Source organism: Ruegeria sp. YTSC002 (assembly GCF_059609845.1).
In genome coordinates, this window is record NZ_JBXWML010000001.1 from 393,735 (window position 1) to 449,040 (window position 55,306).

Genomic DNA, 55,306 nt, shown 5'->3' on the forward strand with positions numbered 1-55,306 from the left:
CACCGCATGGCAGGCGGTGAGACCGGGGATGCCCAGAATCGCGCCGGTCTGCAACGACACTGCATCCGGCAGAGCCACGGCCTGCGCATCGGGAAGGGTGATGTGGCTGGCGGCGGTGCCGAAGGGGCGTTGCCATTGCCCGTTCCAGATCCACACGCGCTGACCGATCCGAGATGCGGATACGCCATCGCCAACGGCCGAGATTACACCAGCGCCGTCACTGTGCGGGATGATCAGGGGGAACGGCGGCTCTGTCACGCCCGGTCTGGTCCCGGCGCGGGCTTTGACGTCGGAAGGGTTCACCCCGGAAAAGGACAGCTCAACCGTGACCTCACCCGGACCCGGTGGGACCAGAGGGAGGTCCTGTATCCGCAGGACATCGGCCGGGTCTCCGAAGGTGGAATATGTAACTGCGCGCATGATCGCCTCCGTTTTGGTCGAGTTTCACAGCATATCGGCGGGAAACTCAAACACCTTGTCGCGGGTCCGAAACGCGGGGGAAGGTCAGCCCTGTGTCTATTCGCGAACCTCGGACGGGTCGACTCCCCAAAGGTTCGATTTCAATGTCCAGCCTCGATATCCGCCGGCAGAGATTTGGCACCAGTCCAGCGAACAGGTTCCCAGTCGGGCCACGACCCCGGATTCGAAATGCGCATTCACGGGCGAGGTCGGATCGGGGCGGGCATAGACAGGCAACATTTCGGCTTCAACCAGCACTGTCCGAACACCCGACAACAGGGCGTAGTGAACCCAGCCTCCAGCGCCGTCGCGGTCCTGAACCCGTCGCCAGTTGCCGTATTCGGCAGTGACCTGAAGCGGCATTCCGCGCCGTTTGAACACCCAGTCGATTCGATGCGTCAAAGAAGGTCCGCGTCTTACGTTGCCTTCTGCCGCTTTCATCGAGACATAACGGGGCAGGGGGAGGTTGGTGACCGGTCCACGTTTCACGTCGGCAAACGCAGCCCATGCGCCGAACATGATCAGAAATACGGATAGTGTCGCCAGACAACGGCGATTTACCGGTCGAATACCACTCACTGACTGCCTGCTCTTATGCCTGTTGATCCGGTTCCGAAAAAAGGTCGACTCAATGTCAAAGGGGTTCTTGTGCCCCGCCTTTTCCTGCGCCACGATGCCATGGCGCGCGTCCGTTTGCAAAGCAGTGGGAGGGCCGAGGTGCCAAGAGAACGTTTGAGTGTTGTCGTTACGCGACGGTTGCCCGAAGCGGTCGAAACACGTTTGAGCGAGTTGTTTGATGTGCGCTTGCGCGAAGATGACACTCCGATGACGCGCGAGGAACTGGTGGCCGCAGTGCAAGACGCCGATGTGCTGGTGCCTACGGTAACGGATGCGATTGATGGCGGTCTACTGGGCCAGGCGGGCGAACGGCTGAAACTCATTGCCAATTACGGTGCCGGTGTCGACAATATCGACGTGTCCACCGCGCGTCAGCGTGGAATTCTGGTGTCGAACACGCCGGGGGTGCTGACCGATGACACCGCCGACATGACGATGGCCCTGATCCTGGCCGTTACCAGACGCATTCCCGAAGGTCTGAGCGTGATGCAGCAGGGAGATTGGTCCGGCTGGGCGCCCACCGCTTTTCTGGGAGGTCGTATCGGAGGTCGTCGTCTGGGCATTCTGGGCATGGGACGGATCGGGCAGGCGGTGGCGCGACGTGCGAAAGCGTTTGGAATGCAGGTCCACTATCACAACCGCCGCAGGCTGCACCCCGAGACCGAGCAGGAGCTGGAGGCAACCTATTGGGAAAGCCTGGATCAGATGGTCGCGCGGATGGATGTGATCTCGGTCAATTGCCCCTCCACGCCGTCGACCTTCCATCTGATGAACGCACGTCGTCTGAAACTGATGAAACCCTCGGCAGTGATCGTAAATACGTCACGTGGCGAAGTCGTGGATGAAAACGCCCTGACCCGGATGATCCGCGCAGGTGAAATTGCGGGGGCGGGGCTGGATGTCTACGAAAAGGGCACTGACGTGAACCCGCGTCTGCGGCAGCTGCCCAATGTGGTTTTGTTGCCTCATATGGGATCGGCAACGCTGGAGGGCCGGGTGGAGATGGGCGAGAAGGTCATCATCAACATCAAGACTTTCGAAGACGGCCACCGCCCGCCGGATCAGGTCGTGCCGGCGATGCTGTAGCGCTCTGGAAAGGAGCAGGAATGGACGTCTATGAAGGAGGGTGCCGATGTGGAAATCTGCGCATCAGGGCTTCGGGTCGTCCTCTGCGGGTCGGAATCTGTCACTGTCTGGACTGCCGCAAGCATCATGGCGCTTTGTTCTATGCAGCGGCCGTTTTCCCGGATGACAGAATTGAGGTTTCCGGCGAAGCGCGCGGTTATGCTGACAGGTTCTTCTGCCCGGGCTGCGGCTCTCCGGTCTTTGCGCGCAGCGGAGCTGAAGTTGAAGTGCATCTTGGGTGCCTTGATGCGCCAGACCAGTTGACGCCAACATATGAAAGCTGGGTCTCCCGGCGTGAAGCGTGGTTGCCCGAGTTCCGCGGTATGACCCGTTATGATCGGGATCGATTGGTAGACGACGCAAAGGCTTAACGCGTGCTGCGGACGTCCGCCATGTGTTGATGGTGTGCAGCTTGGACTTGTTCACAGCGTGTTTGGCGCGCGGTTTTGAAAATCAGGGATGTATTGGAGGATTTGATCAGATGAGACGTGTTTCAGTTCTACTGTTTTCTGCATTTTGTTTTGCAGCTCCGGGGTTCGCTCAGGAAGCGGCCGATGCCGTTGCGCCGGAAACGGCCACGAAAGGGCAGGTACAGGCCATGACCGACGAGGTCATCGCGGCGCTCAAGGCCAAGCTGGATGGCGTTCCGGTCACGTCCCAGAACTGGATGGTCGCCGCGGCCAACCCGCTGGCGGTGGAAGCCGGCGCCAGAGTATTGCGCGCAGGTGGGTCTGCCGCAGACGCCATGGTTGCGGTGCAGGTCGTGCTGGGCCTGGTCGAGCCTCAATCCTCGGGCTTGGGCGGCGGTGCGTTTCTGGTCTGGTACGATGCAGCGACCGGTCAGATCACAACTCTGGACGGGCGTGAAACGGCGCCGCTGGCGGCCACGCCGACCTTGTTTCAGGACGAAAATGGTGAACCGCTGAAATTCTTCGATGCGGTTGTCGGTGGGCTGTCTGTGGGGACGCCGGGCACACCTGCCTTGCTGGAAGAGGCGCATCGCCGCTGGGGGCGTTCCTCGTGGCCCGGATTGTTTGCCGATGGAATAAGATTGGCGGATGAAGGCTTTCTGGTGTCCCCGCGCCTGGCCAGCCTTGTCGAAAAAGATGCCGAGCGTTTGTCGCGCTTTCCGGAAACGGCCGCGTATTTTCTGCCGGGGGGCGCACCGCTGCAACAGGGGCAGCGCCTGATGAACCCGGCTTATGCCGAAACATTGCGTGTGCTGGCCAGTGACGGGGCGGCCGGATTCTACGGCGGTGAGATTGCCGCGGATATCGTGCGCACGGTTCGCAACGCTCCGGGCAATCCCGGTGTTCTGTCCGGTGCGGATCTTGCGCTGTATCAGGTGATCGAGCGCGAGCCGGTTTGCGCAGAATACCGCGCCTATGAAGTCTGCGGCATGGGCCCGCCGTCGTCGGGTGCGCTGACCGTGGGGCAAATTCTGGGGATGCTGAACAGCCATGATCTGGCGGCCATGGGGCCGGAAAGCGCCGAGGCCTGGCGGCTGATCGGAGACGCTTCGCGCCTCGCCTTTGCGGACCGGGGCCGCTACATGGCCGACAGCGATTTCGTACCCATGCCGACCAAGGGGCTGGTTGATCCGGCCTACCTGTCGCAACGAGCGGAATTGCTGGATACCGAAGGCGCGCTGGCAGATGTCGGACCCGGTCAGCCGGAATTCGATCACGCGCTGAACTGGGCGGATGACGTGTCGCTGGAATTGCCTTCGACCTCGCATATCTCGATCGTCGACGGCTATGGCAACGTGCTGTCGATGACCACGACCATCGAGAACGGCTTTGGTTCACGCCTGATGACAAACGGGTTCCTTCTGAACAACGAACTGACGGATTTTTCGTTCAAGACCCACAGTAACGGCGTGCCGATCGCCAACCGGCTGGAGCCCGGAAAACGCCCGCGTTCCTCCATGAGCCCAACCATCGTGATGCAGGATGGCACACCGGTTTTGGCCATTGGTTCTCCGGGCGGCAGTCGGATCATCGGCTATGTGGCCAAATCGATCATCGCCTGGGCCGACTGGGGCATGGATGTGCAACAAGCCGTGTCGCTGCCGCATCTCGTCAATCGTTTCGGGACGTATGATGTCGAGGCCGGGACCTCTGCCGAAGGCTTTTCCGACGGGCTGACTCAGTTTGGGTTCGAGGTAAACCCGCGTGACCTGACATCTGGCCTTCACGCCATCGAAATCGGCGAAGGGCTGAGCGGTGGCGTTGACCCCCGTCGCGAAGGTATCGCGCTGGGCGAATAGACCCTCGGTATTTGTGGGGATTGCCCGCACTTGGTGGGCCAATTAGTCATAGACTGAAAGGCCCGCGATGTGCTGCGGCAAGGGAGGATGACGATGGTGCAGGCGACCGCTTTGCCTCGGAATGAAACAGGTATCGAAACCGCCATAGGCGTTCTGAAACAACGCTTTGGCGACAGGCTGCAAACGGGTGCCGCAATCCGGGAACAGCACGGGCACACCACGACCTGGATCGAAAACCAGAGCCCGGATGCTGTGGTTTTCCCGCATACATCGCAGGAGGTTTCGGAAATCGTCAAAACCTGTGCCGCGCACAGGGTGCCGGTGATCCCATTCGGCACTGGAACGTCGCTGGAAGGGCATGTGAATGCGCCAGCGGGGGGGATCTCGGTCGATCTGATGCAGATGGACAAGGTGCTGGCTGTCCACGCCGAAGATCTGGATTGCGTCGTGCAGCCCGGCGTCACGCGTGAGGCGCTGAACACCCATTTGCGGGATCAGGGGTTGTTCTTTCCGATTGACCCGGGGGCGAATGCCTCGCTGGGCGGTATGGCCGCGACCCGCGCGTCAGGCACCAATGCGGTGCGATACGGAACGATGCGGGACAACGTTCTCAGCCTCGAGGCGGTCATGCCGGACGGCCAGATCATCCGTACCGGTCACAGGGCCAAGAAATCATCGGCCGGGTATGATCTGGCACGCCTTCTGATTGGGGCGGAAGGTACGTTGGGGATCATCACCGAGCTGACTCTGCGGTTGCAGGGTATCCCCGAAGCGATCAGCTCGGCCAGGTGTTCTTTTCCATCGGTCGATGCAGCGTGTCGGGCTGTGATGATGACCATTCAGTATGGCATTCCGGTCGCCCGAATAGAGTTGCTGGATGAAATGTCGGTTCAGGCGGCAAACGCCTATTCCGGGCTATGCCTGCCGGAAACGCCATTGTTGCTGCTTGAATTCCATGGCTCTGAAAGCGGTGCAGCGGAACAGGCTGAAACCTTTGGTCAGATCGCCGAGGAGTTCGGCGGCACGGATTTTGCTGCGACCTCGACCACCGAAGAACGGAACAAGCTTTGGCAGGCCCGGCATGATATGTATTGGGCGTGCCTGCAACTGCGCCCCGGCGCGCGCGGTATTTCAACGGATGTCTGCGTGCCGATCTCGCGTCTGGCGGAATGTGTGACCAGCACCCAACAGAAGGCATCCGATCTTGGTTTGCTCGCGCCAATGGTCGGGCATGTGGGGGATGGGAACTTCCACTCGCTTCTATTGATCGACATGGAAAATACCGAAGAAGTTGCCAAAGCCGAAGAGTTTGTCGGCTGGTTGAATGATCTGGCAATTTCAATGGAAGGCACCTGTACAGGTGAACACGGAATCGGTCAGGGCAAAATGCCTTACCTCATCAAGGAACTGGGTGCTGCCACGCAGTATATGGCGGCGATCAAGGCCGCTCTGGACCCCGAAAATATCATGAATCCCGGCAAGGTTTTGGCGGGCCAATCCTAGCGGTTTTCGCGTTCTGGCCCGCATTGCGCCTTCAAATCGTCCACATGTTCTGGTTTCACATCCTCGATTGAGAACAGGTGGTCGACATGAGTGCAAAATATCTGGCAGGGTTTGCAGCAGTCTGTGGAGTTGTCGTTGCTGGGCTGGATTATTATCAGCAGGCCAAGGCATCCGAGACCGGGCTGGGCCTCAAAGGTTATGTTGCCTCGGTATCCGCGCGTGTCGGGATTTCGGACAGTCGGCTTGATGCAAAGGCTCAACCTGTACAGCCAGAGGAACCTGCGGCGAAGACACCGGCAGAGGAGACTAAGAAACTCGTCTGCACCACGATCGGGACAAGCAAGCGCTGTCGCTCCAGCGGTTGAGATCACGGGTTTCATGACCGATCTGCGGCCCGCATTCGATGATCGGGTCGTTTTTTTCATATCACTGGTCGGATGAATGTCGCGCGATCCCCTTCAAGTGCGCCATATGGTGTCAACTGATTTCAAGGGGAGACGCCCGGTTATGAAAACCCAAGTCAAAGCACTGGTCGTTGGCGGCGGCGCCGTTGGGACCTCGATTGCCTATCATCTGGCCAAAGCGGGCTGGGATGATGTGATGTTGATCGAACGGGACGAGCTGACGTCCGGGTCCACGTGGCACGCGGCTGGTCTGCTGCCATTGTTCAACATGTCCTATGCGACAACTCACATCCACAAGTATTCGGTCGATTTCTACAAGACGCTGGAAGAAGAAACCGGACTGAATGCGGGTTTTGCCGTCGTCGGCAACCTGCGCATGGCACAGACGCAGGAGCGCATGGACGAGTACATGCTCTACGCGTCCACCGCCGAAACCTGCGATGTTGCCTATGAGTGGCTGACGCCTGAGCAGATCAAGGAGCGTTGGCCGCTGATCGAGACATCGGATCTGAAAGGCGCGATCTACCACACCGAGGACGGCTACATTAACCCGGCGGACGTGACGCAGGCGATGGCCAAGGGGGCCCGTCAGCGTGGTGTCGAGATCGTGCGCAAGATGCAGGCGGATGCCTTCCACTGGAACGGTACCCATTGGGAAGTCACTTGCACCAAGATGGTGGAAAAAGGCGGCAATCTTGTCGAAAGCGATGAGAAGGTCGTGATCACTGCCGAGCATGTTGTCACTGCATCGGGCAACCACGCACAGCGCACCGCCAAAATGCTGGGCATCAAGATGCCGGCGATCCCGGTCGAGCATACGTTCATCGTCATGGACAAAGACCCGGAGTTGGTCAAATGGCGTGAAGCGGGCAACCCCGAACACCCCGTCGTGCGCGACGCGGACAATGAATCCTATGCCCGTGAAGAACGCGGCGGCTGGATTCTGGGCATCTATGAGCATGGCGCCCCCGCACGGTTTGAACACGGTGTGCCGGACAGCTTCCGCGCGGATCTGTTCCCGCTGGATCTGGACCGGATTGCGGATCAGTACATGGCCATGGCCGAGCGTGTGCCGTCCTGTGCTGAATCCGGCCTGAAAGACGATTTCAACGGCCCGATCTGTTATACGCCTGACGGCAACCCGCTGGTTGGGCCTGCGCCGGGCCTGCGCAATATGTGGCTGGCCGAAGGTTTCAGCTTTGGCATTACCGCAGCAGGCGGCACCGGCTATTATCTGGCGCAGATGATGGTCGATGGCGAAGCCGAGATCGATATGGCCTCGCTGGACCCCAAACGCTATTCCAGCAACTGGATGACCACCGAGTTCGCGGCGCGCAAGAACGAGGAGTGCTATGAGCACGTCTACATCCTGCACCACCCCGACGAAGAGCGTGAAGCCTGCCGCCCGCTGCGGACCGTTCCGGCATACGACCGTCAGAAAGCACGCGGTGCACAATTCGGCTGGGTCAACGGCTGGGAACGTCCGAACTATTTCGGCCCTGTCGATGCGCCCGAGAACTTCGACAAGGAAAGCCGGTCGTTCCGTCGTGGCGGCTGGTGGCAATATGCCGTCGAAGAAGCCAAGGCGATCCGCGAAGGCGTTGGCCTGATCGACGCATCGGCCTTCACCAAGCATGTCGTCAAAGGCCCCGGTGCCACCCAGTTCCTGGATTGGTTCACCTGCAACAAGCTGCCCAAGGTCGGTCGCATCAACCTGACCTATGCGCTTACCTCGCACGGCACCACCCGTACCGAATACACCATCGTCCGCAATGGCGAGAACAACTATTACCTCGTCTCTGCCGGGGCCTGGACGGAGTACGACGCCGATTACCTGCGCAAGGCGGCCGAGGACAAGATGGACGAGTTCGGTTACATCGAAATCCAGGACGTGACCACCCAATGGGGCGTCTTTGCCATCGCCGGGCCGAAATCGCGCGACGTTCTGAAAGAGGTCATCAAGGACGCCGAGCCTGAAACCGCGCTGTCCAACAAGCGCTTCCCGTGGCTGTCGGCCCGTCAGATCGAACTGGGCATGTGCCCGGTCAACGCGATCCGCGTGGCCTATACCGGTGAACTGGGCTGGGAGTTGCACCACCCGATCGAGATGCAGAACTACCTGTTCGACCTGCTTGAAAAAGCCGGTGAGAAGCACGGCATGAAACTGGTCGGTGCCCGCGCCCAGAACTGGCTGCGGCAGGAGAAATCCTATCGCGCCTTCGGCACCGAACTGGGCCGCGACGCCACCCCGCTGGAAGCCGACCTGCCGCGCTTTGTCGACTTGTCGAAAGACTTCTACGGCAAGGCCAAGCTGGAAGAGACCGGCGTGCGCGTGAAATGCTGTACCCTGCTGATCGATGGGCCGGAGGATGCCGACCCATGGGGCCGCGAGGCACTGTACACACCGGAAGGCGAGCGTGTGGGTCGATTGACTTCGGGCGGGTATTCCGTGGCATTCGAGAAGTCCATCGGCATGGGTTATGTAAAGCCCGAGCTGGCAGTCGAAGGCACAAAACTGAAGGTCAAGATGCAGGACAAGCTGTGGGATGCGGTCGTGACCTGCGACAGCCCCTACGACCCGAAAAACGAAACCATCCGCAAGGACGGTTGATCGAAGAAAGGCCCCGGAAACCTTCGGGGCCTTTTCTTTTTGTCATGCTGAGAGTTCGTCGAAGCATTCCAGCGCCTTGGCCGCGTACATCATGGCTGGGCCACCGCCCATCTGGATCGCCATGGCCAGCACGTCGGACACTTCTTCCCGTGTCGCACCTGCCTTGATCAAAGCTTCGGTATGCAGGGTGATACAGGGTTCGCAGCGCAGGCTGATCGACATGCCCAACGCAATGAGTTCCTTCGTCTTGTAGTCGAGCGTCCCGCCCTCTTTGACGGCTTTGCCAAGCGCTCCGAATGCGCGCGTGGTATCGGGGATGGATCCGTTCAGGTTTCGCAAACTCTTTCGTGTCGCCGAGAGTTTTTCTTGCCATGCCATTGCTGAGTGCCCTTCTTCATATTTTTCAACTGGAATATGAAGTGGGGTGCAGCTGTTTGACTTTGATCTCGATCAGACGTCAGGGCGCTCGGCAATGAATGCAAGATTGTTGGCAGGCATTTCGACCGGTGCCAACGCGTGCAGGCCAACGTTTTTGAACAGGTCCAGAATGTCCTCGTCGTTTTTGTAACCGATTTCGGGGTCTTGTTGAAACAAAGCCTCATGAAAGCGAACATCCCCGTCACTGGTGAGTAGGCCCGAGCGTTTGAACGGGCCGTACAAGATGAACCGCCCCTTTGGTGACAGGGATTGGGCGACTTCCGAAACGAGGGTTCTGGTTTCCTGCCAACTGATCAAGTGAATCAAGTTTATCAAAACGATCAGATCCTGGCCGTTAAACCGCCTGTGCCAGCCTGATATCGTTGCATCCAGTTCTGCGACCGGCGTGACATTTGGCAGGTTTCGGGTATAGGCGTCGATACTTACGCGCCGCTCTGGGTCAACTTCCGAAGGCTGCCACGTCAGCCCGGGCAGCGCTTCGGCGAAGGCCCTGACGTGCTGACCAGTTCCGCTTGCGATTTCCAATGCCTGGCCCCGGGACGGGCCCCATTCTTGCAGCAGTGCACACAGGGCGTCCGTGTTCCGGGATGCTGCCGGGGCCACCAGCTTGCCATCTTCAGACGCATTGGCGACGCTTGCAGAAGAGGGGAGGCTGCGTTTGATCATCGTTTCAGCCTGTCAGGGGTCAACATGCCTACTATTTCAGGTTCCAGTTCGGGTGTGTTTCCAACAACAAGATCGCTCAACAGTTGCGAGGCCGCTGGTGAGGTTTGAAAGCCATACCCGCCCTGACCGCCACACCAGACAAACGAAGGGTCCAGCGGGTCGCGCCCAAGCACCAAGGTCCCATCCGGGGCAAAACTGCGCAAACCTGCCCAATTCGTTTCAACCCTTGTGACCGGCACGGTCATCAGCTCTTCATACCGCGCCAGCCCCTCTGCCAGCACCATATCATCTGCATAGGCATCCTGCGGCGGAACCGGATCGGCTTCGGAGGGTGAGACCAGAAGCTTGCCCGCATCCGGTTTGGCGTACCATGTCTCGCCAGCGCCCAGCATCATCGGCCAGACAGAAACGTCATGCCCTCCGGGGGCGGGCAGACGCGCCATTGACCGACGACGGGGTATGATGCCGATACCGGGCAGCCCTGCAAGCTGCGCAACCTCATCCACCCAGGCACCGGCTGCGTTGACCAGAATGCGGGCTTCAAAGATCTCATTGGCCTCGACCACCCAGTGCTTTTCTTTTCGAATGTCGGTGACTTTGCTTTTCGTCGAAACCGTTCCTCCGTTTTGCCGGATGGTCCGGGCGAAATCCTGCAACAGGCGATCTGTATCGATGTCAAAGGCCGCTTCGCTGATGGCTGCAAACCCGACCTTGTCCGGGTTCAGGATCGGAACGCGCGATATCGCCTGATCCATCGGTATCTTCACCATGTTCAGATCGGCGCGATCGGCCTCAAAAATGTCGGGCTGGTCAATTGCTCCGACCAGCATCAATCCGCGCGGTGTCAGGTAACCGCCATTCTGCGTATGAAGAAAGGCGGCCCCCGCTTTGTTCAGGGCGACGACCGAGGGAGGCCCATAGCTTTCTTCGAACAACGCCGCCGACCGGCCCGATGCGTGATAGCCCAGGGCGTCTTCGGCTTCGAGAACCACCACAGTGCCGTGTTGCGACAGGCGCGCACCGGCGCTCAGCCCGGCGATTCCGCCGCCGATGACTAGGAAATCAATCATGACTTGCGATCCGTTCGAAACGGATATGCAATGGGTTTCTTGAATTCCATGCTGACCCTAATGCTCCTTATTCGCCACGCGTTCGGGTTTTCAGACTATAAGCAGCCTTGAAATTGCGCTTCAACCCGGTCAAAGAAGTATCAAAATAAACAGGAGGGTAAGGTGACCGCAGCAGACCTTCATCCAATGGCCACAGGGCATATTCCCGGATACGTTGTCGCAGCTGACGGAAGCGATTACCTTTTCTCCGCAATGGTCGTTTTTTTCGTCGTTCTGGTGGTGTTGATCGGTGTCGGATACCTGACACTTCATTCGGTTCCTGAAAAAATGGCCCACGAAAACAATCACCCGCAATTCCAATTGGTGGGTATTCTGGCGCTGCTGGCACTGTTCACACATAATGGGCTTTTCTGGATTGCCGCCATTCTGGTCGCGGGGTTCCAGTTTCCGGATTTTGCCACCCCGCTTAGAAATATTGCCGATGCCATTCGTTCTTTGGGTCCGTCTCCTGTTCCGCAGACAGTGCCTGAAACAACGGTACCGGCATCGCCGGAGTCCGAAGCCAGCGATACGCAGGAGCACACCACATGATCGAGACCATGCTCTGCGCCCTGGTAACTGTGCTGCCCGACTATCTGTTCCGCCGGTTCGTTCAGGGTAAGCGGATCGGTCACGAGATTACCTTGTTTACCATGTGGTACGAATTGCGGTGGGGTTTGACCACCTGTGCCATTCTGGCGCTGACCGTGATCACCACGCTGTTCTATTTTCATCCGGCCAGTAAAACCGCGGCATCCTATTTCCGAACAGTGACCATTCTGCCGCAATTGGGTGGCCGTGTTTCCGAGGTTTTCGTCAAGAACAACGAACTGGTAACCGCTGGGCAACCGATTTTCCGGATCGAGGATTTCAGCCAGACTGCACAGGTTCAGGCGGCAAATGCGCAGATTGCACAGGTGCAGGCCTCACTTAAGGTTGCGGAAACCGATTTGGCCGAGGCCGAAGCTGGAATTGCAGGTGCCAAGGCAGCGCTTGCCCAGTCTCTGGAGGATCTTGAGCGCAACACAACCCTGCGTGACGAAGGGTCAAGCGCGGTAAGGCTGGCCGAGATTGAGAGGCTGGAAAACCTTGTTGCCCAGCGAGAGGCCCAGGTTCTTGCAGCGGAATCCAAACGTGCTGCGGTTGAGCAGCAGATTGAAGAACTGATCCCCGCGCAGCTGGCAAGTGCCATTGCGCAACTGGATGCTGCGCAGACCGAATTGGACAAAACCGTAATCATAGCGGGCGTCACGGGGCGGGTCGAACAGTTCGGCCTTCAGGTCGGTGATTACGTAAGCCCGCTGTTGCGCCCTGCTGGTGTTCTAGTGCCATCGCACACCGGACATGACCGCTTTCAGGCCGCTTTCAGCCAGCTGTCTGCCCAGGTGATCAAGCCGGGCATGATTGGCGAATTGGGCTGCATGACCAAGCCATTCACCGTGATCCCCACCGTGGTGGTCGAGGTGCAGGATGTCATTCCTTCCGGCCAGATCCGCCCATCGGATGAATTGCGGGATGTGCAGACCAACAATAATCCGGGCTCGATTCTGGTTTATATGGAGCCGCTGTACAAAGGTATGGCCGATGACATTCCACCGGGCAGCAATTGTCTGGCCAATGTCTACACAGACAATCACGAGCGGTTGGAGCACGAAGATCTGGGCTTTTGGGAGGCGGCCTTCCTGCACGTGGTGGACACGATCGGCGTGGTGCATGCAGCGGGTCTGCGCCTGCGTTTGATCCTGATGCCGGTGAACACTCTGGTTTTGACCGGGCATTGATCTGATCTTGGCAATCCGAACGCGAAGGGCCCGGCAGGTTTCGCCGGGCCCTTTGGTTTCTTACAGCGCTGCTTTGAACAGCTGAGTCAGGTTGTCTTTCGTCAACTCAATCGGATTTCCACCGCATGAAGGATCGATGATCGCGCCTTCGACAAGCTCTGGTATTGAAGCTTCGGTCACACCTAGGTCGGACAGAGTGCGGGGGATGCCAAGGCTGTCGTTGAAATCCTGCACGAAGGCGCAAAAACCATCGAAGCCGCCGTCGATGCCCAGATATGCCGCGGCTTGCTGGAACCGGTCTGCAATGGCGGGGGCGTTGAAGTTCAGCACGGCGGGCATGCAGACCGCGTTCGTGGTGCCGTGATGGGTGTTGAATACCGCGCCAATTGGATGGCTCATCGCGTGGATCGCGCCAAGACCCTTCTGGAAAGCCGTTGCACCCATGGCAGCGGCGCTCATCATCTGGGCGCGGGCCTCGATATCGGTGCCGTCAGAATAAGCGCGCGGCAAGTATTCCTTCACCAGCCGCATCCCTTCCAGCGCGATGCCCTGGCTCATCGGGTGATAATGCGGGCTCGAGAAGGCTTCGACGCAATGCGCAAAGGCGTCCAGGCCTGTTCCTGCCGTGATGAACCTGGGCATTCCGACGGTCAGCTCCGGGTCGCAAATCACCACGGTCGGCAGAACCTTGGGATGAAAGATGATCTTCTTGGCATGGGTCTCGGAATTGGTGATGACGCTCGCGCGGCCCACTTCCGATCCTGTCCCTGCGGTGGTCGGAGCGGCAATGATTGGCGCGATAACGTCGGCGTCGGCTCGCGTCCACCAGTCGCCGATATCCTCGAAATCCCAAACTGGGCGCGTCTGACCGGCCATGAAGGCGACCATCTTGCCCAGATCCAGCCCCGAGCCGCCGCCAAAGGCGATCACCCCATCATGGCCACCTGCGTTATAGGCCGCAACTCCGGCTTCCAGGTTCTTCTCATTCGGGTTGGGGTCCACATCGCTGAACACCCCGCGGCCCAAACCGGCGGCCTCCATGATATCCAGTGTCGCGCTGGTGATGGGCAGATCGGCCAGCCCCTTGTCCGTGATCAGCAAGGGTTTCTTCATTCCGGCGGCGGCGCAGGCTTCGGGCAATTCCCTGATGCGCCCGGCTCCGAATTTGATGGCGGTCGGATAGGACCAGTTTCCAACAAGTGTCATGTCAGGTTTCCTTTGCAAAAAAAGGCCTGCTTCGGCGAGGGGGTGGGTCCGAAGCAGGCCGTCGTCCTTAGCCCGTTACCTTTTTGAGGTGGTAGGATTTGGGACGTGTCAGGTTGTGATATCCAATCACGGACAGACCGCCGCCACGCCCGGTATTCTTGCAGCCCGTCCAGCACAGGCCAGGGTCCAGATAGTCGGCGCGGTTCATGAACACAGTGCCCGTTTCAATCCGGTCACCCACCCGCACCGCACGATCCACATCCCGGGTCCACAGGCTGGCGGTCAGGCCAAACTCACTGTCATTCATCAAGGCGATGGCCTCTTCGTCGGATGACACTTTCATGATGCCCACCACTGGCCCAAAGCTTTCGTCCCGCATCACGCGCATGTCATGGGTGACATTGGTCAGGATTTGCGGTGTCAGATACGCGCCGCCATCGTCTTCTGCGAAGGTGTCGATATGCGCGACCGCACCGGCTGCAACCGCCTCGGCGATCTGGGCTCGCACCTCATCGGCAAACCGCACATTGGCCATCGGGCCAATCGTTGTCTCGGCGTCCAGCGGGTTGCCCAGCTTGTAGCCCTGCACGATGCCCACTGCCTTGGCGACAAAGTCGTCATAGAGGCTTTCGTGGACATAGATCCGCTCGATCCCGCAACAGCACTGGCCCGAGTTGAACATGGCCCCGTCGATCAGCGTCTCGACCGCCGCATCCAGATCGGCGTCGTCCATGACATAGCCGGGGTCCTTGCCCCCCAGTTCGGTGCCGACGCCGGTAAACGTGCCGGCCGCGGCACGTTCCATCGCCTGACCGCCGCCGACTGATCCGGTGAAGTTCACGAAATCAAATGCATTGCCCGCGATCAGATTGTTGGTCACGTCATGGCTCAGGAACACATTCTGGAACACGTCCTCGGGCACTCCTGCCGAATGGAACGCCTTTGCCATGCGCTCGCCCACCAGCAAGGTCTGTGTCGCGTGTTTCAGGACGACCGTGTTGCCCGCGATAAGCGCCGGTGCGACCGTGTTGATCGCCGTCATGTAAGGATAGTTCCAGGGTGCCACCACAAAGACCACCCCATGCGGGATGCGCTTGATATAACGCTTGAACGTCGCATCCTCGCCCACGGCGATATCTGCCAGAGACGTCTCTGCAATCTTCGCCATGTGGCTTGCGCGTTCGTTGAACCCACCGAATTCACCACCATAACGCACCGGGCGACCCATCATATGGGCCAGTTCGGGCACGATCTCATCGTTCATGGCGCCAACGGCGGCCACGCCAGCCATCACAAGATCAATCCGCTCCTGCAACGGACGGGCCGCCCAGTCCGCCTGAGCAGCCCGAGCGCGGGCCGCGGCCCCGAAAGCGGCCTCTCGCGACAACACTTCACGTTCGGCAAAAACCGATCCGTCGATCGGCGAGACACATTTCAACATCTGCCCCATTTTCACTCCATTTCCGAAAGAAACAGGAACCCTGCTTCATCTGGCCAAAAATATCCCGGGGGTCTGGGGGCAGAGCCCCCAGCACGACCCGACTTCACGCCCGCTCGAACCCGCGGGCGATTTCCCAATCCGTGACCACGCGTTCGAATTCCTCGATCTCGACCTCCGCGGCACGGGTATAGTGGTCGACGACGTCATCTCCCATGGCCGCCCGCAACATGGCCGAACCATGCAGCGCATCCCGCGCCGCACGAAGGTTGCCCGGGATCATGGCAGTCTCACCCTGATAAACGTCGCCCTTGGTCGGCGGTTGCAGATCCAGCCCTTCCTCGATGCCCGCAATCCCTGCCGCCAGCATGCCAGCCATCGCCAGATAGGGGTTCATATCTGAGCCCGGAATCCGGCACTCGACACGTACGGCCTTGGTGCCGTCACCGCACAGGCGGAACCCGGCAGTGCGGTTGTCCACGGACCAGATGATCCGCGTTGGCGCGAAGGTACCTTTCATGAAGCGTTTGTAACTGTTGATGTAGGGCGCCATGAAATAAGTATAATCAGGGGCATATTTCAGCAAACCGGCCATATAGCTTTTCATCAGCGCCGACATGCCCAGATCATCCCCGGCGTCATAGAAGGCAGGCTGTCCATCCGCCCACAGTGACTGGTGCACATGGGACGAACTGCCCACCTTATCGTGATGCCATTTCGGCAGGAAGGTCGCCGCATGACCATGTTGCCACGCGATCTCTTTCACAGCGTTCTTGGCGATCGAGTGATACTCGGCTGTTTCCATCGCGGGTGCGTATTTGATGTTAAGCTCTTCCTGTCCGGTCTCGGCCTCACCTTTGGAGTTCTCAACCGGAATACCCGCATCCCACAGATGGTTGCGGATCGGGCGCATCACATGTTCTTCCTTGGTGGTCTGAAGGATGTGATAGTCCTCGTTATAGCCCGAGATCGGCTCCAGATCGCGGAACCCTTCCTTGCGGATCTGGTCAAAGCTTTTCTCGAACAGGAAAAACTCAAGCTCGGTCGCCGTCATGGCGTCATAGCCCATGGCTTTCAAACGGTTGACCTGCTTTTTCAGGATTGAACGCGGCGCGTGCGGCACTTCCTCATGGGTGTGATGATCCAGCACATCACACATCACCATCGCCGTGCCCTCAAGCCACGGCACCGGGCGCAGGGTGCTGAGGTCCGGTTTCATGATATAATCGCCATAGCCCCGTTCCCAACTGGTCGAGGCATAGCCATCAGGTGTTGCCATCTCCAGATCGGTGGCCAGCAGGTAGTTGCAGCAATGGGTCTCTTCCCATGCGCCTGCCACGAAATGGCCCGCGTGAAAGCGTTTGCCCATCAACCGGCCCTGCATGTCCACCATGCAGACCAAAACCGTATCAACCGAACCTTCGGATACCTGCGTTTTCAGATGTTCGAACGTGAGCATGTGCCACCTTTGTCTTTGCCGAAATCCATCATCGGCCATTCGTCCTGTTTGACCCGCCCCATGCAAGGGGCGGGTCGCCTGGCCAATTCTTAGCCGTAGCGGTACGGCCGTCCAGCCTTGAGCATGTCGGCGTTGTACTGTTTGAAGATTTCAACAACCTTCGCCTTGGTTTCAGATTCGGCTGCGATCTCATCCCAGAAGGCAACGGCCGCGGCTTCGACGGTTGCCCATTCTTCGTCCGGGATCGACGTCAGCTGCATCTTGTCTCCGTTGACGCGCAGGCTGGCTTCGCCGCCCCAGTACCACCACTGACGATAATAGTGTGACTGATCGGTGCAAACGCGGAACAGGGTCTGCAAATCTTCGGGCAGCTCGTTCCAGCGATCCATGTTGGCAAAGAACGAACCGGCCCAGGCGCCCGAGATGTTGTTGGTCAGGAAGTAATTGGTCACATCCGCCCAGCCGACAGTGTAGTCTTCGGTGATGCCGGACCACGCGATGCCGTCCAGCTCGCCGGTCTGCACCGCGACTTCGATGTCTTCCCAGGGCAGAGTGACCGGCACAACGCCGAACTGAGAAAGGAAGCGGCCCGCGGTCGGGAAGGTAAACACACGTTTGCCCTGAAGGTCCGCCAGGCTGTTGATCGGGTCCTTCGTTGCAAAGTGGCACGGATCCCAGGCACCGGCCGAGATGTGCTTGACGCCGACTTTCGAATATTCCTCATCCCAGATCTCGTTCAGCCCGTACTGGTTGAACAGAACCGGCACGTCCAGCGAATAGCGCGAGGCAAAGGGGAAATAGCCGCCGAACACGGTGACCTCGGTGGGTGACGCCATCGAGTCATCATCCGACTGAACGGCATCAATCGTGCCGCGCTGCATGGCGCGGAACAGCTCGCCCGTTGGAACCAGCTGGTCGGCATAGAACAGCTCGATCTGCATCCGGTCGCCGGCGATTGTGTTGAACATTTTGATGGCCGGGTCGATCACGTGTTCGGCCAACGCCGGGCCGGCATAGGTCTGCATCCGCCATCTGATGGTCGATTGCGCCAGTGCAGGCGTCGCCAGAGCAGCGGCGGGAGCGGCCGCAGCACCTTTCAGAAATGTACGTCTGTTCGTCATTCTCTCTCTCCGTTGGTCAGTTTCGATTGTGCGGGGATTGCCCGCGAAGCCCCGGTTTGATCCGGGATCATTTGTTGTAGATGTATTCAGGCAGCCACAGCGCGATCTGCGGGAATGTCATGATGATCGCCAGCGCCAGGGTCATCACCATCACGAAGGGCAGGATCGAACCGTAAATGTCGCGCAGCGATATCTCTGGCGGCGCCATCGCACGCATCAGGAACAGGTTGTAACCGAAGGGCGGTGTCATATAGGCGATCTGGGTCGTGATCGTGTACAGAACCCCGTACCAGATCAGGTCGAACCCCATCGCCCCCACGAGTGGCACGTACAAAGGCGCGACGATCACCAGCATGGCCGTGTCGTCCAGAAACGTGCCCATCAGAATAAAGCTGAGCTGCATCAAGATCAGGATCACCCAAGGGTTCAGGCCCAGCCGTTCGGTAAACAGGTTCTCGATTGCCCGAACGGCACCCAACCCGTCGAATACAGCGCCAAAGGCAAGCGCAGCCAGGATGATCCACATGAACATACAGGTGATGCCCAGCGTTGACCGCACAGACGTCTCAAAAACCTCACGTGTCATACGTCCCTTGAGGATGGCCGCGGCGAACGCCGTCAACGCTCCGATGGCCGAGCTTTCGACCAGTGAGGTCCAGCCGTTGACGAAGGGCACCATCATCGCGGCGAAAATACCCAAAGGCAGAAGGCCCGCGCGCAGCAGGCGCATTTTCTCTGCCATGGGCACGTCGCGGTCCTCGGCTGAAAGGGCCGGCCCCAGGGCCGGGTTGATGCGACAGCGGATCACGATATACAGGATGAACATTGCAGCCATCATCAGTCCGGGAAGCAGCCCGGCAAGCCACAGCTGCCCAACCGGCTGGCGCGCGATCATCGCGTAAAGAACCAGCACGACGGAGGGTGGCACGAGGATGCCCAGTGATGATCCGGCTTGTATCACCCCGGTCACCATTTTCTTGTCATAGCCACGTTTCAGCAGTTCCGGCAGGGCGATGGTCGCTCCGATGGCCATGCCCGCGACACTCAGCCCGTTCATGGCCGAGATCAGCACCATAAGGCCAATCGTGCCAATCGCGAGCCCACCGTTCAGACCGCCCATCCAGACATGGAACATCTTGTACAGATCGTCTGCGATCTTGGACTCGGCCAGCACGTACCCCATGAAAATGAACATCGGAAGCGTCAGCAGCGGATACCATTTCATCAGTTTCATGGCGGCCGAAAAACCAATATCGTAGCCGCCGCGATCTCCCCACAGGAACAGGGCGGCCATCACGGCGACAAAACCAATCGCGCCAAAAACGCGCTGCCCGGTCAGCAGCATCAGCATCATGGTCGAAAACATGAGGATGGCGATCAATTCGTACGACATCAGATCACCTCGCGCGGGATGTCATCGCCCCTGAGGCGCAGTATATCTTTGAACAGTTCCGAGATCGCCTGAAGCAACATCAGAAACAGCCCCACGACCATGATGACCTTGATTGGCCACAGATATGGTCGCCACGCGGTCGGGCTGCGTTCGCCATATTGCAGCGAATAGCTCAGCGAGTCGTATCCGCCGTAGATCATCACGCCCAGGTAGATGATCAGGAAAAGGACGGTGATCGCATCCGTCCACGCGCGACGACGGTCGGACCATTCGCCGTACAGAAGGTCCATGCGGACGTTGGACCCCATCTGGATCGAATAGGGTCCGCCCAGAATGTAATATGCGACCATTGCGAACTGGGCCATCTCCAGTGTCCATAGCGATGGCAGAAAGAACGTTTTCGAGATCGAGGACCAGAGCAGGATGCCCATCATGACGAATATTCCGTACATGACAACGCGCCCGATCCAGCGGTTCGTGCGGTCAATGACCGCCACATATCCCCGCATGAAATTCATCTCGATACCTCTGTTTTCATGGTTTCGCCTCTGCGTGCGATATGTCTTTGATGACCGAATGCAGAATTGGCGTCAGCAATCCCGCAATGCGATTCACGCCTTTTGGTGAGTCGATCAGATCGTTTCGGACTTCGATCATGACATTTGGAAGCCCGCGCCGGACCGCGTGTTCGCGCAGCGTGTGCGTGACGCCATCTGTGGCCGAGTAGGGCTCATTCAGAGCCACGCGTAGTCCTGAGCCTTCCGCGTGGCTCAGCATCAGCTGTGCGGCGCGGTCGTCTGCGTCATGAAGAATTCCCAGCTCTACCGTTCGGGGGGTTCCCTTGTAGACAGGCGTGAAGCTGTGGATCGTGATGACAACCGGAGGTTCGGGCCGTTCGTCCAAAGTGGACGAAACCAGCGTTTTGAAAGGTTCATAGACATCGCGTACCCGCTGGGCGCGCTGAGCATCTGTCAGGTTCATGTTTCCGGGAACGGAAAACACTTCGCTGACCTGCGGCATGGCATCTTCGCGTTCGGGCGGTCGGTTGCAGTCATAAACCAGCCGGCTGACGCGCGAGTGGACCAGCGGCGCATCCAAAGCGCCCATCAGCTCCACCGACAGGTCCAGCGCGCCGATGTCCCAGGCCGCATGAGAGCTGGCCGCCGCCTCATCCAGCCCCAATCCATCCAGCGCGGCAGGAATAAACCGGCTTGCATGTTCGCATATCAGCACAGCAGGCGCGCGACCGTGCGCATTGAGCACGCGGGCTGCCGGGGCTTCCGCCGGCAAAAGCAATGATGACTCGGTCTCGTGACGCATAGGTAGCATTTGTTACAGCAACTTCTCACCTGTCAAGAAAATTTCTGTAGACAAAATTTCAAACGAACATATTCTGTAACAAATTCAAGAAACGAGGGCGCCGATGGCCACCGTTGCCAAACTTGTCAAACAGCGGATTCAGGATGAACTGGACGATCTGACACGGTCTGAACGTCAGTTGGCCTCGGTCCTGTTGCAGGATTATCCGATGGCCGGTTTGCAATCGATCACCAAGTTGGCCGCCGCGGCGCAGGTTTCGACCCCGACCGTCATTCGCATGGCGCGCAAGCTTGGGTTTGACGGGTTCCCCGACTTGCAGGATGCGCTGCGCGAAGAGGTTGCGGCGCAGATCAAAAAGCCGATCTCGAAACGGGACGCCTGGGTTGTGGATGATGAGGCGGAACATCCGACAACGCGCTTTGCGCAAGCGGTATGGACCAACATGCGCCACACGCTGGAACGTCTGGACAAAGAGATGTTCGATACCGTCGCGCATCTTCTGGCCGAGACAGAGCGCCATCTTTACGTCGTTGGCGGCCGCATCACCCGGTCAAACGCGGATTACCTGTTCAATCACATGCAGATCATCCGGCCCAATGTGACGATGCTGGGCAATTCGGCGAATGTCTGGCCGCAATACCTGCTGGATATGGATGAATCATCCGTTCTGGTGATTTTCGACATCCGCCGTTACGAGGCGCATCTGGAGAAGCTGGCACAGGTTGCCTCGGGCCGGGGCGTCACCGTTGTGCTGTTTACGGATCAATGGGGGTCACCGATCGGAAAGACCGCCAATTATTCTTTCCACGCATTGGTCGAGGCACCATCCAGTTGGGATTCGACCATTGCCTTGCAGTTGATCTCGGAAACGCTGATTGCAGAAGTGCAGGAGGCACGATGGGAAGAAAGCAAGGAACGGATCGAAGAACTGGAGCGGTTCTTTTCCTCGACCCGGATATTTCGCAATCAGGACTGACGGGCCGGTGTCGGGCCGGTCAGTATCGGAAAAATAGCGCCACTAAATTTGCCACTTCCGGCTTGACGATCCCGAAAGCATGACTTAACCAGCGCAGACCATTTGCGGGTATAGCTTAATGGTAAAGCCCCTGCCTTCCAAGCAGGCTATGTCGGTTCGATTCCGTCTACCCGCTCCACTCCTTCCCTGAAATTCTGCGTCAAATGGCCCTTTCGACCTGCCGATTGTGGTTGTGATGCTTGACCATACTTGACTGTACCTCCAAGAAAGCGGTCACTCAGTACCGATCAGGACACAAGGGCCAGACATGGCAAGACAAGCCGCCAGCAAGCCAACGCATACCGCCGCGCCCGGAGCCTCCGAGGAACGCGCGCGTTCAAAGAAGATTGGGGTTCTGGCCTCGCTTTGGCCGTTCATGAAACCCTACAAGTTCCTGATGATCGGCGCGACGCTGGCGTTGATTCTGACGGCGAGCATGACCCTGACGCTGCCACTGGCAGTACGGCGCGTCGTCGACAATTTCCGCATTCAGGATGGAGAGCTTCTGGATTGGTATTTTCTGGCCGCGCTCGGCATTGCCGCTGTTCTGGCCGTGGGCACCGGTATCAGATACGCGCTTGTGACCCGTCTGGGCGAACGGGTGGTGGCCGATATCCGCAAGGCGGTGTTTGATCGGGTCATCGGCATGAGCCCGGAATTCTACGAACGCATCATGACCGGAGAGGTGCTGAGCCGGATCACCACCGATACGACGCTGATCCAATCGGTTCTCGGCTCGTCAGTGTCCATTGCCCTGAGAAACATACTGTTGTTCGTCGGCGGGCTGGTTCTGATGCTGCTGACATCCGCCAAGCTGACCGGGCTGGTATTGTTGCTGATCCCGGTGGTCATCGTGCCTATCCTCGTACTTGGCCGCCGCCTGCGCGTGATCAGCCGCGAGAATCAGGACTGGATCGCGGCCTCGTCCGGCAACGCCGGTGAGGCATTGAGCGCGGTGCAGACCGTTCAGGCTTTTTCTCATGAACAGGCCAGCCGCCAGCAGTTCAGTGAGATGACCGAGACATCCTACCGCGTGTCGCTGCGCCGTATACAGACCCGCGCGGTTCTGACGGTGATCGTGATCTTCCTGGTCTTCTCGGGTATCGTTGGTGTTCTGTGGATGGGTGCCAACGACGTGCGAAATGGCGTGATGACCGAAGGCGTTCTGATCCAGTTCGTCATCTATTCGATCATCATGGCGGGCTCGGTCGCGGCCCTGTCCGAAATCTGGAGCGAACTTCAGCGCGCCGCAGGTGCCACCGAACGTCTGGTCGAGCTGCTTCATGCAGAAGATACCGTCACCGACCCCGCCAATCCCAAAGCGCTGCCCAAAGACGTTCAGGGTGAAATCCGGTTTGAAGACGTCAGCTTCCGCTATCCGGCGCGCCCCGATACGATTGCACTGGATCATCTCTCGCTTTTGGTGAAACCCGGCGAGACGGTCGCATTCGTCGGGCCATCGGGGGCGGGAAAAACAACCGTGATCCAACTGATCCAGCGCTTCTATGATCCAAACTCGGGCCGCGTGACGCTGGACGGTCTTGATCTGCGCGACATCAACCGGTCAGACTTTCGCCGCCACATGGCTTTGGTGCCCCAGGACCCTGTGATCTTTGCTGCATCCGCGCGGGAAAACATCCGTTTTGGGCGTCTGGACGCCTCGGATGCAGAAGTCGAATCTGCCGCGCGGGCCGCTGCCGCGCATGATTTTATCGCGGCCTTGCCCGAAGGATATGACAGCTTTGTCGGCGAACGCGGTGTCATGCTGTCCGGCGGGCAGAAGCAGCGTATTGCCATTGCCCGTGCAATCCTGCGCGACGCGCCGGTTCTGCTGCTGGACGAGGCGACTTCGGCGCTGGATGCGGAAAGCGAACGCGCAGTGCAGGGCGCGGTGGACAAGATGCGTGCCGGGCGCACGACCCTGATCGTCGCGCACAGATTGGCAACCGTAAAGAAAGCCGACCGCATCGTTGTGCTGGAGGAAGGCCGCATCGTGGCACAAGGCCGCCACGAGGATCTGGTGTCTCAGGACGGGCTGTATGCACGCCTTGCACGGTTGCAGTTCACCGATGGTGTCGCCGCAGAATAAGAGTGACGCTCCGGCACTTGCACATTCGCCGTAGCGTCATTCTACATTTTACTCCCTTTGAAGGCTAAGGCCTCGCTTGCGCGAGGTTCGTTTTGCTTCCATCTTGGTTGCGCATAACAAGCCCGCGCAAAACGCGGGAGAATAATACGGGAGGAACCACATGGCCTTTGTGGGTTTGGAAGACAAGAAGCGCATGGAACAGGAAATGCCGTGGGAGGACCGGGATTTGCCCGTCACCTTCCATCAGCTTTTGTCGCGCACCGCAGGGAAGTTCCCCAACCACAAAGCCATGAGCTTCCAACTGTTCTCGGGCCCGAAGGACAAGGCCGAAACTCTGACCTGGTCGCAGCTTCTGAGCCAGGTCAACCAGGCGGCGAACCTGTTCCGCTCGCTGGGTGTGGGTGAAAAAGACGTGGTCGCCTATGTGCTGCCCAACTGCAACGAGACACTGGTCACGATGATGGGCGGTGCGGTTGCGGGGATCGTGAACCCGATCAACCCCCTGCTTGAACCGGAACAGATCGCAGCGATCCTACGCGAGACCGGCGCCAAGGTCGTGGTGACGCTGAAATCCTTCCCGAAAACAGATGTCGCGCAGAAGGTCGAAGAGGCGGTGCGCCACGCACCCAAGGTCAATACCATTCTGGAAATCGACCTGAACCGGTATCTGACCCCGCCCAAATCATGGCTGGTGCCGTTCCTGCGCCCCAAGATGGGCGACAAGGAAAAGCTGGCCCATGCGGATTACAAGAGCTTCCACACGGAACTGGCCAAGCAGCCGACGACGCTGACGTTTGAAGACAGCAAGGAAGATCGTGTCGCCTGTTATTTTCATACCGGCGGTACCACGGGTATGCCGAAGGTGGCGCAGCACAAGTATTCCGGCCTGATCTACAACGGCTGGTTGGGAAGCACGCTTCTGTTTGACGAAAACGACGTCATCATGTGCCCGCTGCCCATGTTCCACGTTTTCGCGGTGCATGTGATTGTGATGGCGGCCGTATCCTCCGGTGCCCATGTGGTTTTCCCGACGCCACAGGGATATCGCGGCGACGGGGTGTTCGACAATTTCTGGAAGCTGATCGAGCGTTGGAAGGTGAGCTTCATCATTACCGTGCCAACCGCGATTTCAGCCAAGATGCAGCGCCCGGTCGATGCCGATATCTCAAGCGTAAAAACGGCCTTCTCGGGTTCGGCCCCGTTGCCGGTGGAGCTGTTCCGCCGGTTTGAAGAAGCAACCGGCGTCACCATTGTCGAAGGGTACGGTCTGACAGAGGCCACGTGTCTGGTCTCGTGCAACCCGGTAGATGGTGAGAAAAAGATCGGATCCATCGGTATTCCCTTCCCCTATACAGACGTCAAGATCTTGCAGGATGGGCCAGATGGACCGACCGAGTGCGGCACCGATCAAATCGGTGAGATCTGCATCTCGAACCCGGGTGTCTATGCGGGCAATACCTATACCGAGGCCGACAAGAACGTTAACCTGTATCACTTTGACAAGTACCTGCGCACGGGCGATCTGGGGCGCTTCGACGAAGATGGGTATCTGTGGATCACCGGTCGCGCGAAGGACCTGATCATTCGTGGCGGTCACAACATCGACCCTGCCGAGATCGAAGAGGCTTTGCTGGGCCATGACGCCGTTGCTTTTGCCGGTGCCATCGGCCAGCCGGACGCGCATTCGGGTGAAGTTCCCTGCGCCTTTGTCGAACTGGTCGAGGGCGCGTCGGTCACAGAAAAAGAGCTTATGGATTACTGCAAGATTCACGTGCATGAACGCGCGGCGCAGCCCAAGCACATGACCATTCTGGATGAGCTGCCCAAAACGGCGGTTGGCAAGGTGTTCAAGCCTGATCTTCGGAAACAGGCCATCACTCGTATCTACAACGGCGCCCTTGAGGATGCAGGATTGGCGGCGCGGGTTGTTTCTGTCATCGATGACAAGAAGCGCGGCCTTGTCGCGCAGCTTGACGCGAACGGATCTTCGGAAGACGATGTTGCAAAAGTGCTGGGGGTATACACCCGGCCATGGGAGTGGTCTGAATAAGCCGGAGGGACAATGGACTATGAACGCCTGATCGACGAAGAAACCTGGGCGTTCATACGTCGCACGGCAGAAAGCTATCCCGATGACGCGGTCGATCTGTCGATCGAGGATCAGCGCCGTGTCTATGACACTATGTGTCAGGGCTTTCGCCAACCACGCCCGGCTGGGGTGGAAACAGAAGACCGGACCGCTGATGGTGTTCCGGTCCGAATTTACTCTGCCGGGCAACCAACCCGAACCGTCATCTATTTTCATGGTGGCGGTTTCGTTGTTGGTGGTCTGGAAAGCCATGATGACGTTTGCGCTGAATTATGCGCCCAAACCGGGTACCGGGTCGTCGCCGTCGATTACCGGCTGTGTCCTGAACATGTGCACCCGGCACAGTTTGATGACTGTTGGGCGGCTGCGAACTGGGCCGCAACCAAATTCGGAGACCCATTGGTTTTGGCCGGTGACAGCGCCGGTGGAAATCTGGCTGCTGCGGTATCCCACTACGCGCGCGGGCGTATGGACGGAATCCTGGGGCAGGTGCTGATCTATCCGGGCCTCGGTGGGGACCGCACCCGGAGGTCCTACCAGGAACATGCCCAGGCCCCCTTGCTGACGTTGGATGAAATCAAGTTTTATGAAACCGTCCGATGCGCGGGCGATCCGCCCCAGGGCGATCCGACCTATGCGCCGTTGCAGGACAGTGACTATTCAAACCTGCCGCCGACCGTGGTTGTAACGGCTGATTGCGATCCGCTGCGTGACGACGGGCAGGTTTATTGCAGTCGGATCAATGCGGCGGGCGGGCAGGCCCACTGGATCAATGAGTTCGGTCTTGTGCACGGGTATCTGCGCGCGAGAACCTCGGTGAAACGTGCGGCTGACAGTTTTGAACGTATTTCGGTTGCGATAGAAGCGCTGGGGCAGGGGATCTGGTCCTACGACTGATGCAGTGATTTGAAGGCTCTGGTCCTTTTTGGGGCCTGTATGCCGAAAATCGGCTGGCTGTGGTAAGCTCACTCAAATTCTCCGAGGAGATATTACCTTATGACCGACCCCTTCCAGAACGTTGATGCCGCCGGGCCTGAATTCATCAAGTTGTTTGCGGATTCAATGGACCAACGGCAAGCGGACCCGGCCATGGAACGGATCGTTGCCGCCTATCTGGGTCATCTGAACGTCACGGATGCATCAACGGTTGTCGAGGTTGGGGCCGGTGCAGGCGCCGTCACACGTCGCATCGCATCACACTGCCACCCGGCGAACGTCATAGGTTTTGAACCTTCGAAAGGGTTTGTCTCGGAAGCCAACGATCGGGCTAAAGAGTATTCGAACCTGACGTTTAAAGTGGCGGACGGTGCCGCGCTGCCTTTGGAAGATGAAACCGTCGATGCGGTTATCATGCACACGGTGCTCACGCATGTGGAAGATCCCGAATCTCTGATTGCCGAGGCTTTCAGAGTGCTGAAGCCTGATGGTCTGTTGATTGTGTGTGACGCTGATTTTTCCAAAGCGACGTTCAGCTCTTTTCCGAATGATCCACTGGATATCTGCGCAATAGAGTTCGTCCGCGAGTTTGTGACCGATCCATTTGTCGTCGCAAAACTCAGGTCAATGATTTCCGATGTCGGACTTTCTGTTAGGCACTTTGACGTGCAAAGCAGAGTTGTCTCGACACCCGAGCAGATGTTGCCTTGGGTCGATCTGACCACCAAGCAAATGTACGAGCGAGGTGATATCGGAAAAGAACTGGCAGCGGGGCTTGTGGCCGAGCACGAAAGACGTGCTCGAAACGGGTCGCTTTACGGATACCAGGTATTTGCGACAGTGGTGGCGGCGAAGGCCGCATAAGCGGCCCCGAAGCCGCATGACCATTACCGCAGAAACGGTTCCGCCTTCATGGTCTCTGCAATGGGGGCACCCATTCGGCTCAGGATGGTCGGGGCCAATTGCAACTGGTTTATGACGGTCTCGACGTCTGGCCCTTCTGCATCACCGAAATAGTACAGCGCCGTTTCCTGTTGCAGCGGGCCGCGCCCACCGTGGTGGCCGCGCTCGTCCTGGCCATGATCCGCGGTGACGATCACTTCATATCCCAACTGGCGCCAGCGGGGGATGAATGGCGCAAGCATTTCGTCGGCAACAAAGCAGGCGTGATCCATTTCTTCACAATCGTGGAAAAAACGGTGGCCCATACTGTCCAGCGTGCAGGTGTGCAGAATGCCATAGTCCAGCCCGAATCGCAGGCACAGATTGGTCAGAGTGGCATACAGATCGACATCGGATGGCGTCATCTGGTTGGCTTTGCCATAGCCGGTCATGCTGTGAAAACGACCATGGTTGATCGTCGCGCTTTCGGGCTCGTCGTATTCGATGTCGCGGACGTAGTCGAAGGGGTGACGGTTGAAGAACTGCGACCAATAGCTGTGTGTCACCGCCCCGGTCACACCACCGGCTTCACGCACCTGACTGAACACGTCCTTGTGGCTCAGCCGGAAGACGTTTCCATTCCCGGTGCAGCCATGCTCTTGCGGTGTCACGCCCGTGTGGATTGACGCATAGCAACTGGCCGATGTCGAAGGCAGCACGGCACGCAGTTTCCAAAGCCGTGCTTCACCACTGTCGACCCAGCCTTCGAGATTGCCGAACAGGCGGCGAAAATTGCGATAGGGGACACCGTCCAGAATGATGAGGAGAAGCTTGCGGTCCATGTCGAGGCCCTTTGAGAGACATTGCGTTCCGGCGACCCTAAGAGATTCGACGTCTATCGGCTGCCACTTTGCGCCCCCAATAGCAAAATCCCGACACCTGTCTTCAAACAAGGTGCCGGGATTCAAACCTTCATCGAAATGTCACGAACCGGATCAGTTACCGGCGCTTTCCATCTTGCGATGGGCGACGACCTCTTCCAGCCAGCCCAGATGCATTTCAGGCACCGAACTGAGCAGCAGGTCGGTGTAATCGTCGAAGGGCGGGCTCAGCACCTGACTCTTCGAGCCGTAACGGGCCACGCGACCCTGATACATCACCGCGATGCTGTCGCTGATCGCGCGGACCGTCGCCAGATCGTGGGTGATGAACAGATAGGCCACATCCTCGATCTTTTGCAGGTCCAGCAGCAGCTTGAGGATGCCGTCCGCCACCAGCGGATCCAGTGCCGAAGTGACCTCGTCACAGATGATCATCTTGGGCTTGGCTGCCAGTGACCGGGCGATACAGACACGCTGTTTCTGACCTCCGGACAGTTCCGCAGGATAGCGGTCGATGAATTTTTCGCCCAGCTCGATCTCATCCAACAACTCGATGATCCGTTTGCGCTTCTCAGCGCCGCGCATGTTGAAATAGAACTCCAACGGGCGGCCGATGATGGTGCCGACGGTCTGGCGTGGGTTCATTGCCACGTCTGCCATCTGATAGATCATCTGCAACTCGCGCAGATCCTCGCGAGACCGTCCCGCAAGGTCCGGCGAAAGTGTGCGCCCGGCAAAACGGATCTCGCCATCGCGTGGCGGCAACAGGCCGGTGATCACCCGGGCCAGCGTGGATTTGCCCGAGCCGGATTCGCCCACGACCGCCAGCGTCTGCCCCGGATGAAGCTCGACATTGACGTTGTGCAGCACGTCGAAGTTCAGCCCCTTGTAGCGCGCGGTGATCCCGTCAACGGTAAGCAGCGGTTCCGGTGTGGGCTGCTTTTCTTCGTGCTCGATCGAACGCACCGAGACCAAAGCCTGCGTGTATTCTTCCTGCGGGTTGTTGATGATCTGATCGGTGCTGCCGTATTCGACTGTGTCACCCATCCGCAAAACCATGATATCGTCGCTGACCTGCGCAACGACCGCCAGATCATGCGTGATGTACAAAGCAGCAACGCCGGTATCGCGTATGGCATCCTTGATTGCCATCAGAACATCGATCTGGGTGGTCACATCCAGCGCCGTGGTGGGTTCGTCGAACACCACCAGATCGGGTTCAGGACACAGTGCCAGCGCAGTCATGCAACGCTGCAACTGACCGCCCGAGACCTGATGCGGATAGCGGCTGCCGATGTTGTCAGGGTCAGGCAAGCCCAGCTTTGCGAACAGATCACGCGCGCGGCCTTCAGCTTCTTTGCGAGAAAACTTCTTGTGCTCGACAGCCGCTTCGACAACCTGATCCATGATCCTCTTGGCCGGGTTGAACGACGCGGCCGCGGATTGCGAGACATAGGCAACCTCGCCCCCGCGCAGATTCCGAATATCGCTATGCGATGATTTCAGGATGTCGCGCCCGTTGACCCAGACCTCGCCGCCGGTGATTTCGACGCCACCCCGGCCATAGGCCATCGAGGCAAGACCGATGGTGGATTTCCCTGCGCCGGATTCACCGATCAGACCCAGTACCTTGCCGCGCTCCAGGTCAAAGCTGACCCCGTGCACGATTTCGATGTCATGGGGTTTCTCACCCGGTGGGTAAACGGTCGCACCGATCTTGAGGTCACGGACCTTGAGAAGGGTATCACTCATCCCCGACCTCCTTTCAGCGATGTGGTTCGGTTCAGGATCCAGTCAGCCACAAGGTTGACCGAGATCGCGAGCGTCGCGATGGCCACGGCGGGGTACAGGGCCGCGCCAATGCCATAGACGATGCCGTCCTTGTTTTCCTTCACGATGCCACCCCAGTCGGCCAGCGGCGGTTGAACGCCGAGACCCAGGAAGGACAGGGTAGAGATAAACAGCACCATGAAAATGAACCGCAGGCCGAACTCGGCCACCAGCGGTGACAATGCGTTCGGCAGGATTTCCCGGAAGATGATCCAGGTCCGCCCCTCACCACGCAGTTTCGCGGCTTCGACATAATCCATCACGTTGATGTCCACGGCGACGGACCGCGACAGGCGATAGGGGCGTGTCGCATCCAGAAGACCCATGACGAGGATCAGGATCGGAACGGTGACCGGAACGATGGCCAGAATGACCAGCGCAAGGATCAGCGTAGGGATGGACATGATCAGATCGACCGTCCGGCTGAGCGCCTGATCCGCCCAACCGCCCAGAACGGCGGCCAGAAGACCAAGCGATGTACCGGTCAAGAAGCTGAGCAATGTCGCGGCGGCGGCAATGAAGATCGTCGTGCGCCCGCCATAGATCATGCGGGTCAGCAGGTCACGGCCGATGTTGTCGGTGCCCAGCAGGTGCTCGGCGCTGGCCGGTTCCCATACATCGCCGACCACTTCCGCCATCCCGTAAGGCGCGATCAACGGGGCTGCGATTGCCACGAAGAAATAGGCGCCGGTGAACATGAGGCCAATCAGAGCCGAAATAGGAATGTTCTTCATTTCGGATGCCTCAGTCTTGGGTTTGCGAGGATCGAGACGATATCCGCGACCATGTTCAGGCCGATGTAGACAGCCGCGAACACCACGCCGCAGGCCAGAACGACCGGCACGTCACGTTTGGTCACGGCGTCCACAAGGTACTGCCCCATGCCGGGATAGACGAACACGACTTCGACCACGACCACGCCAACAACCAGATAGGCGAGGTTCAGCATGACAACGTTCACGATGGGTGAGATTGCGTTGGGAAAGGCATGCCGCGCGATGACCTGAAATGTGCTCAGGCCCTTGAGTTCGGCCGTTTCGATATAGGCTGATTGCATGAGGTTCAGAATTGCAGCGCGGGTCATCCGCATCATCTGCGCAAGGACCACCAGTGTCAGAACGAAGGCAGGCAGCGCAATCGCGTTCAGCTTTTGCCAGAACGACATCGAGTCGTTGATCATCGCAAGCGAGGAAAACCATCCCAGTTTGACCGAGATGTAGTAGATCACGACGTAGCCGATCAGGAACTCGGGGATAGAAACCGTTGTCAGCGTGACGGCGGAAATCAGTTTGTCGGGCCAGCGATTGCGGTACCGGACGGCCAGTAGCCCCAGGAAAATCGCAAGCGGGACGGATACGATTGCCGCAACACAAGCCAGGAATAACGTGTTCCCGAGGCGTTTTCCGATGCTCTCGGCAATATCAAGCTTGTTGGTCAGCGATTGCCCAAGGTCGCCCTGAACGATGCCGCCCAGCCATTCAAAATAACGGGTCAGGGCCGGGCGATCCAGGCCCATTTCTTCGCGAAGGTTGGCCAAGGCCTCGGGGGTTGCGGACTGCCCCAGGACGGCTTGCGCGGCGTCTCCGGGAAGAGCTTCGGTCAGGCCAAAAATCAAGGCCGAAGCGCCGAACAGCAATAGAATTCCCAGCGCGAGGCGCTGGGAAACCAGTTTTATGATAGGATGCATTATCCGATGCCCGTATCAGACGAACCACATTTTGCGGGACATGTTGCCGTTCATCATCTCCTGCGTCGGGTCGCTTTCCCAACCATCCAGCTGGTTGCTGACACCTTCGACAAAATCATTGAACATCGGGCAGATCAGGCCGCCTTCATCGCGGACCATGCGGCCCATCTGGCTGTAGATCTTCTTGCGTTTTTCGGCATCCAGTTCTGCACGAGCCGCGAACAGCAGGTCGTCAAATGCCTGAACTTTGAACCGTGTGTCATTCCAGTCCGCCGTCGACAGATACGCGGTCGAATACATCTGGTCCTGCACCGGACGACCGCCCCAGTAAGAGGCACAGAAGGGCTGCACGTTCCAAACCTCGGACCAGTAGCCATCATTCGGCTCGCGCTTGATTTCCAGCGGGATTCCGGCCTGGGTCGCTGTCTGTTGGAACAGGGCTGCGGCATCCACGGCACCCGGGAAGGCACCGTCTGCAACACGAAGGATAATCGGCGAACCGTCATGACCGGACTTCTTGTAGTGCTCGGCGGCTTTTTCCACGCTGAACTCGCGCTGTTCGATGGTCTCATCAAACAGAGGATAGGCTGCGTTGATCGGCATGTCATTCCCGATCGAGCCATAGCCGCACAGAACCTTGTCTACGAGTTCGGTACGATTGATGGCATATTTCAGGGCCGTGCGCAGTTCGTTGTTGTCGAACGGTGCGGTATCGCAGTGCATGATAAAGACATAGTGGCCACGGCCAGCGGTCGAATGCACGGTCAGATTGGGTGCGCGCCCCAGCAGGTCCGCGACCTTTGGTTCAACACGGTTGATGGCGTGGACCTGACCCGATTGCAGTGCAGCGGTACGCGCGGTCGCGTCATTGATAACCACGACTTCAACACTGTCGAAGTTGCCAAAATCAGAGTTCCAGTGGTTCTCGTACTTTGTGAACAAGTGGCGCACACCGGGTTCGTCCACTTCCACCTTGTACGGTCCGGTTCCGATACCTGCCCCTGGATTGTCCATGCCGCCATCGGGCTGAATGATCAGGTGGTAGTCGGCCATCAGATACGGAAGGTCCGCGTTCGGCTCGGACAGCGTAACCTGGAAGTTGTCGCCGTCGGCTTTCATTGACTCGATGCCCTTCATGATGCCCAGAGCACCAGACTTGGAGTCTTCGTTCGAGTGGCGCTGCATGGTCTTCAGCACGTCCTCGCTGGTCATGGTCTTGCCGTTGTGGAATTCGACACCCTGACGCAGTTTGAAGGTCCAGACCTTGGCATCCGCGCTGCCTTCGACGCTTTCCGCCAGGCGCGGTTCGATGGACCCATCGGGGGCAACTTCTACAAGCTGGTCGCCGAATTGCTTGCCGTTCTGGAACGGAACCGAGCTGGCATAGGTCGCGGGATCCAGCGAGTTCGTGGATTCGCCACCCTGAAGGCCAAATTTCAGGTCACCGCCCTTTTTCGGGCCTGCCGCGCGTGCTGCGTCCGCGAACATCGTGCTGGCCACGGCAGCCGAAACGCCCAGAGCCGCAGCTTTCCCCATGAATTCGCGGCGAGTCATCTTCCCGGCTGTGACCTGACCGGCCATATACGTGATTTGTTCGTTCATATGAGTGTTCTCCCTATTGAGTGGTTCCAGCCCCTTGGGGGGCTTTTTGTTGACGCATGAGTCAACGTTGGCTTATTTCCGCGGACCGGGCAAGGTTATTTCTCTTAAATACCGAAGGCCGAAGCCCTCTCTTTCTTGTCCGGTGTGCGGCAATTGCTGAGTGGGTGTTCAGGTGCATTCTGCATTTCCGGGTAGTTTCCGGTCGATTGCGGGCCAAAGCAGCATGATAAGCGTCAAATCATCCACGTATCGCGACAACCAGGTCCATGACATTGGTGCCGGTTGGCCCTGTTGTCAGCAAAGCATTGGCTTTTTCCAGGAAAGACCCGCTGTCGGCTTTTAGAAGTGCAAGATCTGCGCCCTCACCCCAGGTTGCGCCTGTTATGATTCCACCCGCCGCATTTGTCGGACCGTCCGTGCCGTCGGTGCCGCCCACGACCACCGCAAGATCCGTCTGGCCTGAAATCTCTTTGGCCAAGGCAAGCGCAAGGGCCTGATTTCTGCCGCCACGCCCCGGGTGATCAGGCAAAACCACGGTCGGTTCTCCGCCAAAGATCATCACGCCCTTTTCCATTCCTCGCAGCATGGGCCCAAGACGCGCCGCGACTTTCAAATAGTCGTCGTGCAGGGCCTCATCATTGGTCAAAACCCTCAGTCCCATTTTTTCCGCTGCTTTGGCAGCGGCATTGCGTGCATGCGCGTTCGAAGCAACGATCCGGGTGGTGGCCGCAAAGGAATGGTTGTCGGGCAACGCTCCGATTCCCGAGCCGATGACGTTCAGATCGTCTCCGGGCACGTCCGAGATCGCCAGAACAGTGGCGCGGTCTCCGGCGAAATGGGACAGCAGACCGCCGCCCTTGATACGCGACAGCTTGCGACGCTGGGCATTCATCGCGCGGATATCCAGCCCTTTCGACAGCAGTTCGCGGTTCAACGCCCCGAGGTCATCAAGCGATGTTCCGGGAAGCAGGTCCTCGGCCAGGGATGACGCGCCGCCCGAGACCAGCAGCAGCACATGTGATCCGGGCCCCATCTGTTCCATGGCGAGGCGCAGTGCCCGCCCGCCCGCAAGACTGCGGTCGTCCGGAACGGGGTGCGACGCCTCGATCACCTCGACCCCACCCGGCAGGTCGCGGCCATGGTCGTCTTTGGTGACCACAAGCGTTGGAATGGTGCCGAAATGTTCCAGCGCAGCCCGCGCCATGGCTGCGGCGGGTTTGCCCACGGCCAGAATACGGTCGGGTTTCGGGACATCAGGCAAGGCGGCCAGGGTGGCCTCGTACCCGCCGACGGCCTCAACACCGGCCTGCCACAACGTGACGGCTTGCTTCTCAATATCCATCAATTCTCCACCCAGATCGTGACCGGCCCGTCATTTACAAGTTCCACCGCCATGTCCGCACCGAACTGGCCGGTTTCCACCGCGACGCCCTGCGCGGCAAGGTGCTCGGCGAAGACCTTGTACAACTGCTCTCCCAGCTCGGGCGGGGCTGCGTTTGAAAATCCGGGGCGATTGCCGCTGGAAGTGTCCGCCGCCAATGTAAACTGGCTGACCACCAGAGCAGAGCCTTGAACATCCAGAAGCGAGCGGTTCATCTTGCCGGCGTCGTCCTTGAAAATCCGCAGTTTTGCAGTTTTCTCGGCCAGTTTTTCTGCCTGTGCCTTGCTGTCGCCCTGCATGGCGCAGACCAGAATCATGAGCCCAGGGCCGGTTGTGCCGATGACGGTGCCTTCGACCGACACTTTGGCCTGTGTCACCCTTTGCAGCAATGCGCGCACTTGGTTCCTCCCCCGAGATGTTGAGCCTGCCTGAGCGACGGTTTAGCCGCGCCAGTCCACAAAGTCACCCAATGCCGCACGTTCCGTACGGAAGCTGTTTGCAGGATGATCCGTATCCGAATAGCCAAAGGAAATTGCGCACAGGATCAAACGATCATCGGGGATCTGAAAATAATGATGCAAAAAAGGGCTGTATGCGGCCAATGCCGCTTGTGGGATGGTTGCCACGCCCAAAGCCTGAGCAGCGAGCGCGAAAGCCGTGACAAAGCCGCCGCAATCCATTGCACCATAAGGTCCAAGCTCTGCCGGGCTTGAGATGATGGCACAATGTGGTGCGCCAAACAGGGCAAAGTTCTGCATCATTTGCTGCGCCGACCCTTCGCGGTCCCCCCGTTCTACGCCAACCGCGCTGTAGAGTGCCCAGCCGCACGTCCGGCGGCGGTCTTGATACTCGCCGGAGTAAGACGTGGGAAATGGAAGATCCGGGGCCGGTGTGCCGTTTTCCGCCTCGTTTGACATCGCGTCGCGGAACCTGTCGGTTTCGTCTCCGCTGGTGATGACCAGTTGCCAAGGTTGCGCGTTGCACCAGCTTGGCACCCGGGACGCGCTGGTCACGATCTGCGCGATCTGGTCTTGCGGTACCGGGTCCGGAAGAAAGGCGCGGCAGGAATGACGTTTGTCCAGCAAGGCATTCAATTCAGCAATCGACACGTGGACCTCTTCTCAACGTTGCAGGCCTGAGGATGACGGTGCGGTGTAAATTGTACAAGAGGCTGTTATTGCTGTCCTGTTGCCATCAAATATCCGACACCTGCGGCAACCAGCAGGCCAAGTACAACGGCGATCGTGATCTTTATTGCCGACCAGGGGCGCTCTCCCTGAACCCGACCGGTCCGGCCGTTTACCACGAAACGATAGGTCTGGCCGCGATACTTATAGGCCGCCAACCAGACCGGCAGCAGGATATGTTTGAATGTGACATCGCGCACATCAGTGTCCACCGCATGGATACGTTGCCTGTCGCCCCCAATATCAAAACGTACATCACGCTCGATCACGCGGGCCATATGTGCGCGGGCCTCGGCATATCCCTCTTTCAGTTCAACCGTATAGGCCTCGGCCCGAAAACCGGCGAGGTATTCTGGCTGGTAGGGTTCCAGAGCCGGGAGATCCCAAGGCTCCAGAGCATCCGTGTAAGCCTTGGGCAGAGACCTTGAAGCCAAAACCAGCACGTCGTCAAAGAACCGGGCCACCCGGCCGGACTTGGGCGTCCAGCGGACCTTGGGCACCTGTTGTTGCACCCGTTTGCCATCCCGCATGACGGTGCGGGTTTCATAGTAGACCGTGCCGCGCTCTCCGCGATAGGCCGATTTCGTGTCGGCATCAAAGGTCCAGTAGGGCACATAGATGCCCTGCATCCTGCGGCCCTTGCGGGCATAGTCCTTGAGCCCGTTCGGCGCGAACCACAGCCGCCCCAGCCAATCGCTCATCGCCCTGTGGGCCGAGCGTTCATCCAGAGCAAAAGGCAGAACACCCTTCGGTTTGATATGCCGGTTCACCCCGGTGTCCGTCACGACCGGAGTGGCGCAGAACGGGCATTCCGCAGCATGGGTGTTGGGGTCGAATTCAACCTGCGCCGCACAGTTCGGGCAGGACAGAACCCGTGTCTCTTCGATTTCACTGTCGGGCAAGCGGTCGGCGATGGCCGCGTCGAAATCCAGCTCGCGCAGGCTGGCGCCGCCCCAGGGGCCAGCCCCGATCGGTTCGGAATGGCCGCAGTGATCGCAGGTCAGCGTGCCGGATTTCGGGTCGAACCGATAGTCCGCGCCGCACTGGTCACACGGAAAACGGAGTTCCGCAAAATCAGGTGATGGGGCAGGGGCATGAGTCATGAGGCGCTCAGTCCTTGAGAGGGAAGTAGAGATAGTCCGCGCGGTCTTCCTCGGGCAGGACATGCGGCAGCATTTCGGCTTCGCAGGCCCCGATCGTCCTGAAATTTTTTCGCCCCTCGGCCAGCGTCAGGCCGTGATTGGCCGCCGAGGGCTCGCGTGGGTTCGTGTCATAATGGATGTCCTCGTCCTCCCAGAAACAGATCGGGCAGATCAGGTACTTTCCGCGTTCCGAAAGGGTGACATAGTCGCAGCAGGGGCAGACGAAATGCGGGCCGGGACGCGTCTTGCGCCTGCCCTTTTTCGAGCGTTTTCCAAGGCCGGCCATGCGGTGCCCTCATGCGCCGGGCGGGGGCGGCGGCAGAATGGTGAACAGTTGCGCCAGTTCCTGCACCTCGCCCGCCTTCTTCCAGCCGTCCTGACCGGGCGTCCACACGTAGGTGTCGCGCGTGATCTCGCCGTCGCTGGCCATGCGGCCCATCTTGGCCTTCGAGAACGGGCCGCTGGTCTGTCCGTCCACCGCGATGTGCCACACATGTTCGACCGGCGGCGGGGGCGGCGGGGCGACATGCGCAGACGGTTGCGGGGCAGCGGGCGCGGGCGCGCCCCACGGGCCTGACGGCCGACCCGCTGCCATGTTCGACATCTGGTTCGCCATCGCCATGCCCATTCCCATACCAAGGCCAGCGCCCATGCCGCCACCGCCGTTTGGGTTGCTGGCGGCCGCCGTCATCGCCTCGGCCGCCGAATACTGGGTGAACTTGCCCAGATCCCCCGCCAGCCCCATCGAGGTGCGCTTGTCCAGCGCCGCCTCGACCGCCGGCGGCAGCGAGATGTTTTCGATGTAGAATTCAGGCATCTCCAGCCCGTATCCGTCCAGCACGGGTGAGACCTCGGCCGCGATCAGCTTGCCCAGATCGGCGGTGTTGGCGGCCATGTCCAGAACCGGAATGCCCGAGCCTGCAATGACCCGGCTGAATTCCTGCACGATGATGTTGCGGATCTGAAAGCTGATCTCGTCCATGGTGAATTCACCATCGGTGCCCACGATCTCGATCAGGAACTTGGCCGGGTCTTTCACACGTACCGTATAAGTGCCATAGGCGCGGATCCGGGTCGGGCCGAATTCCGGGTCGCGCAGCATGATCGGGTTCTTGGTGCCCCATTTCAGGTCGTTGAACCGGGTGGTGTTGACGAAATAGATCTCGGACTTGAAGGGCGACTGGAACCCGTGATCCCAATGTTGCAGTGTCGTCATGATCGGCATGTTGTTGGTTTCGAGCATATAAAGGCCCGGCGTAAACACATCCGCCAGTTGGCCTTCGTGTACGAATACCGCCGCCTGACCTTCGCGCACGGTCAGCTTGGCGCCATACTTGATCTCGTGGCCTTCGCGTTCGAACCGCCAGACCATCGTGTCACGGGTGTCGTCCACCCAATGAATGACATCAATGAATTCTCCGGTCAGAAAATCGAAAATTCCCATCTGGGTTCTCCTGTCATCGGGGTCAGAGCGGCTGCCCCATCAATTCATGTGCGATTATTCGTACAATGGGTCGTGCTTCATCAACGTCTATGCCGGGCTGCAATCGCGGGTCATACAACATCGTCAGCAGCTTTTCGTCGTGACTGGTCAGCAGGGCAAATTCGTCATCATCGTTGAAAATCGAAGGTCGCGCTGCCGGGCTGTCATTGGACAGGCCAAGACCCTGAGCAATTTCTTCGTGAATGCAGCTTTGCCGGCCCAGATCCGTCAATTCGGCCCGGATAAGGGAAACGGCACGTACGTATCTGTGTGGTGATGAGGTCGTAGCCGACGCAAACACCAGACAGTCGAAATTGGCGCGTGGATTGGCCACCAGGTTCAGCGAATCCTGACTGATATTCGGGATCAGCTGTTTCAGGCGGGATACGACATAGGCGCTGTCATCCTTGCCTGCAAAAAAGACATGGAAATTGGCGTTGCGGGAGACGACGGAAACCGGATGATCGGTCAATCTGGCCAGACGGGTGGCAAAGGACCGAACCTGATCTGCATCTTGCTGCCGTGCAGAAGGAAGCACGGAGGGGCCGAACTCGGTCTGTATCCGGACAGAGCCGGACCATCGGCTGAGTTGCCCGTCCGTCTGACGCGAGCCAGCCGCGACGCTTTGCGTCGGATATTCGCTGTAGAACGCGATCGCTTCGAAATTCCGCGCCAGATCGTCGGCATCATAGGGGGTGTCGGGGCCGCCCCCATCGGTGCGTAAAAGCCCCCGCACCAGCAGGTCCCGTTCAACCCGTCGATAAAAGCGCGCCAGATCCTGACTTGCGGCAGATGGCGGCACATAAGCATTGGCTGCCTCGGGTGCGGGTGTCGGGCGAGGTTGTGGAACAACGGATGACGTCAGGGTCTCGTCGCAATTGGCCAAGGCCAAGAGCGATACCATCCCCAAGGTTCCTTTCAAGTAACCGAAGGCCCGCACGCCGATCCCGCCCTTAACCGGGTACCGCCGTACCGGCAGTGTCGCCAGTTCCGTCGCGCCGTGCCTTGGCAGACGCCAAAGTGTCGCGCAGTTCCTTTTCCATCTTCTGCAACTCGGCTTCGGCTGCGGCGCGTTTGGCCTTGCCTTCGTCCGCAATCGCAAGGCTTTCGTTGATGGTGCCAATCAGGTCGGCATTGGCCTGCTTGACTGCTTCGATGTCGAACACACCGCGCTCCATTTCTTCGCGGATCATCTTGTTCGATTCACGCAGGTTGGCTGCGTTCGAGGTCAAAAGCTCGTTGGTCAGGTCATTGGCATCCCGCACCGCGGCGGCGGCTTCGGCGCTGCGCTGGATCGTAACCGCCTGGGCCAGTTGCGTTTCCCAAAGCGGGACGGTGTTCACCAGTGTCGAGTTGATCTTGGTGACCAGCGATTTGTCGTTTTCCTGAACCAAGCGGATCGACGGCAGGGACTGCATCGTGACCTGTCGTGTCAGTTTCAGGTCATGAACCCGGCGTTCAAGGTCGTCCCGCGCCGCGCGCATGTCACGCAGTTCCTGCGCCTTCATCACTTGCTGGTCTTCCGGAGCGGCCTGAACTTCGGCCTCCTTTTCAGGGATGTCGTGGCTGTCGAGTTCGGTCAGCTTCTCTTCGCCCGCCGCGATGTACAGCGCCAGTTCATCATAGAAATCCAAGGTCTTTTCATACAGCAGGTCCAAAGACTTGATATCCTTGAGCAGCGTATGCTCATGCCCCAGTAGATCGTCGGTTATGCGGTCTATCTGGTCCTGAACCTCTTCGTACTGGGCGGTGAATTTCGCAAATGGTGCAGCCCTGCCCAACAGTTTTTCCCACCAGCTGCGCTCGCGGCGCACGTCTAGTTCACTGACCGAGAACCCGCGGATCGTGGTTACGATGTTGCGCAGGCTGTCACCGGCCGGGCCGACATCCTTGTTGCGCACATCCGCAAGCATGGCCTGGCTGATCTCCTGCAACTCGGCCTGCGCGGACGAGCCGAACGCGACGATCGAATTGGTGTTGTCCATGTCGATTTCATTCATCCGCTTGCGGATTTCGGCGCTGACGGGTTCGTCGGCTTCCTCCAGCGACACGACCTCGGCCTGTGGTTCGGGCAGGGCAACTGCGGTGACTTCCTGTACCAGAGTTTCGGCCTGTACCGCCTTTTTCTTGATCTCATCGGACATGGGGATGTTCCTCGCTCAAATATGGCCGGTCAGTCCAGCCGGACGCCTTCGCGCTGCAATCTTTCACGCAGCACGTCGATTTCGACCGTCAGATCACTGCGGTCATCCAATAACATTTTCCGCGTACGCGCGGCAAAATTCTGTTCCAGATCGTCCAGCAGGGCGGAATAGTCGGCCAGTGCCTGCGCGTCGCGGGTGCGCGCGTAGATATCGGCAAATTTGACAGTCGCATCACGCGCGCCCTGTAGATAAACGGTCAGGTATTTTCTGGCACCGGCCAGATCGCGGGGGTCTTCCTCGACCGTGCGGAACAGGTCACGTGCGGTGTCCTGAAATCGCTCGACCCGGGCTTCGACGCGTCGGTCGCCCGCGCGTTTTATGGCATCCGTCATTTCCGACAAATGTTTCTCGGCATCATCGACCACGCGGGCCACGCGGTCTTGCTGAAAGGTGTCGACCCCCTCCATGCCCTTGTTCTTCATCGGATCAAGGCCGAATGAGACAGAATGCAGAACGGTCGCTGCCACGCCAAACAGCGCGGGGGCCAACAGGCTGACCTGCGCTGTTGCTTCAGCGTCCAGAAACTCGGATCTGTAAGACGCAAGGCCTGCGCCAAGGCCCGTGAGAACACTGGCAAATATCTTGCGCGGAAAAGCGGGCCGTCGGGCGGTTTTGCGGGCGTTGTACGCGGCCTCGGCCCTCAGACCTTCCCGCAGCAAGAATGCGGCCGCCGTCAGGAAACCAGCGGCGACCAGCCCCATGGTCATGCCAATCGCGCCGTCGTTCAGGGACAGAAATACCAGAGGAATGGCGGGCACAAACAGAATATTCGCACGTGCGCCAGCGGGCTCGACCCGCGCGCCGTCAAACTGACCCCTCGGCAGTGGGGTGTTTTCCGATTCATCGCCGTGCGGGCTGTATTTGCCGCCAAACCGTTTTGCCATGACTTACAGACCCCCGAGCAAGCCAGTGCAGACGCCGAACAACAGTACCAGCAGTGCCGCGTAGGCCAGTTTTTGCACTGCGCTTCCGGACATCACGCCCCCCAAATAGCAGCTTTCACTGAAAATTTAGGGGATACGCGGGCTTAGCGCTAGGGGGAAGGTTGCCGAACCCGCATCACTTGCGGGGATTCTTGCCGATCCGAGGCCGTTTTCTTTGTGGCCGTGACGGGCGTTTGGGCGCGTTGTCGGGTTTGTCCTCGGCGTCCAGACCCAGCTGGTCGCGCATGACCCGGCGACGGACTTCTTCGACCTCGCCCTGTTTCAGGGTCCCCAGCTGGAAGGGGCCATAGGACACGCGCAACAGTCGGTTCACGGTTAAACCGATATCTTCCATCGCGCGGCGGATTTCGCGGTTCTTGCCTTCGCGCAGGCCGATCGTCAGCCAGGCATTTGCGCCCTGTTGGCGATCCAGCGACACGGTCATTGGCTGAAACCGCTCTCCCTCGATCACCAGCCCCTTGCGCAGCGGTTCGAAATCCTCGTCCTTCGGGCGACCGTTCACCCGCACGCGGTACTTCCGCAACCAGCCGGTCGAGGGCAGTTCCAGCTTGCGCTTGATGCCGCCATCGTTGGTCAACAGCAGCAATCCTTCGGAATTCAGGTCCAGCCGACCGACGCTCATCACCCGTGGCATGTCGTCGGGCAGCTTGTCGAAAATTGTCTCTCGTCCTTTTTCGTCGCTGGTCGTCGTCACCAACCCGGCGGGCTTGTGATACAGCCAGAGACGCGACGGTTCCGGTTCCGAGACCGGCTTGCCGTCGACTGCGATCTTGTCTTTCGCCGTCACGTTCAGGGCTGGGCTGTCGATGGTCTTGCCATTCACTGCCACGCGGCCTGCTTCGATCATGCGTTCCGCCTCGCGCCGCGACGCTACACCAGCGCGGGCCAGGACTTTGGCGATCCGATCGCCGGGGGGTGGGGTCTTGTTCATGTCAGGGCCATACCGCATCCCGCGCGCTTGCGAAAGGCGGGTTTCTGATGCAGTCAGGGGCATGGTGTTCAAATCGCATATGCAACAGGCCCTGTCCGAGGCGCGAGCGGCAGCCGACAGGGGGGAGGTGCCCGTGGGGGCTGTTGTCGTTGGTCCGGACGGAACGGTCGTGGCCGCGGCCGGAAACCGGACGCGCGAGTTGAATGATCCCACGGCCCATGCGGAAATCATGGCCTTGCGAGCAGCCTGTGCGCAGGCGGGCTCTGAACGGCTGCCGGATCATGATCTCTACGTCACGCTGGAGCCTTGCGCGATGTGCGCCGCAGCCTTGGCGGCCGCGCGCATCCGGCGGATCTATTACGGTGCGGCAGACCCCAAATCCGGGGGCGTGGCGCATGGCGCGCGCGTGTTTTCACATGCACAGGCGCATCACGTGCCCGAGGTCTATGACGGGATTGCAGGCGAAGAGGCCGCCGCGCTTTTGAAGGCCTTCTTCGAAGCGCGCCGCAAAGACGCGCCGGGTTGACGCGCTGCGCTGTCGTCAGACGGTGATGGCTTTCATGACCTCAGGTTCGATCACATCGACCCCCGGCAATCCGTCGATCAATGCCCGTGCGGATTGTTCCAGAATGGGGAACGTCCTGTAGTGGCATGGGATGACCGTCTTGAAGTCGAAGTACCGTTTCGCGGCATAGGCGGCGGCTTTCATATCCATGGTGAAATGCCCGCCGGCTGAAAGGATGCCGATATCGGGCTTGTAGTAATCCCCCATCCAATCCATGTCCGCCATGATGTCGGTATCGCCCGAAACATAGAGCATACGCCCCTCGGCCGCGATCATGAAGCCGACCTCGCTGCCGCCGGTGCGCAGACCATCTGGTGTTGAAAAAGTCGAACTGTGAGAGGCCGGAACCATTGTCACCTTGACGCCGTTCAGATCGACGGTGCCGCCTTTGTTGAAACCGATGGTCTCGATGCCTTCCGCTTCGCTCCAGTATCCCATCAGGTCATACTGTCCGACAACGGGGATTTTCAGGTGTTTGGCCAGCGGCAGAATGTCAACCACATGGTCGAAATGCGTGTGGGTCAGAAGGATATGAGACGCACCATCCAGCGCTGCATCATGCTGATCTTCCGGCAAGACCGGGTTGCCGGTCAGCCACGGGTCGATCAACAGAACCTGCCCCTGAGTTTCAATGCGAAAACTGCCATGGCCCAGCCAGATAATGTTCATTCCGGTTTTCCTCCCATAAGGTCTCTTGGCAGCAGCCTAGCATCGGCTATGTAAAATTCCATGGACTGGATTCGAGAAATTGATGGCTATTGTGAACGCGTGTCGCCGGACTATTGGGCCGAGCCGATCAATGCGATCACGAACGCTGCTTTTCTGATAGCCGCATGGATCATGTGGCGGCGCGTGCGCGATCAGGACATGCCGTTTGCCAAGGGTCTGGTCGTGATTTTGGCCATGATCGGGATCGGAAGCTATCTGTTTCACACCCATGCCCGGGTTTGGGCGGCCTTGGCGGATGTGGCGCCGATCCTGCTGTTCATATTGGTCTATATATATGCGGTGAACCGCGACATCTGTCGCATGTCGTCTGGATTGGCGATCTGCGGTACGCTTCTGTTTCTTCCCTATGCGGCGGCCGTTGCGCCCCTGTTCCAGCTTGTGCCGGGGATTGGTGGGTCGGCGGCTTATGCGCCGGTCCCTTTGTTGATCCTGATCTACGCGTTCCTGCTGCGGGGCAATGATCCGAACTTGGCCAGAGGGATGACGCTCGGGGCTCTGATCCTGATTCTATCGATCACTTTCCGGGCGGTCGATCTGCCAATTTGCAGGCAATGGCCGATGGGGACGCATTTCATGTGGCATATTCTGAATGCCATCATGCTGGGTTGGCTGATCGAAGTGTATCGCGCGGCTCTTGTCAGGGGCCGTTTTGGCAAAGGCCCGGCGTCTTGAGGCGCGGAGGGATCGCGTGTGTCCTCCGAGCTTCGTGACAAGGAGGTCAACGAAACCGCCCTGGTCCGATCCTAGTTCTGAAAGGCTGCCGCCAGATGATCGGGCAGATCAAATTCGCTCAACACCCGAGCGCGGCCTTCGGGCGACATCTTGCGAGCCGTTTTTTCAACGATGCTCTGGATTTTCTCGGCCGAGTGTTTCGCGGCAAAGGGCTGGAAATACCATTTCAGGAATACAAAGCAGATTACGTCTTCCAGCGCCTGCACCTCTGCGTCGCGCTTGATGCCCTGTTTGCGCAGCATGCGCCCTGCGGCCTCGACCTGTTCCGCGTCATAACCTTCACGGGTCATCAATCCCATGACCACATCGGCATGGTGTTCGCCCTGCGCCTTGCGCCATGACAGGTATCCAGCCCGGCCTTCGGGATATTCACTGCGGGCAAGTCTCCAACGTTCCACATGCTGCCCGCGCGCGGCGATCTGAAGGGCGTCAGAAGCGTCCGGAAACAGGCGGTCCAACTCGGCACTCATGCGTTCGCCATACAGCAGTGCCGCAGGGCGGCCATCGTCTTGGTTGGGGTCATTTGCATTGGCTGCGTCGATTGCGTCCAGAACCGCTTGTTTTTGCGCGCTCATCATCTGCTCCACTGGCTTGCCTGAACTACGAAACCTCGGCGCAGTTCTGTTCTGTATTCGACGTCATGCTAACGGCTTGCCCTGGGATGTGCATCCTCGAAAATGAAAAACGGCCGGGTCAGAGAGGGGATATCTGACCCGGCCGGGACCTGCGCTTTACTTGGCAGGTTTAACCTGATCCTGCGTGACCGGTTCCGCGATAGGGGACGGGAAGGTCAACGTGCGTGTCAGGTTGCTTGTGTCGATACCCAAAGCCATGGCCGGTGCGGCCAAAATCGTGGCGGACAAGACTGCGGCTGTTATCAGGGGTTTCATGTTTTTTCTCCGGTTTGCGTTATGTCGCATAAATAAAATGAACAGTACAGTTCAGTTTTCAAGATCGATAATGAACTATTCGGTTTACTTTTTTGCATACCGGCCATTCAGTTTTGAATGGCCGCAGAAGTGGAGGGAATTCCAAACTTGCACCTGCCCATGGCACCCCGGTCTTGCGACTGTCGCTACAGACGGGTAAACGCCCCCTAACGTAGATGAGGGAAGCCGATGTCGATTGACCAAAGCACCGCCGCCAAAGTGGCCAAACTGGCCCGGATCAAGGTCGAGGATGACGCGCTGCCGGCGCTGGCATCCGAGTTCAACACCATCCTGGGGTTCATCGAACAGCTGAACGAAGTGGATGTGGAAGGTGTCGAGCCGATGGTCTCGGTCACACCCATGCGCCTCAAGCGTCGTCAGGACGAAGTCACCGATGGCAATCAGCAGGACAAGATTCTGGCCAACGCCCCCGACGCCCGCGAAGGGTTCTTCGCAGTCCCCAAAGTGGTGGAGTAAGACATGAGCGATCTGAACAAAATGGGTCTGGCTGAGGCCCGCGACGCATTGCGAGCCGGCGACGTCACTTCTGTTGAGCTGACAGACGCCTGCCTGAAAGCCATTGATGAAGCAGATGCGCTGAACGCATTCGTCCACAAGACGCCTGAGATCGCGATGGAACGCGCCAAGGCGGCGGATGAACGGATCAAAGGTGGCGACGCTCCGTCAATGTGTGGCCTGCCGATCGGCATCAAGGACCTGTTCTGCACCAAGGGCGTGCCGTCGCAAGCCGCGTCGGGCATTCTTGAAGGATTCAAGCCGGAATACGAATCCACTGTTTCACAGCAACTGGCTGACGCAGGTGCCGTTATGCTGGGCAAGCTGAACATGGACGAATTCGCTATGGGGTCGTCCAACGAAACATCGGTCTATGGCAATGCCGTCAGCCCTTGGCGTCGTGGCAACGATGATACGCAGCTGACGCCGGGTGGCTCGTCCGGCGGGTCGGCGGCGGCCGTTGCTGCCGATCTGTGCCTTGCGGCAACGGGCACCGATACCGGCGGTTCCATCCGCCAGCCCGCGGCTTTTGTCGGCATCACCGGCATCAAGCCGACTTATGGTCGCTGCTCTCGTTGGGGCATTGTTGCCTTTGCATCCTCGCTGGATCAGGCCGGGCCGATGACCAAGAATGTCCGCGACGCCGCGATCATGCTGGAAACCATGTGCGGTCATGACGCCAAGGATTCGACCAGTGCGGACCTGGCCGTCCCGAATTTCGAAGCGATGCTGACCGGAGACATCAAGGGCAAGAAGATCGGTATCCCCAAGGAATACCGCATGGACGGCATGCCCGCCGAGATCGAAAAGCTCTGGGCCGACGGTGCTGCGATGCTGAAGGATGCGGGGGCCGAGATCGTCGATATCTCGCTGCCGCACACCAAGTATGCGCTGCCTGCCTACTATGTGATCGCCCCGGCCGAGGCGTCTTCGAACCTCGCCCGCTATGACGGTGTCCGCTATGGGCATCGTGCGCAGTTGGCGCAGGGGGATGGCATCACCGAGATGTATGAAAAGACCCGCGCCGAGGGCTTTGGTCACGAAGTGCAGCGCCGGGTCATGGTCGGTACCTATGTTCTGTCGGCTGGTTTCTACGACGCCTATTACAACCGTGCCCGCAAGGTGCGCACGCTGATCAAGAAAGACTTCGAAGACGTGTTCGCGGCCGGGGTCGACGCCATCCTGACCCCGGCAACCCCATCGGCAGCCTTCGGTCTGGGCGAAATGACCGAAGCAGATCCAGTTCAAATGTATTTGAACGACGTCTTTACAGTGACCGTGAACCTGGCCGGTTTGCCCGGTATCTCGGTCCCCGCAGGGCTGGACACACAAGGCCTTCCGCTGGGATTGCAACTGATCGGGCGTCCTTGGGAAGAAGGCGATCTGCTCAACACCGCCTATGCGCTGGAAAATGCGGCCGGTTTTGTGGCCAAGCCCGTGAAATGGTGGTAAGCCTCGGGCAACTGAAGCACTAGACACGGAGCCAAACAATGCGCGTTTTGCTTTTGGTGCCCGCTCTTGCACTGGCAGCTGCATGCACGGATGTCGCGCCGCTGACCAGCACAGGTTTCAACACGCCTGAATACCAGGCGCAGCGCGAGGCTCAATTGGCAGGTCAGGGTGCGGTCGGCAACCCTCTGCTGGCTCCGGTCGATGTGTCACAACAACCGCTGGGCGCCCCGGGTGCGGCGACTGTTGCGACGGGTGAAAACGCGGATATCGCCAACCAAGCCGCGGCGGCATTGGCCAGCACATCTGGCCAAGACCCAGCCGCTGCTACGGCGGTTCCGGTGGCGAACACTGGTGCGATTTCGGATGAACAGGATTTTTCTGCCGTGTCCGAACGCCGCAGCATCGAATCCGACGCCGCCCGGATCGAGCAGAACCGCCAGACCTACGAAATCGTGGCCCCTACGGCAGTGCCCGAGCGTACGGCGAGCGGCCAGACAAACATCGTGCAATACGCGTTGAGCACGTCCAATCCCGTCGGCACCCAACTCTACAGACGCTCGGGCTTCAACCTTCAGGCCAAGGCTCAGAGGAACTGCGCGCAATTCCCATCCGCCGATCAGGCTCAGATCGAGTTTCTGTCCAATGGCGGCCCCCAGCGTGATCGCAAAGGTCTGGACCCGGATGGGGACGGCTATGCATGTGGCTGGGACCCAAGCCCGTTCCGCAGTGCCGTCAGCAACTGACGCCCTGAGCCCGATCTGGCATCCGTCGCCAAATTTCGGCGAACGCCGGGGTGGTCTGACGCCGTCTTTGATCGTGATCCACTACACGGCGATGGACAGCGCGCAGGCGGCTCTGGATCGTCTGTGCGACCCAAAGGCCGAGGTCTCGGCCCACTACCTGATCGGCAATGATGGCACGCTGTGGCAGATGGTGCGTGAAGAGCACCGCGCTTGGCATGCGGGTGCCGGAGAATGGCACGGTCAGACCGACATCAACTCTCGTTCCATTGGCATCGAGTTGGACAACACCGGCAAGCATCCGTTCCCGGAACCCCAGATGCACCGGCTGGAACAGCTGTTGCGCCAGATAATGCACCGTTGGGCCATCTTGCCAAACGGTGTTATCGGCCATTCGGACATGGCGCCCGGGCGCAAATTTGACCCCGGTCCGCGATTTGACTGGTCGCGGCTCGAGCGCAATTTGCTGGCCGCGCCCCGCGGAAATGCCGCTGGTCTGCCAACTGCATCAGAGGGCCAGTTCCGAAACCTGGCTCAAGCCGCCGGTTTCAGCGCTGATGTAGACAATGAAACTCTGTTGCATGCCGTCCGTCTTCGATACCGCCCATGGGGCAGGGGGCCATTGCAGCAAGCCGACCTCGCCCCGTTGATCCGGCACTCCTGATCCGCACTTCATCTGGCCGAAAATATCCCGGGGTTGAATTGGCCGCAGGCCAAGAAGGGGCTGGCCCCTTAACCCCTTTCCACTCTTGACGATGCCGGGCGCAGAGCCTACCCAGCCCAAGCGCGGAGGGCCGGATGGCCGCTGGGGTCGCAAGGCCCGAGAGGAAAGTCCGGACTCCACAAGACAACGGTGCCGGGTAACGCCCGGGCGGGGTAACCCGACGGAAAGCGCCACAGAAATCAGACCGCCTGCGACTTCGGTCAAGGGTAAGGGTGAAACGGTGGGGTAAGAGCCCACCGCGCCGCTGGCAACAGCGGCGGCACGGCAAGCCCCACCGGGAGCAATGCCAAATAGGGTCCCCGCGCGGGCCGGTCGGCGCAAGCCGATACCGCCGCTAAGCGCGTCTTGGCCGAGAGGGACCGGGTTGGCAGCTTGAGCCATGCAGCAATGCACGGCCTAGAGGAATGGTCATCGAAGGGGGCAACCCCGGAACAAGATCCGGCTTACAGGTCCTCCGCGCGTATCCTCCTATCCTCCGGGCGGCGTGTAGGAGCCGGTCAGCGCCGCCGCCTTTTCGGTTATCGACGTGAACTCGTCCGCAGTCCAGGCGCGAACGGTTTCAATGTTCGTCACTGCACCCGATGCGGCGACGGCCATGCCAACGGCCACGGCGTCTGTGCCATCAGGGGCTTCGCTGATCACGACCACGTCGTTGCTGCCGGTTGTCATGTAGAAGGACAGCAACCTGCCACCTACTTTTTCCAGCAGAGCCTTCACCGGACCGGTGCGGTTCTCGGGCTTTTGCAACATGCCTTTGACACCGGCTTGCGAGTAAGATGCGTAAGTAATGAAAATGGGCATGGATACCTCCTGTTACATCAAATCGTTTTTGGGTCTTCAAGTCAGCCGACCCCGGGGCCGTCGAAAATCAGGTGCCAGAAAACAACGGCGCCGTGATGAACCAAAGGCCCGCACCGATCAGCGCAGAACCTGTCACCGGCACAAGCCACCGGGCCCCGGGCAGGAGTTTTTCCAGCGCGACATAGGCGGCAACTCCGACAATCCAGTAGAGGTTCATGATCCCACCGACGAACAGCAGCAACATCAGTGCCCAGCAGCATCCCAGACAATACGTGCCGTGCAGGATACCGGTTCGGAATGCACCGAATGTTCCGGGCCGGTTGTGATCGGCCAGGAAACGTGCGGGGCTTTGACAGTGGCGCAGGCATGCGTTTTTCAAACCTGAAAACTGATAGGCGCCAGCCGCCAGCAGAATACTTCCTGCGAAGACGCCCGAGCTGATCGTCATCATCCGCCCGTCGGACAGCCCGACATGTTCCAACCCCCATTGCAATGCGGTTGCAATCAGGCTGAGCGCCCCCCAGGCCACCAGATAGCCGGATAAAAACCACAGGCTGAACGCAACCGTCCGATGCTTTTCGGGCCCTGTCCGCTTGACCGCGATGAACAGAAGAACGGCAGGCGCAGCGCTCGGGGTCATCATGGCGATCATCATGATCCACCACATCAGAAAGATCAGCAAGGCATGGCTTGCGCTCCACGCTGCTGCCGGGCCCATTTGCATAGGGTCTCCGACCGGGCCGGCCATCCGGGTCATCTCGACCGCGGACATGTTCATCCCGACGCCGGCTATCGTGTACCAGGTTGCACCGAGGATGATCAGAAGGACGCTTCCCAGAACAATCGCGTTGTCCTGTCTCAGCAACCGCTCAACCGTCCGGCCCCGGGGCGATGCGTTCTGTTCGGCCATGGGGGTTCTCTGCCTAAGCGCCCAAGACGCCATGGCCCGAGATGTTCAGATGCGCCAGATGAGCGTGCGTCGCGTCAAAGGTCAGGCTGATCTGACCGCCTGTTGTCGTCGCACTGCCCGATGCCGCCTCGGCATGGCGGTATTCAAAGCCATTCGGCAATTGTATCGACGCGCGGTGAGGTGCGCCCGAGACGATATGAGGGATCGGATTGACCACGACATCGAAAACCCCGGCAACCTTGGCGTATCCGCTGCGCTCTTCGCGGTTCCAATCCAGCTCGATCGGAACAAACAGCGTTTCATGTTTCAAAGGCGCCATGGCGCTGAAGACATACCAGAACGTAGCCATTTCATCCGTGTCCTGACCGGTCATGATCGCTTGCAACGCGGCCCGCTGGTCAGCCTTTGCGCTTTCATCAATGATCAGCTGCATCTGACCCTTGCCCTCATGAATTGGCCCCGGCCAATGATAGACCCCTGCCGCCCGAAGCCCGCCCAGATCAATGTCACCGTAGTGACCGCTTTGAATGTCGAAAACGACAACCGCCTCGCAGTTTCCATGAGACGGAAGTACGCTGAACTGACACGGGCAACCGAAATTGCAATTGCAATTGGCCAGTTCTTCGGCCTGAATAGCCCATTCTGTCATGATAGCCCCCAAGAAAAGTCGCGTGGAACAACTCTGCTCGTTGCAGGTTGCCCCCATTCACGCTGCCTCGGCCTTCGAGCCTGAATTCGGCTTCTTGGATGGGCGAACTTATCACGAATTCGTGATATGCACAAACATGATGCCGGATAACGCGCCTTCTTCAGGTGTTATGGTGCGCGTCAGTCGCGTTGGGGTTGAGCGCAGTATTCGGGATTGCATTCGGCTGTTAGGCTTTTGGAACCAATTTGAAGATATGGGAGGTTGATTATGAGCTTTATGAAAACGCTGGCGTCCGTTGCCATTGGTTTTGCTGCGGCCAAGGGCATGGAAAAATATCAGAAGATGGGCGGCATGGCTGGGCTGCAAGACAAGATGCAAGGCGCCGGCGGTGGTTTCGGCGTGGATCAGCTGGGCAAAATGGCAGAACAGTTTGGTCTGCCCGGTGGCGCGTCAGGCTTGCAGGACATGATGAGCAAGATGGGCATCGGCGGCAGCACAGCCGGGGCCGCCGGATTGGGTGGATTGTTGAATGCCATGCAGGGGGCGGCCAAGACGGCCAATCAACACACGGGTGACATGATGGAAACCGTGTTCGGCGGCACGCCTGCGGGTGCGGCGATGGAAGAGCAGGCGAAGCTGATGCTTCGGGCGATGATCCAAGCTGCCAAGGCGGATGGCGAACTGGATGAGCAGGAAAAGGAAATCATTCTGGGTGAATTGGGCGATGACGTCAGCGAGGAAGAGCGCGCATTCGTGCAAGAGCAGCTGAACGCACCGATTGACGTCATGGGATTGGCGGCTGATTCTGGTGCGCCGCTCAAGACGCAGATCTATGCGACATCCCTGGCTGCGATCCGTCTGGACAACGCGCGCGAGGCGTCCTATCTGCGGCAATTGTCCACCGCGTTGGGCCTTTCGGACGCGGAAAGAGACCAGATTCACACCTATATGGGCGCGCCAACCCTGCCCGGGTGAACCTGCAACAGATTCCTGAGCCGGTATCATCCGATTGGCCTTGACATGGGCGGTGCAGCGCGTAAAAGCGCACGCTCATAGGAATTCAACCGAAAGGCCCCTGCCTTTTCGGACGCAGGAGATAACCATGGCGAAGCCGACGACAATCAAGATCCGTCTGAACTCGACCGCGGGCACGGGCCACTTCTACGTGACCAAGAAGAATGCGCGCACCATGACCGAGAAAATGACCATTCGTAAATACGACCCGGTCGTTCGCAAGCATGTCGAGTACAAGGAAGGCAAGATCAAGTAATCTGCCATTCCATTTGGAAATTCCGAAAAAGGGCTCTGGTGTACAGAGCCCTTTTTCAGTTCCGGTTTCCTGATTTCGGCGGGTGGCAGGCCTGGGCAGTCCGTTGCAGTGGCGCATCAGCGTTTGGGACAATCGCATCCCCTGCGGCTTGCTTTTTGTGGGAACCTGCAAGTACGCTTCAGCAAACCGCCACAAAATGTTGACCGCCATGAAAAAAATCTTGTTATCCACAATTGCCGTTCTAACCCTAGCGGCCTGTGAAGACCCGTTTAACCGCGAAGGTGTCGGGTTTACTGGAATCGATGGCGAACCACGCACGATTTCGGACGTACCCGGAGCCGTAGCCTTTCTGCCAGATGCGACCAACGTTCCGGCAGAACTGGCGGAACTGCGGACAGTCACGCTTTTGAGTGATGAGGTGGATCCTTCCAAGGTCGCATCGGTTGCAATCGACAACGGCGGCCAGACGCCGGACACTGCGGTGCAATTGCAAGGGAGCGACACGAACCTGTTCCTCAGCACTGTCAGTGTGAACGGCACTTTGTTTGGTGTGCTGCGCACGCATTCCAACAGTGTGAAAGTCGACAATTCGATCGGTGTGGGCTTTGCGGAAGAAACAGAGCGTTTCACCGGCTGTCTGCCGGCTGGCGGTGTTTTCCGCAAAGGAACATCCGAAAAGAGCTCGGGCTTTGCCATTCCGCTGAACTGTAGCTGAACACATAAACGCTTCGGAAACAGAAAGCCCCGCCTTGTCAGGCGGGGCTTTTCATTTCCGGGTAAAAGAAGTCCGGCGCGCAAAGAAAAGGGCCGGTCAATGACCGGCCCCAAACCAATTCAGGTGTCAACAAAGGCTATTCCTGCTGGCCCATGAACATCAGCAGGAACTGGAACATGTTCAGGAACGAGATGTACAGGCTCAGCGCGCCGTCAAAGGCCGCTTTGTCCAGCCATTCCTGATCGCCATGCGCAGCATGGGCGACGTATGTGTTCTTGATGTCCTGCGTGTAGAACGCGGTCAGACCGGCAAAGATCAGGATGCCAATGGCCGAGATGGCCAGCATCATCACGCCGGATTGCAGAAACAGGTTGATGATCATTGCAACCAGCAGACCAATCACACCCATCATGAAGAAGGTGCCCATTCCGCTGAGGTTCCGCTTTGTGGTGTAGCCATAAAGGCTGAGGCCAGCAAAGGCGATTGCCGTCACCAGGAAGGTCTGGGTAATCGAGTAGGGCGTGAAGATCATGAAGATCGAGCTCATCGAGATGCCCATTACCGCGGCAAAGACGAAGAAGCCAAGCTGAACTGTCGCGGCTGAGCCGCGGCGCATCAGGGCACCCCAGCCAAATAGGATAAAGGCCAGCGGCGCAAACATGACCACCCATTTCAGCGGCGACAGGAACAGCGCGCCACCCAGGCTGGTCAGATAGCGATCTGCGCCGATCTGTGCGACCGCGTTGCTTGGATCGCTGGTTACTGCCAGACCGGCAATAGCCCATGCCGCCAGTGCAGTGATCAGCATGCCGACGGACATTGTGCCGTAGACTTTGTTCATGTGGGCGCGCAGGCCCTGATCAATCTCGGCGGCGCGCGCGCCGGATGCCGTCCGGATCGTGTCGAATTGTGCCATCAAAGGGTCTCCCTAGTCGTCAAGTTAGAGCGCCCCGGCAGAGCGGGGCGGTTTTCCATCTAAATATCGGCAACAAGGGGCTGTGTTTCAAGAGATTCCGCGGGAAAACCGACTAAAACACGCAACAAAAATGCCAACAGGCGACTCGACGTCGCCCATCGCCATAAAAATATGAGAGTCGCAGTCACCTTTTCCAGAATTGAGGTGCATCCCAGAAGAAGCGTTCTGCTTCTGAGGTTGCTTCCTCGCGGGTCAGACCGATATCGTCCAGCATGGCGGCATCCAGCTGTGCCAGCTTTCGCCGCTGTCTGGACAGTTCGAACGCTTGAGAGATCAGGGACACCAAAGAACGTTTGGCCGGTTTGCAGGGATTATGGATTGCGAGTTGCGTCATAACTTGTCCTTTCTGTATTCTCGATGGTTTTGCTGGCTGTTATCAATTTCCTTGATTGATA

Annotated in this window: 57 protein-coding genes, 1 tRNA gene and 1 other RNA gene (1 of these 59 running past the window's edge); 24 read left to right on the forward strand and 35 right to left on the reverse strand. The window is 59.0% G+C overall.

What is annotated here, in order from left to right:
• On the reverse strand, window positions 1-420 hold the start of the coding sequence (locus AC2FFD_RS01960) for an NADPH:quinone reductase (RefSeq protein WP_496871671.1). The gene continues 570 nt to the left of window position 1, outside the view; the window shows 420 of its 990 coding nt (coding positions 1-420); its start codon is at window positions 418-420; the stop codon falls past the left edge of the window.
• Between the two features lie 96 nt (window positions 421-516).
• Window positions 517-978, reverse strand: a complete 462-nt coding sequence (locus AC2FFD_RS01965) for an SH3 domain-containing protein (RefSeq protein WP_170344704.1) — start codon at window positions 976-978, stop codon at window positions 517-519.
• 198 nt (window positions 979-1,176) lie between these two features.
• Here AC2FFD_RS01965 and AC2FFD_RS01970 point away from each other — a divergent pair, with 198 nt between their 5' ends.
• The 6 genes from AC2FFD_RS01970 (at window position 1,177) to AC2FFD_RS01995 (ending at window position 8,989) form a co-directional block, all read left to right on the forward strand.
• Window positions 1,177-2,163, forward strand: coding sequence for a 2-hydroxyacid dehydrogenase (locus AC2FFD_RS01970; protein ID WP_170343576.1), 987 nt, complete (start codon window positions 1,177-1,179; stop codon window positions 2,161-2,163).
• A 20-nt stretch (window positions 2,164-2,183) separates the two neighbouring features.
• On the forward strand, window positions 2,184-2,573 hold the full coding sequence (locus tag AC2FFD_RS01975; RefSeq protein WP_257599173.1) for a GFA family protein: 390 nt from the start codon (window positions 2,184-2,186) through the stop codon (window positions 2,571-2,573).
• Between the two features lie 110 nt (window positions 2,574-2,683).
• The gene (gene ggt, locus AC2FFD_RS01980) at window positions 2,684-4,471 is read left to right on the forward strand and encodes a gamma-glutamyltransferase (RefSeq protein ID WP_496871674.1); all 1,788 of its coding nucleotides are present in this window, start codon (window positions 2,684-2,686) and stop codon (window positions 4,469-4,471) included.
• Between the two features lie 93 nt (window positions 4,472-4,564).
• Window positions 4,565-5,974 carry an FAD-binding oxidoreductase gene (locus AC2FFD_RS01985; RefSeq protein ID WP_496871676.1) on the forward strand — a complete coding sequence of 470 codons (1,410 nt, stop codon included), beginning with the start codon at window positions 4,565-4,567 and terminating at the stop codon, window positions 5,972-5,974.
• A gap of 86 nt (window positions 5,975-6,060) precedes the next feature.
• Entirely contained in the window at window positions 6,061-6,339 is a 279-nt protein-coding gene (locus AC2FFD_RS01990) for a hypothetical protein (RefSeq protein WP_170343580.1), read from the forward strand.
• A 142-nt stretch (window positions 6,340-6,481) separates the two neighbouring features.
• On the forward strand, window positions 6,482-8,989 hold the full coding sequence (locus tag AC2FFD_RS01995) for a GcvT family protein (RefSeq protein WP_496871679.1): 2,508 nt from the start codon (window positions 6,482-6,484) through the stop codon (window positions 8,987-8,989).
• Between the two features lie 42 nt (window positions 8,990-9,031).
• Here AC2FFD_RS01995 and AC2FFD_RS02000 read toward each other — a convergent pair whose 3' ends face one another.
• The 3 genes from AC2FFD_RS02000 to AC2FFD_RS02010 all read right to left on the reverse strand — a co-directional run bounded on the left by AC2FFD_RS02000 (window position 9,032) and on the right by AC2FFD_RS02010 (window position 11,163).
• Entirely contained in the window at window positions 9,032-9,367 is a 336-nt protein-coding gene (locus AC2FFD_RS02000; RefSeq protein ID WP_170343582.1) for a carboxymuconolactone decarboxylase family protein, read from the reverse strand.
• A 72-nt stretch (window positions 9,368-9,439) separates the two neighbouring features.
• Complete coding sequence (locus tag AC2FFD_RS02005; protein ID WP_496871681.1) at window positions 9,440-10,093, reverse strand: DUF938 domain-containing protein; 654 nt, start codon at window positions 10,091-10,093, stop codon at window positions 9,440-9,442.
• The gene (locus tag AC2FFD_RS02010; RefSeq protein ID WP_496871683.1) at window positions 10,090-11,163 is read right to left on the reverse strand and encodes an NAD(P)/FAD-dependent oxidoreductase; all 1,074 of its coding nucleotides are present in this window, start codon (window positions 11,161-11,163) and stop codon (window positions 10,090-10,092) included. Before AC2FFD_RS02010 ends, AC2FFD_RS02005 begins: the two co-directional genes overlap by 4 nt.
• 162 nt (window positions 11,164-11,325) lie before the next feature.
• On the opposite strand from AC2FFD_RS02010, the gene AC2FFD_RS02015 reads away from it, so the two are divergent.
• Both AC2FFD_RS02015 and AC2FFD_RS02020 read left to right on the forward strand, forming a co-directional pair.
• Window positions 11,326-11,754, forward strand: a complete 429-nt coding sequence (locus AC2FFD_RS02015; RefSeq protein WP_257599167.1) for a hypothetical protein — start codon at window positions 11,326-11,328, stop codon at window positions 11,752-11,754.
• Window positions 11,751-12,983 carry an HlyD family secretion protein gene (locus AC2FFD_RS02020; RefSeq protein WP_170343585.1) on the forward strand — a complete coding sequence of 411 codons (1,233 nt, stop codon included), beginning with the start codon at window positions 11,751-11,753 and terminating at the stop codon, window positions 12,981-12,983. Before AC2FFD_RS02015 ends, AC2FFD_RS02020 begins: the two co-directional genes overlap by 4 nt.
• A 60-nt stretch (window positions 12,984-13,043) precedes the next feature.
• On the opposite strand, the gene AC2FFD_RS02025 is transcribed toward AC2FFD_RS02020, so the two are convergent.
• From AC2FFD_RS02025 to AC2FFD_RS02055, 7 genes are all read right to left on the reverse strand, one after another.
• Window positions 13,044-14,189, reverse strand: coding sequence for an iron-containing alcohol dehydrogenase (locus AC2FFD_RS02025; protein ID WP_496871686.1), 1,146 nt, complete (start codon window positions 14,187-14,189; stop codon window positions 13,044-13,046).
• A gap of 67 nt (window positions 14,190-14,256) precedes the next feature.
• A complete protein-coding gene (locus AC2FFD_RS02030; RefSeq protein WP_496871687.1) occupies window positions 14,257-15,639 on the reverse strand; it encodes an aldehyde dehydrogenase family protein in 1,383 nt (460 codons plus the stop codon).
• Between the two features lie 94 nt (window positions 15,640-15,733).
• Entirely contained in the window at window positions 15,734-17,086 is a 1,353-nt protein-coding gene (locus AC2FFD_RS02035; RefSeq protein WP_496871688.1) for a glutamine synthetase family protein, read from the reverse strand.
• 89 nt (window positions 17,087-17,175) lie between these two features.
• Entirely contained in the window at window positions 17,176-18,207 is a 1,032-nt protein-coding gene (locus tag AC2FFD_RS02040; RefSeq protein WP_170343589.1) for a TRAP transporter substrate-binding protein, read from the reverse strand.
• Window positions 18,208-18,274: 67 nt separating this feature from the next.
• Window positions 18,275-19,600, reverse strand: coding sequence for a TRAP transporter large permease (locus AC2FFD_RS02045; protein WP_496871690.1), 1,326 nt, complete (start codon window positions 19,598-19,600; stop codon window positions 18,275-18,277).
• Entirely contained in the window at window positions 19,600-20,118 is a 519-nt protein-coding gene (locus AC2FFD_RS02050; protein WP_170343591.1) for a TRAP transporter small permease subunit, read from the reverse strand. The genes AC2FFD_RS02045 and AC2FFD_RS02050 overlap by 1 nt, the downstream gene beginning before the upstream one ends.
• Before the next feature lie 16 nt (window positions 20,119-20,134).
• On the reverse strand, window positions 20,135-20,920 hold the full coding sequence (locus AC2FFD_RS02055) for an N-formylglutamate amidohydrolase (protein ID WP_496871692.1): 786 nt from the start codon (window positions 20,918-20,920) through the stop codon (window positions 20,135-20,137).
• 103 nt (window positions 20,921-21,023) lie between these two features.
• Between AC2FFD_RS02055 and AC2FFD_RS02060 the strand changes: the two genes are divergently transcribed.
• The 6 genes from AC2FFD_RS02060 to AC2FFD_RS02085 all read left to right on the forward strand — a co-directional run bounded on the left by AC2FFD_RS02060 (window position 21,024) and on the right by AC2FFD_RS02085 (window position 27,913).
• Entirely contained in the window at window positions 21,024-21,896 is an 873-nt protein-coding gene (locus tag AC2FFD_RS02060; RefSeq protein WP_170343593.1) for a MurR/RpiR family transcriptional regulator, read from the forward strand.
• 104 nt (window positions 21,897-22,000) lie between these two features.
• A tRNA-Gly gene (locus AC2FFD_RS02065) sits at window positions 22,001-22,074 on the forward strand.
• A gap of 129 nt (window positions 22,075-22,203) precedes the next feature.
• Complete coding sequence (locus AC2FFD_RS02070; RefSeq protein WP_170343594.1) at window positions 22,204-24,024, forward strand: ABC transporter transmembrane domain-containing protein; 1,821 nt, start codon at window positions 22,204-22,206, stop codon at window positions 24,022-24,024.
• Window positions 24,025-24,184: 160 nt separating this feature from the next.
• Complete coding sequence (locus AC2FFD_RS02075) at window positions 24,185-26,074, forward strand: acyl-CoA synthetase (RefSeq protein ID WP_480683828.1); 1,890 nt, start codon at window positions 24,185-24,187, stop codon at window positions 26,072-26,074.
• Window positions 26,075-26,086: 12 nt separating this feature from the next.
• On the forward strand, window positions 26,087-27,010 hold the full coding sequence (locus AC2FFD_RS02080; protein ID WP_496871697.1) for an alpha/beta hydrolase: 924 nt from the start codon (window positions 26,087-26,089) through the stop codon (window positions 27,008-27,010).
• Between the two features lie 99 nt (window positions 27,011-27,109).
• On the forward strand, window positions 27,110-27,913 hold the full coding sequence (locus tag AC2FFD_RS02085; RefSeq protein ID WP_496871700.1) for a class I SAM-dependent methyltransferase: 804 nt from the start codon (window positions 27,110-27,112) through the stop codon (window positions 27,911-27,913).
• 23 nt (window positions 27,914-27,936) lie between these two features.
• Here AC2FFD_RS02085 and AC2FFD_RS02090 read toward each other — a convergent pair whose 3' ends face one another.
• The 15 genes from AC2FFD_RS02090 to AC2FFD_RS02160 form a co-directional block, all read right to left on the reverse strand.
• Window positions 27,937-28,773 (reverse strand): alkaline phosphatase family protein, encoded by an 837-nt coding sequence (locus AC2FFD_RS02090; protein ID WP_496871702.1) that lies wholly within the window; start codon window positions 28,771-28,773, stop codon window positions 27,937-27,939.
• Window positions 28,774-28,926: 153 nt separating this feature from the next.
• A complete protein-coding gene (locus AC2FFD_RS02095) occupies window positions 28,927-30,564 on the reverse strand; it encodes an ABC transporter ATP-binding protein (RefSeq protein WP_496871703.1) in 1,638 nt (545 codons plus the stop codon).
• On the reverse strand, window positions 30,561-31,376 hold the full coding sequence (locus AC2FFD_RS02100) for an ABC transporter permease (protein ID WP_171329524.1): 816 nt from the start codon (window positions 31,374-31,376) through the stop codon (window positions 30,561-30,563). The genes AC2FFD_RS02095 and AC2FFD_RS02100 overlap by 4 nt, the downstream gene beginning before the upstream one ends.
• Window positions 31,373-32,329, reverse strand: coding sequence for an ABC transporter permease (locus AC2FFD_RS02105; RefSeq protein ID WP_170343601.1), 957 nt, complete (start codon window positions 32,327-32,329; stop codon window positions 31,373-31,375). The genes AC2FFD_RS02100 and AC2FFD_RS02105 overlap by 4 nt, the downstream gene beginning before the upstream one ends.
• Before the next feature lie 15 nt (window positions 32,330-32,344).
• Window positions 32,345-33,931, reverse strand: coding sequence for an ABC transporter substrate-binding protein (locus AC2FFD_RS02110; protein ID WP_496871705.1), 1,587 nt, complete (start codon window positions 33,929-33,931; stop codon window positions 32,345-32,347).
• A gap of 238 nt (window positions 33,932-34,169) precedes the next feature.
• Window positions 34,170-35,273: a DUF4147 domain-containing protein gene (locus AC2FFD_RS02115; protein ID WP_496871706.1), complete on the reverse strand. Its 1,104-nt coding sequence runs from the start codon at window positions 35,271-35,273 to the stop codon at window positions 34,170-34,172.
• Window positions 35,273-35,710 (reverse strand): D-aminoacyl-tRNA deacylase, encoded by a 438-nt coding sequence (gene dtd, locus AC2FFD_RS02120; RefSeq protein ID WP_496871708.1) that lies wholly within the window; start codon window positions 35,708-35,710, stop codon window positions 35,273-35,275. Before dtd ends, AC2FFD_RS02115 begins: the two co-directional genes overlap by 1 nt.
• Before the next feature lie 42 nt (window positions 35,711-35,752).
• Complete coding sequence (locus tag AC2FFD_RS02125; protein WP_496871709.1) at window positions 35,753-36,421, reverse strand: nitroreductase; 669 nt, start codon at window positions 36,419-36,421, stop codon at window positions 35,753-35,755.
• Window positions 36,422-36,486: 65 nt separating this feature from the next.
• Window positions 36,487-37,602 (reverse strand): TFIIB-type zinc finger domain-containing protein, encoded by a 1,116-nt coding sequence (locus AC2FFD_RS02130; protein ID WP_496871711.1) that lies wholly within the window; start codon window positions 37,600-37,602, stop codon window positions 36,487-36,489.
• A 7-nt stretch (window positions 37,603-37,609) separates the two neighbouring features.
• Window positions 37,610-37,927 (reverse strand): CPCC family cysteine-rich protein, encoded by a 318-nt coding sequence (locus AC2FFD_RS02135; RefSeq protein WP_496871712.1) that lies wholly within the window; start codon window positions 37,925-37,927, stop codon window positions 37,610-37,612.
• A 9-nt stretch (window positions 37,928-37,936) separates the two neighbouring features.
• Window positions 37,937-39,085, reverse strand: a complete 1,149-nt coding sequence (locus AC2FFD_RS02140) for an SPFH domain-containing protein (RefSeq protein WP_170343608.1) — start codon at window positions 39,083-39,085, stop codon at window positions 37,937-37,939.
• A gap of 22 nt (window positions 39,086-39,107) precedes the next feature.
• Complete coding sequence (locus tag AC2FFD_RS02145; protein ID WP_170343609.1) at window positions 39,108-40,028, reverse strand: DUF2927 domain-containing protein; 921 nt, start codon at window positions 40,026-40,028, stop codon at window positions 39,108-39,110.
• Between the two features lie 49 nt (window positions 40,029-40,077).
• Entirely contained in the window at window positions 40,078-41,268 is a 1,191-nt protein-coding gene (locus AC2FFD_RS02150; protein WP_170343610.1) for a toxic anion resistance protein, read from the reverse strand.
• Between the two features lie 29 nt (window positions 41,269-41,297).
• A complete protein-coding gene (locus tag AC2FFD_RS02155; RefSeq protein WP_480683843.1) occupies window positions 41,298-42,212 on the reverse strand; it encodes a 5-bromo-4-chloroindolyl phosphate hydrolysis family protein in 915 nt (304 codons plus the stop codon).
• 175 nt (window positions 42,213-42,387) lie between these two features.
• Window positions 42,388-43,266, reverse strand: coding sequence for a pseudouridine synthase (locus tag AC2FFD_RS02160; RefSeq protein WP_171616101.1), 879 nt, complete (start codon window positions 43,264-43,266; stop codon window positions 42,388-42,390).
• Here AC2FFD_RS02160 and AC2FFD_RS02165 point away from each other — a divergent pair.
• On the forward strand, window positions 43,265-43,729 hold the full coding sequence (locus tag AC2FFD_RS02165; protein ID WP_170343613.1) for a nucleoside deaminase: 465 nt from the start codon (window positions 43,265-43,267) through the stop codon (window positions 43,727-43,729). The genes AC2FFD_RS02160 and AC2FFD_RS02165 overlap by 2 nt on opposite strands.
• A gap of 15 nt (window positions 43,730-43,744) precedes the next feature.
• On the opposite strand, the gene AC2FFD_RS02170 is transcribed toward AC2FFD_RS02165, so the two are convergent.
• Window positions 43,745-44,437, reverse strand: a complete 693-nt coding sequence (locus tag AC2FFD_RS02170; RefSeq protein ID WP_170343614.1) for a metal-dependent hydrolase — start codon at window positions 44,435-44,437, stop codon at window positions 43,745-43,747.
• A gap of 60 nt (window positions 44,438-44,497) precedes the next feature.
• Here AC2FFD_RS02170 and AC2FFD_RS02175 point away from each other — a divergent pair, with 60 nt between their 5' ends.
• Window positions 44,498-45,169: a ceramidase domain-containing protein gene (locus AC2FFD_RS02175; RefSeq protein ID WP_496871717.1), complete on the forward strand. Its 672-nt coding sequence runs from the start codon at window positions 44,498-44,500 to the stop codon at window positions 45,167-45,169.
• A gap of 71 nt (window positions 45,170-45,240) precedes the next feature.
• On the opposite strand, the gene AC2FFD_RS02180 is transcribed toward AC2FFD_RS02175, so the two are convergent.
• On the reverse strand, window positions 45,241-45,804 hold the full coding sequence (locus tag AC2FFD_RS02180; RefSeq protein WP_496871719.1) for a DUF4202 domain-containing protein: 564 nt from the start codon (window positions 45,802-45,804) through the stop codon (window positions 45,241-45,243).
• Window positions 45,805-45,960: 156 nt separating this feature from the next.
• Window positions 45,961-46,119 carry a hypothetical protein gene (locus AC2FFD_RS02185; RefSeq protein ID WP_170343617.1) on the reverse strand — a complete coding sequence of 53 codons (159 nt, stop codon included), beginning with the start codon at window positions 46,117-46,119 and terminating at the stop codon, window positions 45,961-45,963.
• Window positions 46,120-46,347: 228 nt separating this feature from the next.
• On the opposite strand from AC2FFD_RS02185, the gene gatC reads away from it, so the two are divergent.
• From gatC to rnpB, 5 genes are all read left to right on the forward strand, one after another.
• Window positions 46,348-46,635, forward strand: coding sequence for an Asp-tRNA(Asn)/Glu-tRNA(Gln) amidotransferase subunit GatC (gene gatC, locus AC2FFD_RS02190; protein WP_117868236.1), 288 nt, complete (start codon window positions 46,348-46,350; stop codon window positions 46,633-46,635).
• A gap of 3 nt (window positions 46,636-46,638) precedes the next feature.
• Window positions 46,639-48,126: an Asp-tRNA(Asn)/Glu-tRNA(Gln) amidotransferase subunit GatA gene (gene gatA, locus AC2FFD_RS02195; RefSeq protein WP_480683847.1), complete on the forward strand. Its 1,488-nt coding sequence runs from the start codon at window positions 46,639-46,641 to the stop codon at window positions 48,124-48,126.
• 38 nt (window positions 48,127-48,164) lie between these two features.
• Window positions 48,165-48,869 carry an excalibur calcium-binding domain-containing protein gene (locus AC2FFD_RS02200; RefSeq protein WP_496871721.1) on the forward strand — a complete coding sequence of 235 codons (705 nt, stop codon included), beginning with the start codon at window positions 48,165-48,167 and terminating at the stop codon, window positions 48,867-48,869.
• Window positions 48,820-49,530 carry an N-acetylmuramoyl-L-alanine amidase gene (locus tag AC2FFD_RS02205; protein ID WP_254439950.1) on the forward strand — a complete coding sequence of 237 codons (711 nt, stop codon included), beginning with the start codon at window positions 48,820-48,822 and terminating at the stop codon, window positions 49,528-49,530. The genes AC2FFD_RS02200 and AC2FFD_RS02205 overlap by 50 nt, the downstream gene beginning before the upstream one ends.
• A gap of 122 nt (window positions 49,531-49,652) precedes the next feature.
• An RNA gene (gene rnpB / locus AC2FFD_RS02210) (RNase P RNA component class A) lies at window positions 49,653-50,052 on the forward strand.
• Window positions 50,053-50,058: 6 nt separating this feature from the next.
• On the opposite strand, the gene AC2FFD_RS02215 is transcribed toward rnpB, so the two are convergent.
• The 3 genes from AC2FFD_RS02215 to AC2FFD_RS02225 all read right to left on the reverse strand — a co-directional run bounded on the left by AC2FFD_RS02215 (window position 50,059) and on the right by AC2FFD_RS02225 (window position 51,950).
• Window positions 50,059-50,391: a GYD domain-containing protein gene (locus AC2FFD_RS02215; protein ID WP_152458759.1), complete on the reverse strand. Its 333-nt coding sequence runs from the start codon at window positions 50,389-50,391 to the stop codon at window positions 50,059-50,061.
• A 67-nt stretch (window positions 50,392-50,458) separates the two neighbouring features.
• Window positions 50,459-51,301, reverse strand: a complete 843-nt coding sequence (locus tag AC2FFD_RS02220; protein ID WP_496871723.1) for a DUF2182 domain-containing protein — start codon at window positions 51,299-51,301, stop codon at window positions 50,459-50,461.
• Window positions 51,302-51,314: 13 nt separating this feature from the next.
• Window positions 51,315-51,950 (reverse strand): DUF1326 domain-containing protein, encoded by a 636-nt coding sequence (locus AC2FFD_RS02225; RefSeq protein ID WP_496871725.1) that lies wholly within the window; start codon window positions 51,948-51,950, stop codon window positions 51,315-51,317.
• Window positions 51,951-52,217: 267 nt separating this feature from the next.
• On the opposite strand from AC2FFD_RS02225, the gene AC2FFD_RS02230 reads away from it, so the two are divergent.
• The 3 genes from AC2FFD_RS02230 (at window position 52,218) to AC2FFD_RS02240 (ending at window position 53,935) form a co-directional block, all read left to right on the forward strand.
• The gene (locus AC2FFD_RS02230) at window positions 52,218-52,925 is read left to right on the forward strand and encodes a DUF533 domain-containing protein (RefSeq protein WP_496871727.1); all 708 of its coding nucleotides are present in this window, start codon (window positions 52,218-52,220) and stop codon (window positions 52,923-52,925) included.
• A gap of 127 nt (window positions 52,926-53,052) precedes the next feature.
• The gene (gene rpmG, locus AC2FFD_RS02235) at window positions 53,053-53,220 is read left to right on the forward strand and encodes a 50S ribosomal protein L33 (protein WP_037309480.1); all 168 of its coding nucleotides are present in this window, start codon (window positions 53,053-53,055) and stop codon (window positions 53,218-53,220) included.
• Window positions 53,221-53,428: 208 nt separating this feature from the next.
• The gene (locus AC2FFD_RS02240; RefSeq protein ID WP_257599141.1) at window positions 53,429-53,935 is read left to right on the forward strand and encodes a hypothetical protein; all 507 of its coding nucleotides are present in this window, start codon (window positions 53,429-53,431) and stop codon (window positions 53,933-53,935) included.
• A gap of 136 nt (window positions 53,936-54,071) precedes the next feature.
• Here the strand turns inward: AC2FFD_RS02240 and AC2FFD_RS02245 are convergent, their stop codons facing one another.
• Together AC2FFD_RS02245 and AC2FFD_RS02250 are read right to left on the reverse strand one after the other, a co-directional pair.
• Window positions 54,072-54,851: a Bax inhibitor-1/YccA family protein gene (locus AC2FFD_RS02245; RefSeq protein WP_170343624.1), complete on the reverse strand. Its 780-nt coding sequence runs from the start codon at window positions 54,849-54,851 to the stop codon at window positions 54,072-54,074.
• Between the two features lie 184 nt (window positions 54,852-55,035).
• The gene (locus AC2FFD_RS02250; RefSeq protein WP_170343625.1) at window positions 55,036-55,245 is read right to left on the reverse strand and encodes a DUF1127 domain-containing protein; all 210 of its coding nucleotides are present in this window, start codon (window positions 55,243-55,245) and stop codon (window positions 55,036-55,038) included.
• Window positions 55,246-55,306: the final 61 nt, after the last annotated feature.

Excerpts from the sequence above, each read along its gene's own strand:
- AC2FFD_RS01965 (WP_170344704.1), bottom strand. The coding sequence starts at position 978 with ATGTTCGGCGCATGGGCTGCGTTTGCCGACGTGAAACGTGGACCGGTC.
- AC2FFD_RS01975 (WP_257599173.1), top strand. The coding sequence starts at position 2,184 with ATGGACGTCTATGAAGGAGGGTGCCGATGTGGAAATCTGCGCATCAGG.
- ggt (WP_496871674.1), top strand. The coding sequence starts at position 2,684 with ATGAGACGTGTTTCAGTTCTACTGTTTTCTGCATTTTGTTTTGCAGCT.
- AC2FFD_RS01985 (WP_496871676.1), top strand. The coding sequence starts at position 4,565 with ATGGTGCAGGCGACCGCTTTGCCTCGGAATGAAACAGGTATCGAAACC.
- AC2FFD_RS01990 (WP_170343580.1), top strand. The coding sequence starts at position 6,061 with ATGAGTGCAAAATATCTGGCAGGGTTTGCAGCAGTCTGTGGAGTTGTC.
- AC2FFD_RS01995 (WP_496871679.1), top strand. The coding sequence starts at position 6,482 with ATGAAAACCCAAGTCAAAGCACTGGTCGTTGGCGGCGGCGCCGTTGGG.
- AC2FFD_RS02000 (WP_170343582.1), bottom strand. The coding sequence starts at position 9,367 with ATGGCATGGCAAGAAAAACTCTCGGCGACACGAAAGAGTTTGCGAAAC.
- AC2FFD_RS02005 (WP_496871681.1), bottom strand. The coding sequence starts at position 10,093 with ATGATCAAACGCAGCCTCCCCTCTTCTGCAAGCGTCGCCAATGCGTCT.
- AC2FFD_RS02010 (WP_496871683.1), bottom strand. The coding sequence starts at position 11,163 with ATGATTGATTTCCTAGTCATCGGCGGCGGAATCGCCGGGCTGAGCGCC.
- AC2FFD_RS02020 (WP_170343585.1), top strand. The coding sequence starts at position 11,751 with ATGATCGAGACCATGCTCTGCGCCCTGGTAACTGTGCTGCCCGACTAT.
- AC2FFD_RS02025 (WP_496871686.1), bottom strand. The coding sequence starts at position 14,189 with ATGACACTTGTTGGAAACTGGTCCTATCCGACCGCCATCAAATTCGGA.
- AC2FFD_RS02030 (WP_496871687.1), bottom strand. The coding sequence starts at position 15,639 with ATGGGGCAGATGTTGAAATGTGTCTCGCCGATCGACGGATCGGTTTTT.
- AC2FFD_RS02035 (WP_496871688.1), bottom strand. The coding sequence starts at position 17,086 with ATGCTCACGTTCGAACATCTGAAAACGCAGGTATCCGAAGGTTCGGTT.
- AC2FFD_RS02040 (WP_170343589.1), bottom strand. The coding sequence starts at position 18,207 with ATGACGAACAGACGTACATTTCTGAAAGGTGCTGCGGCCGCTCCCGCC.
- AC2FFD_RS02045 (WP_496871690.1), bottom strand. The coding sequence starts at position 19,600 with ATGTCGTACGAATTGATCGCCATCCTCATGTTTTCGACCATGATGCTG.
- AC2FFD_RS02050 (WP_170343591.1), bottom strand. The coding sequence starts at position 20,118 with ATGAATTTCATGCGGGGATATGTGGCGGTCATTGACCGCACGAACCGC.
- AC2FFD_RS02055 (WP_496871692.1), bottom strand. The coding sequence starts at position 20,920 with ATGCGTCACGAGACCGAGTCATCATTGCTTTTGCCGGCGGAAGCCCCG.
- AC2FFD_RS02060 (WP_170343593.1), top strand. The coding sequence starts at position 21,024 with ATGGCCACCGTTGCCAAACTTGTCAAACAGCGGATTCAGGATGAACTG.
- AC2FFD_RS02070 (WP_170343594.1), top strand. The coding sequence starts at position 22,204 with ATGGCAAGACAAGCCGCCAGCAAGCCAACGCATACCGCCGCGCCCGGA.
- AC2FFD_RS02075 (WP_480683828.1), top strand. The coding sequence starts at position 24,185 with ATGGCCTTTGTGGGTTTGGAAGACAAGAAGCGCATGGAACAGGAAATG.
- AC2FFD_RS02080 (WP_496871697.1), top strand. The coding sequence starts at position 26,087 with ATGGACTATGAACGCCTGATCGACGAAGAAACCTGGGCGTTCATACGT.
- AC2FFD_RS02085 (WP_496871700.1), top strand. The coding sequence starts at position 27,110 with ATGACCGACCCCTTCCAGAACGTTGATGCCGCCGGGCCTGAATTCATC.
- AC2FFD_RS02090 (WP_496871702.1), bottom strand. The coding sequence starts at position 28,773 with ATGGACCGCAAGCTTCTCCTCATCATTCTGGACGGTGTCCCCTATCGC.
- AC2FFD_RS02095 (WP_496871703.1), bottom strand. The coding sequence starts at position 30,564 with ATGAGTGATACCCTTCTCAAGGTCCGTGACCTCAAGATCGGTGCGACC.
- AC2FFD_RS02100 (WP_171329524.1), bottom strand. The coding sequence starts at position 31,376 with ATGAAGAACATTCCTATTTCGGCTCTGATTGGCCTCATGTTCACCGGC.
- AC2FFD_RS02105 (WP_170343601.1), bottom strand. The coding sequence starts at position 32,329 with ATGCATCCTATCATAAAACTGGTTTCCCAGCGCCTCGCGCTGGGAATT.
- AC2FFD_RS02110 (WP_496871705.1), bottom strand. The coding sequence starts at position 33,931 with ATGAACGAACAAATCACGTATATGGCCGGTCAGGTCACAGCCGGGAAG.
- AC2FFD_RS02115 (WP_496871706.1), bottom strand. The coding sequence starts at position 35,273 with ATGGATATTGAGAAGCAAGCCGTCACGTTGTGGCAGGCCGGTGTTGAG.
- AC2FFD_RS02130 (WP_496871711.1), bottom strand. The coding sequence starts at position 37,602 with ATGACTCATGCCCCTGCCCCATCACCTGATTTTGCGGAACTCCGTTTT.
- AC2FFD_RS02135 (WP_496871712.1), bottom strand. The coding sequence starts at position 37,927 with ATGGCCGGCCTTGGAAAACGCTCGAAAAAGGGCAGGCGCAAGACGCGT.
- AC2FFD_RS02140 (WP_170343608.1), bottom strand. The coding sequence starts at position 39,085 with ATGGGAATTTTCGATTTTCTGACCGGAGAATTCATTGATGTCATTCAT.
- AC2FFD_RS02145 (WP_170343609.1), bottom strand. The coding sequence starts at position 40,028 with ATGGTATCGCTCTTGGCCTTGGCCAATTGCGACGAGACCCTGACGTCA.
- AC2FFD_RS02150 (WP_170343610.1), bottom strand. The coding sequence starts at position 41,268 with ATGTCCGATGAGATCAAGAAAAAGGCGGTACAGGCCGAAACTCTGGTA.
- AC2FFD_RS02155 (WP_480683843.1), bottom strand. The coding sequence starts at position 42,212 with ATGGCAAAACGGTTTGGCGGCAAATACAGCCCGCACGGCGATGAATCG.
- AC2FFD_RS02165 (WP_170343613.1), top strand. The coding sequence starts at position 43,265 with ATGGTGTTCAAATCGCATATGCAACAGGCCCTGTCCGAGGCGCGAGCG.
- AC2FFD_RS02160 (WP_171616101.1), bottom strand. The coding sequence starts at position 43,266 with ATGCCCCTGACTGCATCAGAAACCCGCCTTTCGCAAGCGCGCGGGATG.
- AC2FFD_RS02170 (WP_170343614.1), bottom strand. The coding sequence starts at position 44,437 with ATGAACATTATCTGGCTGGGCCATGGCAGTTTTCGCATTGAAACTCAG.
- AC2FFD_RS02175 (WP_496871717.1), top strand. The coding sequence starts at position 44,498 with ATGGACTGGATTCGAGAAATTGATGGCTATTGTGAACGCGTGTCGCCG.
- AC2FFD_RS02180 (WP_496871719.1), bottom strand. The coding sequence starts at position 45,804 with ATGAGCGCGCAAAAACAAGCGGTTCTGGACGCAATCGACGCAGCCAAT.
- AC2FFD_RS02185 (WP_170343617.1), bottom strand. The coding sequence starts at position 46,119 with ATGAAACCCCTGATAACAGCCGCAGTCTTGTCCGCCACGATTTTGGCC.
- gatC (WP_117868236.1), top strand. The coding sequence starts at position 46,348 with ATGTCGATTGACCAAAGCACCGCCGCCAAAGTGGCCAAACTGGCCCGG.
- gatA (WP_480683847.1), top strand. The coding sequence starts at position 46,639 with ATGAGCGATCTGAACAAAATGGGTCTGGCTGAGGCCCGCGACGCATTG.
- AC2FFD_RS02200 (WP_496871721.1), top strand. The coding sequence starts at position 48,165 with ATGCGCGTTTTGCTTTTGGTGCCCGCTCTTGCACTGGCAGCTGCATGC.
- AC2FFD_RS02205 (WP_254439950.1), top strand. The coding sequence starts at position 48,820 with ATGCATGTGGCTGGGACCCAAGCCCGTTCCGCAGTGCCGTCAGCAACT.
- AC2FFD_RS02215 (WP_152458759.1), bottom strand. The coding sequence starts at position 50,391 with ATGCCCATTTTCATTACTTACGCATCTTACTCGCAAGCCGGTGTCAAA.
- AC2FFD_RS02220 (WP_496871723.1), bottom strand. The coding sequence starts at position 51,301 with ATGGCCGAACAGAACGCATCGCCCCGGGGCCGGACGGTTGAGCGGTTG.
- AC2FFD_RS02225 (WP_496871725.1), bottom strand. The coding sequence starts at position 51,950 with ATGACAGAATGGGCTATTCAGGCCGAAGAACTGGCCAATTGCAATTGC.
- AC2FFD_RS02230 (WP_496871727.1), top strand. The coding sequence starts at position 52,218 with ATGAGCTTTATGAAAACGCTGGCGTCCGTTGCCATTGGTTTTGCTGCG.
- rpmG (WP_037309480.1), top strand. The coding sequence starts at position 53,053 with ATGGCGAAGCCGACGACAATCAAGATCCGTCTGAACTCGACCGCGGGC.
- AC2FFD_RS02240 (WP_257599141.1), top strand. The coding sequence starts at position 53,429 with ATGAAAAAAATCTTGTTATCCACAATTGCCGTTCTAACCCTAGCGGCC.
- AC2FFD_RS02245 (WP_170343624.1), bottom strand. The coding sequence starts at position 54,851 with ATGGCACAATTCGACACGATCCGGACGGCATCCGGCGCGCGCGCCGCC.
- AC2FFD_RS02250 (WP_170343625.1), bottom strand. The coding sequence starts at position 55,245 with ATGACGCAACTCGCAATCCATAATCCCTGCAAACCGGCCAAACGTTCT.